General features: G+C 71.9%; 53 protein-coding genes (2 of these 53 only partly in view). 30 read left to right on the top strand and 23 right to left on the bottom strand.

Translation table 11 applies throughout. The features are described from left to right. The 3 genes in view from ACVGV0_RS12835 to ACVGV0_RS12825 are tightly spaced (each overlapping or abutting the next) and all read right to left on the bottom strand, a layout consistent with a single transcriptional unit that may run on beyond the window. On the bottom strand, positions 1-782 hold the start of the coding sequence (locus ACVGV0_RS12835) for a xanthine dehydrogenase family protein molybdopterin-binding subunit (protein WP_459155904.1). 1,297 nt of this gene lie to the left of the window's left edge; only the first 782 of its 2,079 coding nucleotides appear in the window; it begins with the start codon at positions 780-782; its stop codon lies beyond the left edge, outside the window. After that, positions 779-1,774 (bottom strand): FAD binding domain-containing protein, encoded by a 996-nt coding sequence (locus tag ACVGV0_RS12830; protein WP_459155903.1) that lies wholly within the window; start codon positions 1,772-1,774, stop codon positions 779-781. Before ACVGV0_RS12830 ends, ACVGV0_RS12835 begins: the two co-directional genes overlap by 4 nt. After that, positions 1,771-2,271 carry a 2Fe-2S iron-sulfur cluster-binding protein gene (locus tag ACVGV0_RS12825; protein WP_459155902.1) on the bottom strand — a complete coding sequence of 167 codons (501 nt, stop codon included), beginning with the start codon at positions 2,269-2,271 and terminating at the stop codon, positions 1,771-1,773. The genes ACVGV0_RS12830 and ACVGV0_RS12825 overlap by 4 nt, the downstream gene beginning before the upstream one ends. Positions 2,272-2,551: 280 nt before the next feature. Between ACVGV0_RS12825 and purU the strand changes: the two genes are divergently transcribed. The 3 genes from purU to ACVGV0_RS12810 all read left to right on the top strand — a co-directional run bounded on the left by purU (position 2,552) and on the right by ACVGV0_RS12810 (position 5,756). Beyond that, a complete protein-coding gene (gene purU / locus ACVGV0_RS12820; protein ID WP_459155901.1) occupies positions 2,552-3,463 on the top strand; it encodes a formyltetrahydrofolate deformylase in 912 nt (303 codons plus the stop codon). A gap of 201 nt (positions 3,464-3,664) precedes the next feature. Further along, entirely contained in the window at positions 3,665-4,441 is a 777-nt protein-coding gene (locus tag ACVGV0_RS12815; RefSeq protein WP_459155900.1) for an N-acyl homoserine lactonase family protein, read from the top strand. Between the two features lie 37 nt (positions 4,442-4,478). Then, entirely contained in the window at positions 4,479-5,756 is a 1,278-nt protein-coding gene (locus ACVGV0_RS12810; RefSeq protein WP_459155899.1) for a hydroxyacid-oxoacid transhydrogenase, read from the top strand. Positions 5,757-5,764: 8 nt separating this feature from the next. On the opposite strand, the gene ACVGV0_RS12805 is transcribed toward ACVGV0_RS12810, so the two are convergent. Then, positions 5,765-6,640, bottom strand: a complete 876-nt coding sequence (locus tag ACVGV0_RS12805) for a polysaccharide deacetylase family protein (RefSeq protein WP_459155898.1) — start codon at positions 6,638-6,640, stop codon at positions 5,765-5,767. 29 nt (positions 6,641-6,669) lie between these two features. After that, the gene (locus ACVGV0_RS12800) at positions 6,670-7,668 is read right to left on the bottom strand and encodes an asparaginase (RefSeq protein WP_459155897.1); all 999 of its coding nucleotides are present in this window, start codon (positions 7,666-7,668) and stop codon (positions 6,670-6,672) included. Positions 7,669-8,290: 622 nt separating this feature from the next. On the opposite strand from ACVGV0_RS12800, the gene ACVGV0_RS12795 reads away from it, so the two are divergent. From ACVGV0_RS12795 to ACVGV0_RS12770, 6 genes are all read left to right on the top strand, one after another. Continuing rightward, positions 8,291-9,292 (top strand): thiopeptide-type bacteriocin biosynthesis protein, encoded by a 1,002-nt coding sequence (locus ACVGV0_RS12795; protein WP_459155896.1) that lies wholly within the window; start codon positions 8,291-8,293, stop codon positions 9,290-9,292. A 2-nt stretch (positions 9,293-9,294) separates the two neighbouring features. Next, entirely contained in the window at positions 9,295-11,940 is a 2,646-nt protein-coding gene (locus ACVGV0_RS12790; RefSeq protein ID WP_459155895.1) for a hypothetical protein, read from the top strand. Between the two features lie 122 nt (positions 11,941-12,062). Continuing rightward, positions 12,063-12,209: a hypothetical protein gene (locus tag ACVGV0_RS12785; RefSeq protein ID WP_459155894.1), complete on the top strand. Its 147-nt coding sequence runs from the start codon at positions 12,063-12,065 to the stop codon at positions 12,207-12,209. Positions 12,210-12,236: 27 nt separating this feature from the next. Beyond that, positions 12,237-12,383: a hypothetical protein gene (locus ACVGV0_RS12780; protein ID WP_459155893.1), complete on the top strand. Its 147-nt coding sequence runs from the start codon at positions 12,237-12,239 to the stop codon at positions 12,381-12,383. Positions 12,384-12,424: 41 nt separating this feature from the next. Continuing rightward, on the top strand, positions 12,425-12,571 hold the full coding sequence (locus ACVGV0_RS12775; RefSeq protein WP_459155892.1) for a hypothetical protein: 147 nt from the start codon (positions 12,425-12,427) through the stop codon (positions 12,569-12,571). Between the two features lie 106 nt (positions 12,572-12,677). Further along, the gene (locus tag ACVGV0_RS12770; RefSeq protein ID WP_459155891.1) at positions 12,678-13,898 is read left to right on the top strand and encodes a lanthionine synthetase LanC family protein; all 1,221 of its coding nucleotides are present in this window, start codon (positions 12,678-12,680) and stop codon (positions 13,896-13,898) included. 61 nt (positions 13,899-13,959) lie between these two features. On the opposite strand, the gene ACVGV0_RS12765 is transcribed toward ACVGV0_RS12770, so the two are convergent. Continuing rightward, positions 13,960-15,012 (bottom strand): Lrp/AsnC family transcriptional regulator, encoded by a 1,053-nt coding sequence (locus tag ACVGV0_RS12765; RefSeq protein WP_459155890.1) that lies wholly within the window; start codon positions 15,010-15,012, stop codon positions 13,960-13,962. Between the two features lie 128 nt (positions 15,013-15,140). Here ACVGV0_RS12765 and ACVGV0_RS12760 point away from each other — a divergent pair, with 128 nt between their 5' ends. The 3 genes from ACVGV0_RS12760 to ACVGV0_RS12750 are packed head-to-tail and all read left to right on the top strand — an operon-like array spanning position 15,141 to position 17,838. Next, complete coding sequence (locus tag ACVGV0_RS12760; protein WP_459155889.1) at positions 15,141-15,839, top strand: DUF5058 family protein; 699 nt, start codon at positions 15,141-15,143, stop codon at positions 15,837-15,839. 20 nt (positions 15,840-15,859) lie between these two features. Beyond that, a complete protein-coding gene (locus ACVGV0_RS12755) occupies positions 15,860-16,570 on the top strand; it encodes a hypothetical protein (RefSeq protein WP_459155888.1) in 711 nt (236 codons plus the stop codon). Beyond that, complete coding sequence (locus ACVGV0_RS12750; protein WP_459155887.1) at positions 16,567-17,838, top strand: amidohydrolase; 1,272 nt, start codon at positions 16,567-16,569, stop codon at positions 17,836-17,838. The genes ACVGV0_RS12755 and ACVGV0_RS12750 overlap by 4 nt, the downstream gene beginning before the upstream one ends. Positions 17,839-18,024: 186 nt before the next feature. Here the strand turns inward: ACVGV0_RS12750 and ACVGV0_RS12745 are convergent, their stop codons facing one another. Beyond that, positions 18,025-19,725: an AMP-binding protein gene (locus ACVGV0_RS12745; RefSeq protein ID WP_459155886.1), complete on the bottom strand. Its 1,701-nt coding sequence runs from the start codon at positions 19,723-19,725 to the stop codon at positions 18,025-18,027. Positions 19,726-20,024: 299 nt separating this feature from the next. Between ACVGV0_RS12745 and crcB the strand changes: the two genes are divergently transcribed. From crcB to ACVGV0_RS12730, 3 genes are read left to right on the top strand one after another with little or no spacing between them, the layout of a single operon-like run. Next, complete coding sequence (gene crcB / locus ACVGV0_RS12740) at positions 20,025-20,522, top strand: fluoride efflux transporter CrcB (RefSeq protein ID WP_459155885.1); 498 nt, start codon at positions 20,025-20,027, stop codon at positions 20,520-20,522. Then, positions 20,519-20,860 carry a DUF190 domain-containing protein gene (locus tag ACVGV0_RS12735; RefSeq protein ID WP_459155884.1) on the top strand — a complete coding sequence of 114 codons (342 nt, stop codon included), beginning with the start codon at positions 20,519-20,521 and terminating at the stop codon, positions 20,858-20,860. Before crcB ends, ACVGV0_RS12735 begins: the two co-directional genes overlap by 4 nt. Beyond that, positions 20,857-21,225: a fluoride efflux transporter FluC gene (locus ACVGV0_RS12730; RefSeq protein WP_459155883.1), complete on the top strand. Its 369-nt coding sequence runs from the start codon at positions 20,857-20,859 to the stop codon at positions 21,223-21,225. Before ACVGV0_RS12735 ends, ACVGV0_RS12730 begins: the two co-directional genes overlap by 4 nt. A gap of 57 nt (positions 21,226-21,282) precedes the next feature. Here the strand turns inward: ACVGV0_RS12730 and ACVGV0_RS12725 are convergent, their stop codons facing one another. Then, positions 21,283-23,142, bottom strand: a complete 1,860-nt coding sequence (locus ACVGV0_RS12725) for a bifunctional sugar phosphate isomerase/epimerase/4-hydroxyphenylpyruvate dioxygenase family protein (RefSeq protein ID WP_459155882.1) — start codon at positions 23,140-23,142, stop codon at positions 21,283-21,285. After that, on the bottom strand, positions 23,129-24,031 hold the full coding sequence (locus tag ACVGV0_RS12720) for a shikimate dehydrogenase (protein WP_459155881.1): 903 nt from the start codon (positions 24,029-24,031) through the stop codon (positions 23,129-23,131). The genes ACVGV0_RS12725 and ACVGV0_RS12720 overlap by 14 nt, the downstream gene beginning before the upstream one ends. Positions 24,032-24,158: 127 nt before the next feature. On the opposite strand from ACVGV0_RS12720, the gene ACVGV0_RS12715 reads away from it, so the two are divergent. The 5 genes from ACVGV0_RS12715 (at position 24,159) to ACVGV0_RS12695 (ending at position 29,432) form a co-directional block, all read left to right on the top strand. Further along, positions 24,159-24,827 (top strand): TetR/AcrR family transcriptional regulator, encoded by a 669-nt coding sequence (locus ACVGV0_RS12715; RefSeq protein WP_459155880.1) that lies wholly within the window; start codon positions 24,159-24,161, stop codon positions 24,825-24,827. Positions 24,828-25,010: 183 nt separating this feature from the next. Then, on the top strand, positions 25,011-26,408 hold the full coding sequence (locus ACVGV0_RS12710) for an MFS transporter (protein ID WP_459155879.1): 1,398 nt from the start codon (positions 25,011-25,013) through the stop codon (positions 26,406-26,408). A 157-nt stretch (positions 26,409-26,565) separates the two neighbouring features. Continuing rightward, the gene (locus tag ACVGV0_RS12705; RefSeq protein WP_459160003.1) at positions 26,566-27,903 is read left to right on the top strand and encodes a M20/M25/M40 family metallo-hydrolase; all 1,338 of its coding nucleotides are present in this window, start codon (positions 26,566-26,568) and stop codon (positions 27,901-27,903) included. A 19-nt stretch (positions 27,904-27,922) separates the two neighbouring features. After that, a complete protein-coding gene (locus ACVGV0_RS12700; RefSeq protein ID WP_459155878.1) occupies positions 27,923-28,888 on the top strand; it encodes a tyrosine-type recombinase/integrase in 966 nt (321 codons plus the stop codon). A gap of 340 nt (positions 28,889-29,228) precedes the next feature. Then, the gene (locus ACVGV0_RS12695) at positions 29,229-29,432 is read left to right on the top strand and encodes a hypothetical protein (RefSeq protein WP_459155877.1); all 204 of its coding nucleotides are present in this window, start codon (positions 29,229-29,231) and stop codon (positions 29,430-29,432) included. Positions 29,433-29,523: 91 nt separating this feature from the next. Here ACVGV0_RS12695 and ACVGV0_RS12690 read toward each other — a convergent pair whose 3' ends face one another. Continuing rightward, entirely contained in the window at positions 29,524-30,012 is a 489-nt protein-coding gene (locus ACVGV0_RS12690) for a SixA phosphatase family protein (RefSeq protein ID WP_459155876.1), read from the bottom strand. Positions 30,013-30,120: 108 nt separating this feature from the next. Continuing rightward, positions 30,121-31,536: an Nramp family divalent metal transporter gene (locus ACVGV0_RS12685; RefSeq protein WP_459155875.1), complete on the bottom strand. Its 1,416-nt coding sequence runs from the start codon at positions 31,534-31,536 to the stop codon at positions 30,121-30,123. Positions 31,537-31,952: 416 nt separating this feature from the next. On the opposite strand from ACVGV0_RS12685, the gene ACVGV0_RS12680 reads away from it, so the two are divergent. Both ACVGV0_RS12680 and ACVGV0_RS12675 read left to right on the top strand, forming a co-directional pair. Next, positions 31,953-34,325, top strand: coding sequence for a xanthine dehydrogenase family protein molybdopterin-binding subunit (locus ACVGV0_RS12680; RefSeq protein ID WP_459155874.1), 2,373 nt, complete (start codon positions 31,953-31,955; stop codon positions 34,323-34,325). 125 nt (positions 34,326-34,450) lie between these two features. Then, entirely contained in the window at positions 34,451-35,302 is an 852-nt protein-coding gene (locus tag ACVGV0_RS12675; protein ID WP_459155873.1) for an arginase family protein, read from the top strand. 75 nt (positions 35,303-35,377) lie between these two features. On the opposite strand, the gene ACVGV0_RS12670 is transcribed toward ACVGV0_RS12675, so the two are convergent. Next, positions 35,378-35,854, bottom strand: a complete 477-nt coding sequence (locus ACVGV0_RS12670) for a hypothetical protein (RefSeq protein WP_459155872.1) — start codon at positions 35,852-35,854, stop codon at positions 35,378-35,380. A gap of 212 nt (positions 35,855-36,066) precedes the next feature. After that, positions 36,067-36,543, bottom strand: coding sequence for an Lrp/AsnC family transcriptional regulator (locus tag ACVGV0_RS12665; RefSeq protein ID WP_459155871.1), 477 nt, complete (start codon positions 36,541-36,543; stop codon positions 36,067-36,069). Between the two features lie 31 nt (positions 36,544-36,574). Between ACVGV0_RS12665 and ACVGV0_RS12660 the strand changes: the two genes are divergently transcribed. Then, positions 36,575-37,270, top strand: a complete 696-nt coding sequence (locus ACVGV0_RS12660; RefSeq protein WP_459155870.1) for a LysE family translocator — start codon at positions 36,575-36,577, stop codon at positions 37,268-37,270. 105 nt (positions 37,271-37,375) lie between these two features. Here the strand turns inward: ACVGV0_RS12660 and ACVGV0_RS12655 are convergent, their stop codons facing one another. Next, positions 37,376-39,457 (bottom strand): KedN5 family methylcobalamin-dependent radical SAM C-methyltransferase, encoded by a 2,082-nt coding sequence (locus ACVGV0_RS12655; RefSeq protein WP_459155869.1) that lies wholly within the window; start codon positions 39,455-39,457, stop codon positions 37,376-37,378. 410 nt (positions 39,458-39,867) lie between these two features. Between ACVGV0_RS12655 and ACVGV0_RS12650 the strand changes: the two genes are divergently transcribed. Further along, positions 39,868-40,248 (top strand): DUF2000 domain-containing protein, encoded by a 381-nt coding sequence (locus ACVGV0_RS12650; RefSeq protein ID WP_459155868.1) that lies wholly within the window; start codon positions 39,868-39,870, stop codon positions 40,246-40,248. 62 nt (positions 40,249-40,310) lie between these two features. After that, positions 40,311-41,120: an SAM hydrolase/SAM-dependent halogenase family protein gene (locus tag ACVGV0_RS12645; protein WP_459155867.1), complete on the top strand. Its 810-nt coding sequence runs from the start codon at positions 40,311-40,313 to the stop codon at positions 41,118-41,120. A 1,024-nt stretch (positions 41,121-42,144) separates the two neighbouring features. On the opposite strand, the gene ACVGV0_RS12640 is transcribed toward ACVGV0_RS12645, so the two are convergent. Beyond that, positions 42,145-42,414, bottom strand: a complete 270-nt coding sequence (locus tag ACVGV0_RS12640) for a recombinase family protein (RefSeq protein WP_459155866.1) — start codon at positions 42,412-42,414, stop codon at positions 42,145-42,147. Positions 42,415-43,176: 762 nt separating this feature from the next. On the opposite strand from ACVGV0_RS12640, the gene iolC reads away from it, so the two are divergent. Genes iolC through iolD form a run of 4 tightly spaced genes read left to right on the top strand, consistent with a single transcriptional unit; the run spans position 43,177 to position 47,828 of the window. Next, a complete protein-coding gene (iolC, locus tag ACVGV0_RS12635) occupies positions 43,177-44,151 on the top strand; it encodes a 5-dehydro-2-deoxygluconokinase (RefSeq protein WP_459155865.1) in 975 nt (324 codons plus the stop codon). Between the two features lie 16 nt (positions 44,152-44,167). Further along, a complete protein-coding gene (locus ACVGV0_RS12630; protein WP_459155864.1) occupies positions 44,168-45,049 on the top strand; it encodes a Cgl0159 family (beta/alpha)8-fold protein in 882 nt (293 codons plus the stop codon). A 17-nt stretch (positions 45,050-45,066) separates the two neighbouring features. Beyond that, complete coding sequence (gene iolB / locus ACVGV0_RS12625; protein ID WP_459155863.1) at positions 45,067-45,966, top strand: 5-deoxy-glucuronate isomerase; 900 nt, start codon at positions 45,067-45,069, stop codon at positions 45,964-45,966. After that, positions 45,963-47,828 (top strand): 3D-(3,5/4)-trihydroxycyclohexane-1,2-dione acylhydrolase (decyclizing), encoded by a 1,866-nt coding sequence (iolD, locus tag ACVGV0_RS12620; RefSeq protein WP_459155862.1) that lies wholly within the window; start codon positions 45,963-45,965, stop codon positions 47,826-47,828. Before iolB ends, iolD begins: the two co-directional genes overlap by 4 nt. 90 nt (positions 47,829-47,918) lie before the next feature. On the opposite strand, the gene ACVGV0_RS12615 is transcribed toward iolD, so the two are convergent. After that, a complete protein-coding gene (locus ACVGV0_RS12615; protein WP_459155861.1) occupies positions 47,919-48,155 on the bottom strand; it encodes a hypothetical protein in 237 nt (78 codons plus the stop codon). Between the two features lie 342 nt (positions 48,156-48,497). On the opposite strand from ACVGV0_RS12615, the gene ACVGV0_RS12610 reads away from it, so the two are divergent. Then, positions 48,498-49,709, top strand: coding sequence for an HD domain-containing protein (locus ACVGV0_RS12610; RefSeq protein ID WP_459155860.1), 1,212 nt, complete (start codon positions 48,498-48,500; stop codon positions 49,707-49,709). A 4-nt stretch (positions 49,710-49,713) separates the two neighbouring features. On the opposite strand, the gene ACVGV0_RS12605 is transcribed toward ACVGV0_RS12610, so the two are convergent. The 7 genes from ACVGV0_RS12605 to ACVGV0_RS12575 all read right to left on the bottom strand — a co-directional run. Beyond that, positions 49,714-50,076 (bottom strand): DUF488 domain-containing protein, encoded by a 363-nt coding sequence (locus ACVGV0_RS12605; protein WP_459155859.1) that lies wholly within the window; start codon positions 50,074-50,076, stop codon positions 49,714-49,716. Positions 50,077-50,185: 109 nt separating this feature from the next. Next, positions 50,186-50,482 (bottom strand): DUF2218 domain-containing protein, encoded by a 297-nt coding sequence (locus ACVGV0_RS12600; RefSeq protein ID WP_459155858.1) that lies wholly within the window; start codon positions 50,480-50,482, stop codon positions 50,186-50,188. A 136-nt stretch (positions 50,483-50,618) separates the two neighbouring features. After that, on the bottom strand, positions 50,619-51,608 hold the full coding sequence (locus ACVGV0_RS12595; RefSeq protein ID WP_459155857.1) for an aldo/keto reductase: 990 nt from the start codon (positions 51,606-51,608) through the stop codon (positions 50,619-50,621). A 63-nt stretch (positions 51,609-51,671) separates the two neighbouring features. Beyond that, positions 51,672-53,078 carry a pyridoxal phosphate-dependent decarboxylase family protein gene (locus ACVGV0_RS12590; RefSeq protein ID WP_459155856.1) on the bottom strand — a complete coding sequence of 469 codons (1,407 nt, stop codon included), beginning with the start codon at positions 53,076-53,078 and terminating at the stop codon, positions 51,672-51,674. 59 nt (positions 53,079-53,137) lie between these two features. Next, a complete protein-coding gene (locus ACVGV0_RS12585; RefSeq protein ID WP_459155855.1) occupies positions 53,138-53,953 on the bottom strand; it encodes a PhzF family phenazine biosynthesis protein in 816 nt (271 codons plus the stop codon). Between the two features lie 82 nt (positions 53,954-54,035). Beyond that, positions 54,036-54,515, bottom strand: coding sequence for an NUDIX domain-containing protein (locus ACVGV0_RS12580; RefSeq protein ID WP_459155854.1), 480 nt, complete (start codon positions 54,513-54,515; stop codon positions 54,036-54,038). A 126-nt stretch (positions 54,516-54,641) separates the two neighbouring features. Next, a protein-coding gene (locus ACVGV0_RS12575) for an ATP-dependent Clp protease ATP-binding subunit (protein ID WP_459155853.1) crosses the window boundary here: on the bottom strand, positions 54,642-55,925 show its 3' portion. 1,101 nt of this gene lie beyond the right edge of the window; only the last 1,284 of its 2,385 coding nucleotides appear in the window; its start codon lies beyond the right edge, outside the window; the stop codon is at positions 54,642-54,644.

Below are 55,925 nucleotides of genomic sequence, written 5' to 3'. Positions count from 1 at the left end.
TTGACGGGGCGGTGCTCCTCCACCAGCCACGTCGCCATCGCCGCCAGGACGACGTTCGCGTGCGGCAGCCCCTTGCACCCGAACCCCCCGCCGACGTGCGGGCAGACGACGTGGATGTCGTCGGGGTCGATCCCGAGCACCCGCGCCACCGTCTCGCGCACGGGGTGGACTCCCTGGGTGGAGTCGTGCAGGGTGAGCTTCGCGCCGTCGCGCACGGCCACGGTCGCGTGCGGTTCCATCGGGTTGTTGAACTCGGGCGGCGTCCGGTACGTGGCGTCCACTGTGATCGGTGCTGTTGCGAGGGCCCCGTCCGGATCTCCGGTCTCGGCGTCCGCGGGGGAGGAGGGCGTCACGTCGGTCGGAGCTCGCAGGTCGGTGCGGTCCGGTGCGAAGTGCGCGTCGTGCTCGTCCTGCTCGTACCGCACGGGGATCTCCGCCGCGGCGTGCCGCGCGACCTCCGGGGATTCGGCGAGCACCGCCCCGATGAGCTGCCCGCGGAAGTGCACCTCGGGCGACTGCAGGATCGCCAGTTCGGCGTCCTCGCCCGGTGCGGGGGGCGCGTTCTCGTGCGTGAGCACCGCGAGCACACCGGGCCGCCGCACCGCGGCGGCGTCGATGCCGCGGACGCGCCCGCGAGCGATCGTCGACCGCAGCGGGGCGAGGTAGCACGGTGCGTGCGTACCGTGCTCGTGGGCGTACGGGGCACGTCCGGTGACCTTCGCGATGCCGTCCTCGCGGCGCCGGTCGGTGCCCATGGCGCGGGCGGTGAGGTTCTCGGTCACAACGCCTCCTGCTGCGCGGCGAGGTCCACGAGCGCACCCGTCACGGCTCCGCGCACCATCGGAACCTTGAACTCGTTGCCCGCCAGCGGCTCCGCGTGCGCGAGCTCGGCCTCGGCGGCGGCGCGGAAGCGGTCTTCGGTCGCCCACGCGCCGCGCAGCGCCTCCTCGGCCTGCGCGGCGCGCCACGGCTTGTGCGCCACCCCGCCCAGGGCGATGCGCACTTCGTCGACCCGGCCACCGCGCAGCCGCAACACCGCCGCCACGGACACGAGGGCGAAGGCGTACGAAGCGCGGTCGCGCACTTTGCGGTACGTCGAGTGCACCGCGGCCGGCAGCGGTGGTAGCTCCACGGCGGTGATGAGCTCGCCGTGCTCGGCGACCGTGTCGCGCTGCGGCTCCTGCCCGGGAAGCCGGTGGAAATCACCGCAGCCCACGTGGCGCTGCCCCCGCGGTCCGCGCAGCAGCACCTCCGCGTCCAGCGCGCACAGCGCCACCGCCATGTCCGAGGGGTGCACCGCCACGCACTCCCGGGAGGCGCCGAAGACGGCGTGGTAGCGCGTCCACCCGCCGAGCGCCGAGCACCCGGAACCGGGCTCGCGCTTGTTGCACGGCGTGCTCGTGTCCTGGAAGTAGGCGCAGCGGGTCCGCTGCATGAGGTTGCCGCCGGTCGTGGCGAGGTTGCGCAGCTGGCCCGAGGCGCCGGACAGCAGGGCCTGCGACAGCACCGGGTAGCGCCGCCGCACCGCTTGCTCGGCGGCCAGATCGCTGTTGCGCACGTTCGCGCCGATCACGAGACCGCCGTCCGCGCGCTCGTCCACGGTGTCGAGCGCGAGTCCGGTGATGTCCACGAGCTTCTCGGGGACCGCGACGCCGAGCTTGAGGTGGTCGACGAGGTTCGTGCCGCCGGCGAGGAACGCGGCCCCTGGGCTACCGGACACGGTGGCGATCGCCTCGTCGGTGTCGGTGGCGCGCTGGTAGTCGAACGGAATCACGGGCGTACCTCGCGGATCGCTGCGACGATGTTGGCGTAGGCACCGCACCGGCAGAGGTTGCCGCTCATCCGCTCGCGGATCTCCGCGTCGTCGAGCTCACCGGCGCGGGCGTCGTCGGTGGTGGCCGCGCTCGGCCGGCCCTCCCGGGCCTCGGCGAGCATGCCCACCGCCGAGCAGATCTGCCCCGGTGTGCAGTAGCCGCACTGGAAGGCGTCGTGGTCGAGGAACGCCTCCTGCACCGGGTGCAGCCCGCCGGCGGCCAGCCCCTCGGCCGTGGTGAACCGGACGTGCTGGTTGGCCACCGCCAGCGACAGGCAGGTGGTGACGCGGCGACCGTCGGCCAGCACGGTGCACGCGCCGCACTGCCCGTGGTCGCACCCCTTCTTCGGGCTGGTGCTGCCGAGCTGCTCCCGCAGCGCGTCGAGCACCGTGGTGCGCGTGTCCACCGTGAGCCGGTGCTGCTGCCCGTCGACGTGCAGCGTGATCTCCGCCTCCATCGGCAGTTCCTCCGCTCCTGCGCGGCACACGAGGCCACTCGGCTGACTACCCGGCTGTGCAGCGTGCTAATCCCCGGCTGCGCAGGCGGCCCGCCGGCCGCGCGCGGTGTGCGGCGAACGGGCGTGTGCGTTGCGCCGCACCGCCGCGCCCGCGGAGTCCGCGCTGGCGGCGGTGCTACTAGGCTGTGCACCGCCCTCCCGGGGCACCGCAGGCGGAGCGCTCTGCGCGGAGCGAGCCTGCCGTGCCGTCCCCGCCGTGTGAAGCGCAGGAGCCGAACCCATGAGCGACAGCCCGACCCCGCCCGCCGTCCACCGCTCCGGGGACGGCACGGCGCCCTCGGAGGACGTGGCGCGGCTGCTCGTGCGCTGTCCCGACCGCCCCGGCATCGTCTCGGCGGTGAGCTCGTTCCTGACCGCAGCGGGGGCGAACATCGTCTCGCTCGGGCAGCACTCCTCGGAACCGCAGAACGGCATGTTCTTCCAGCGCACCGTGTTTCACCTGCCCGGGCTGGTGGCGCGGCGCGCCGAGCTCGAACGGGCCTTCGCCGAGGAGGTCGCCGGGCCGATGGACATGGAGTTCGCGTTCTCCGAGGCGGCCAAGCCCAAGCGGGTCGCGATCATGGTGTCCAAACTCGACCACTGCCTGCTCGACCTGCTGTGGCGCAACCGGCGCGGGGAACTGGACATGACCGTGGCCATGGTGCTGTCCAACCACCCGGACCTCGCCGAGGACGTGCGGTCGTTCGGCGTGCCGTTCGTGCACATCCCGGTCAGCCGGGACGCGAAGCCGCAGGCCGAGCAGCAGCAGCTGGACGTGCTCCGCGGCAACGTGGACCTCGTCGTCCTCGCCCGCTACATGCAGATCATCTCCGGTGATTTCCTCTCGCGGATCGGCTGCCCGCTGATCAACATCCACCACTCGTTCCTGCCGGCGTTCATCGGCGCCGGCCCGTACCGCAAGGCCAAGGAGCGCGGGGTCAAGCTCATCGGTGCCACCGCGCACTACGTCACCGAGGACCTCGACGAGGGGCCGATCATCGAGCAGGACGTCGTGCGCGTCGGGCACCAGCACGGCACGGCCGACCTCGTCCGGCTCGGCGCCGACGTCGAGCGCACCGTGCTGTCGCGGGCGGTGCGGTGGCACTGCGAGGACCGGGTGATGCGCCACGGCAACACCACCGTGGTGTTCTGACCGCCCCGCGGCCGCTCCCGGAGCTGCCCGCTGCGCGTGCACCGTTCGTGCGCCCCTCGGACGCGGGCATTTACAGCTCGTGCGCCCGCGCCCCACGATGGGTGGCGTTCGCTCGGGCCGTGATCGGCACCGCTCGCGGCGGCACCGCGCCGCGGTCGCCGAGGACGCGGCGGAGGACGGTGCGCGAGGGGCGGGTACGCCATGGGCAGGGCACGACGACTGTGGGCGCTCGACGGGGCGCGGCTGACGATGCCGCGCGGCGACCTCGTGCTCGGTGACAGCGGCACGGTCACGCTGCCGGTGCCGTCCTTCCTCGTCGAGCACGACCGGGGGCTGGTGCTCGTGGACACCGGCTTGGCCCCGGAAGCCGCCGACGACCCCTACGAGGTGTACGGCTCGCTGGTCGACGCGGTGAACATCGAGTTCGGCCCGGAGCAGCGCGTCGACCGGCAGATCGAGTCCCTCGGTTACCGGTTGACCGACGTGCGCCACGTGGTCTGCTCGCACACCCACTTCGACCACACCGGCGGGCTGCGGCTGTTCCCGCACGCCGAGCTCTACGCCGGCGCCGACGACCTGCCGTACGCGTTCTGGCCCAACCCGGGTGCGGCGCCGTTCTTCCACACCGCCGACCTGGACGCCACGCGGCAGTTCCACTGGAACCCGCTCACCGGTGATCACGACGTGTTCGGCGACGGCAGCGTCGTCGTCCTGCTGCTACCGGGCCACACGCCCGGCAACTGCAGCGTGCTGGTGCAGCTCGAGCACAGCGCGTTCCTGCTCTCGGCGGACACGGTGCACCTGCGCAGCGCCCTGGACGGGGATCTGCCGATGCCGTCGGACTTCAACACGCAGCAGGCCGTGGAGTCGATCCGCAGGCTGCGGAGGCTGTCCACGGCCCACGACGCGCCCGTGTGGATCGCGCACGACCCGCAGGACTGGGCCGCGCACCAGCACGCACCGCACGCCTACGAGTGAGCTGCCGGAACGAGAACCGACCGCCGAGGGGTGATCCATGTCCGAGCGCACCAGCGAAACCGTGTTCACCTGGGCGGCACCGCCGCTGAAGTTCGGTGCCGGCGCGGTCGGGGAACTCGGTTTCGAGTGCGAGCAGCTCGGCCTCGGCAGCGTGCTGATCGTCACCGACCGGGCGGTGGCCGCCACCGGCGCCGCCGACCGCGCCCGCGACGCGGTGCGGGCCGCGGGTATCCGCGCGGAGGTCTACGAAGGGGCCCGCAGCGAACCCACCGACGCGAGCATCCGCCGGACCGTCGACGACGTCCGCGGCGGTGACTGGGACGGCGTCGTGGCCGTCGGCGGCGGATCGGTCATCGACACCGCGAAGGCGGTCGCTCTGCTGACCACGCACCCGGGCGATCCGCTCGAGTACGTCAACCAGCCGATCGGGGAGGGCAAAGCCCCGCCGGGGCCGGTCAAACCCGTGGTCGCCGTGCCGACCACGGCCGGCACCGGCGCCGAGAGCACCGCGGTGTGCATCCTGGACCTGCTGGACCTGCAGGTGAAGTCGGGCATCAGCCACGCGCGCCTGCGCCCGGTCAAAGCGGTCGTCGACCCCGAGCTGTCGTTGCCGCTGCCGCCGCACGTGACCGCGTGCGCGGGCATGGACGTGCTCTGCCACGCGCTCGAGTCGTACACCGCGCGCCCGCACCACGCGTACCCGCGGCGCAGCGCGGCGGAACGGCCCACCTACGTCGGGGCCAACCCGGTCTCGGACGCGTTCGTCGAGAAGGCGCTCCCGCTGGTGGCCCGCAGCCTGCGCCCCGCGGTGATGCGCGGGCACGACGAGCAGGCCCGCACGGACATGATGCTCGCGGCCTCGTTCGCGGGCATGGGGTTCGGCAACGCCGGGGTGCACGTCCCGCACGCGTGCGCCTACCCGATCGCCGGGCGCGTCACCGACTTCCACCCGCCGGACTACTCCGCCGAGGAGCCGATGGTGCCGCACGGCGAGTCGGTGGCGCTGACCGCACCGGCGGCGTTCCGCCTCACCTTCCCGGCCGCGCCGGAGCGGCACGTGCACGCCGCCGAGCTGCTCGACCCGGCGGTGGCGGACATCGCCGACCGGGCCGAGCGGTTGCCCGCGGCGCTCGTGTCGCTCATGCGCGACATCGGCATCGCCAACGGCGTCTCCGCGGTCGGTTACGGGCGCGAGGACGTGCCCGCGCTGGTCGACGGCGCGCTGAAGCAGCAGCGGCTGCTGACGATGTGCCCGCGCGACGTCGGCGCGGCCGACCTGCGCACCGTCGTGGAGAACTCGCTGGTGAACTGGTGACCGGTGGGTCACGCCGGTGCGCGGGTCAGGTAGTCCTCGGCGATGGCGTCGAAGGTCATCCACCGCACGCCCTCGTGCGCGTTGAAGTGCTGGATCAGGCGCTCGTGCATGAGCAGCGCCTGCGGCCGACCGGACACGTCCGGGTGGATGGTCATGGTGAACACGGCGTAGTCGTACTCGCGGTGGATCCAGTCGAACTGGTCGCGCCACAGCTGTTCGATGTCGCGCGGGTTGACGAAACCGTGGCTGTTCGGGTTGGCCTTGACGAACAGCATCGGGGGCAGGTCGTCCAGGTACCACGAGGCCGGGATCTCGACCAGCTTGGTCTCCGCGCCCCGCTGCAGCGGCCGCATCCACTCCGAGGCGGGCCGGGAGTAGTCGATCGGGGTCCACGAGTCGCCGACGCGCACCCGGTACGGCACGCAGTCGTGGTGCATCAGCGAGTGGTCGTACTTGATGCCGCGCTCGAGCAGCAGTTCGTTGGTGGCCGGGGAGAACTCCCACCAGGGGGCGACGTAGCCGGTGGGCCGCGCGCCCGCGCGCCGCTCGATCAACCCGATGCAGTGGTCCAGCACGTCGCGCTCCTGCTCGCGGGACATCGCGATCGGGTTCTCGTGGCTGTAGCCGTGCACCCCGATCTCGTGCCCCGCGTCCACGCACGCCTGGAACTCGTCCGGGAACGTCTCGATGGAGTGGCCCGGCCAGAACCACGTGGACGGGATCCCGCAGCGCTCGAACAGCTGCAGCAGGCGGGGAACACCGACTTCGCCCGCGAACATGCCGCGGGAGATGTCGCACGGGGAGTCCTCCCCTCCGTAGGAGCCCAGCCAGCCGCCGACCGCGTCCACGTCCACGCCGTAGGCGACGAGGATCTCCTTGGCCATGCCAGACACATCCCTTCCGGTTCGCCGGGTCACGTGCTCGGCAGCGCACCGACCGCGCGCAGCCACCGCTCGCATCGCACCACGGCTCGCCGCGGTTCGCCTTCGCAGGCCAGCGCAGCGGCCAGCAGCAACCGGGCCTGCCACGGCGGCAGGTCCCCGGCGAGCAGCGCACCCGCCTCCGCGAGGGCGACGCCGCCCCCGCTGTACAGCGGGGCGACCGGTCCGGCCCCGGTGCGCGTGGTGACCAGCACCGGCAGCCCCGCGGTGAGGTGCCGGCGGCAGGCGTCGACCGTCGCGGGGGTGGCGTTGCCGGCACCGAAACCGGCGAGCACGAGCCCCTGCGCGCCGGAGGCCACCGCGTGGTCGACGGCACCGCCGTCCGCGCCCAGGTACTGCCCGATCACGTCGACGCGCGGCAGGTCGGCGACGTCCGGCCCGAGCAGCGGTTCCCACTGCGGGTGCGCGTGCTTGCGGACCCCGGTCTCGTCGACGCGCCCCACCGGACCGCGGCCGGGCGCGTCGAACGCGGCCAGGTCCAGGCTGTGCACCTTCCGCGCACCGACGGCGGGCAGGATGCGGTCGGCGAAGGCCACGCTGACCCCGGTGTCGGCGGCTTCCTCCGCAGCGGCCCAGCGCAGGGCTGCGGACAGGTTGCGCGGGCCGTCCGCCGCCGCGTCGTCGAAGGGGCGCTGCGCGCCGGTGAACACCACCGGCGCGGAACCCGCGTGCGTCAGCGACAGCAGGAACGCGGATTCCTCCATCGTGTCCGTGCCGTGGGTGATCACCACACCGTCGGCCTCCGCGCACGCGCGGCGCGCTTCGCCGGCCAGCGACAACACGTCGGGCACGGTCGCGGCGGAGCTGAGGATCGCCGCGGTGTCGTGCACGTGCACGTGCACGTGGTCGAGCGGGTGCACCCCGCGCGCCGCTGAGAGCAGGTCGGCAGCACCGACCGCGACCTGGCGTCCCTGCGCACCGGCGCGCGTGGCGATGGTGCCGCCGGTGGCGAGTAGGGCGAGCTGACGCACGTGACCTCCGGGAGAGCGGGGGATCGGGCACTGTTGATCGTGCGGCCGCCCACGACCCGCGTCAACCGCACCCCCGGTGGCGGTCGGCACAGTGAGCACCGGCACATCCGCCACCGGGAGGCGGTCGCGCGCGGACGGGGGCAAGCGGAAGGGGCTCCGCGCGCCCCTTTTCGAACGCGTCCTGTGTGCACGGTCGCCGGAGAGCTGGTCGACGGCACGCGGGGTGTCGGCGCCTCCCGCGGCGTGGCGGGGTGGTCGCCGTCCCGTGGCCGAAACGCGCGGCCGCGACCGATCGTCTGCACGCAGCGGAGCGGGTGCTCACTCGTGGTGACGAAAGTGGTGCGTTGACGTTGTTCCGCCCCCCGCGGTGGCCTACTGTCGCGGAAGTGGAGCGAAACCGAGGCGAGCGCTGAGAACTCGGTCGCGCCCAGAACCCACGGGAGGCCCCCGGAATCGCCTCGCCGCTGCGCTGCGGTCGCACCACCGGGACCGCAGAACGGGCCTCCGAGCGACCTGCGGTGCCCCCGCGGTCGAGGGCGACGACTCACCGGTCCTGATCGGACGAACCTGCGGACCCCACAGCGGCGAACTCCGCGATGATCGTGCTGCGAAAGGGAATTCGATGGTTGTTGAGGCGGATCCGCCCACCGGCGAATCGACGTCGCAGATCGATCTGGCCACATTACTGGCCGACTGCCTGCACGAACTGCCCGCGCACGCGGCGCAGCGCACCATCCCCCTCGGCAGCCCCGAGCAGGGCGGCACCGGCTACGCCGCCGCTCGCGAAGCCTTCCTCGCCGCCGGAATCTCCGCGCTCCAGGGGCTTTCCGGATCCGGCCGGTGGATCCAGCTCAACCTCGGAGTCCGCGCGGACACGTGGCCACAGGCCTATTCCTTCCTCGCGGAGACGGCGCGCACCGCGCTCGAGCGATCCGAAGCGCGCAACTTCTTCTTCATGCACAAACCCCCCGGGCTGCGGGTGCGCTTCCAGCTGCCGGAGGGCGCGCGACGAGCACCGCGCGCGTTGACCGAACCGTTCCGGCAGCGCACCGACGTGTTCACCGACGTCCGCCGGGGCGTCTACGAACCGGAGTCCTACCTCTTCGGCGGTCCGTGGTCGATGCCCCTGGTGCACGATTCGTTCACGGTGGACTCGCTCGCCTGGCTCGACCAGCACGTCCGCAGCGCCCGTTCCGCGGACGCCGCGCCCAACTGGGCCGTGTCGCTGGCACTCGTGCGGTCCCTCGTCGACGGTCTCGGCATCGCGGGTTGGGAGCACCGCGGGGTGTGGGACGCCGTCCGCCGCGACGGCGGGCGGTGGCTGACCGCGGGACTGCCCGAGGAGCGGCGCGCACGTCTCGGGGAGGGCATCCGCGCGCAGTGGGACCTCGGCGAACGCGCGCTGGAGAGCCTGCCCGGCGGGGAGGACCTCGCGCAGCACTGCGCGGCCCTGGCCGGGACCGCGCAGCGGTGGCGCCGCGAGTACTTCGAGCGCGACCACGCTGAAACGGGCCCGCGCCGCGCCGCCGCCTTCTGGACGATCTTCCACTGGAACCGCGCCCGGATCCCGATGAGCCGGCAGTGCCTGCTGACCGATGCGCTGGTCCGGGACGGAGGGATGTGAGCATGCAACCACGTGCCCGCCAGGTCCTCGACGAGCCCCGCCGTACCGCCGAGCCGACCTCGGAAGAGCGCGCCGGTCCCGCGACTTCCCCCTCCGCGCACGTCCCGGAGGGGCGCGCGCCCGAACGGGAGGCCGAGGACGCCGATGTCCCGATCGGGGCGGAAATCGTCGTCCGCGCGGCCGGTTTCCCCGCGCATCTGTGGACCCGCGGCGGCAACCCCGACCTGTTCCACACCGTCGACGTGCACCAGCGGCAGCACGCCGAACTGCACGAGCGGGCGCACGAGCTCGCCGAGCGGATCAGTGACGAGGTCATCCCCGAACCGGAGCTGGACAAGCCCCACCGGCGTGCCGCGCTCGTGGTCCGGCGCCGCCTGCACCGCGGTGACGTCCCCGAGCCGGACGAGCTCACCGATCTGCTCGGGGCCCCGGCCGTGCCCGCGCGGATCGCGGCCGACCTGCTCGCGCTCGCCTCCCGCGCGGTGGACCACCGCGCGGCCGGTGCCCGCGCCCAGCGGGCCGTGGCGCACGAGCGCGCGAGAACCGGGCCACTGGCCTGGGAATCCGTGCGGAACACGCCGACCGCGGCCGCGTTCCTCGATGCCGACGCGGCCGACCTCGTCGCCGAGATCGAGCACCGACTGGCCACGGGGGAGGCGTGGACCAGCAAGCGCCTGCGGCACCGCGTGGACTACCTGTGGCGCATCATCGCCCGCGGAGCGGCCAAGACCACGCCGCGCAGCTGGCTCGGCCACGTCGGGACCCTGCCGGTGCCGAGGGCGCGGCGGGGGCACCCGGCGGGGGACTGGTGGGCCGCGCCGCTGGTCCTCGGCGAGCTCACCACCGAAACAGCGGAGAACCTGCACGCGCTGCGCACGCGTCTCGACGCGACCGAGCTGCGCCGGGCCGGGGAGGGGACACCGCTGGCGCTGGCGAACCTGTACGCGGAGAGCGGGGCTGAATTCCGGTGTTTCGCGCTCGACCAGCAGGACGCCACGCGGATGCGCGAGGTCCGGATGCGGCGCACCGCCGCGCTCGCCGCCCTGTGCCGCATCCTGCGCGACGGCGTCCGCCCGCTCGGAGACGTGCAGCGCGCGCTCGTCGGCACGAACGCCACGGCGGAGCAGATCGGCAAGGTCCGGGAGTTCCTGGCCTACGTGCAGGACCTGGGCGTGGTGCGGGTGTGCGGCGCACCGAGGCGCAGCTGGGGCGGTTGGACCCCGCCCGCCGAAGCGGCGCCGGCCGAGCACGCCGCGCACCGCGGCGGGACTGCGGACGCGTTCGTCGACGTCCACCGGCGCATCAGCACGTCCGAAGGGACGACCGCGCCGAGCACCGCCCGCGGCCCCTCCGGAGTGGACGCAGCGCTGCGCGCGGCCCGCCGGTTGGCGCGGTTGCGCGAGGAGGACGGCGCGACCGGACGCGTCGACCTCAGCGGGTACCTCACCGAACAGCCGCGACCGGCCACCGAGGTCCTCACCGACCTGCTCGCCGCGGACGTGGACCTGTCGGCGCTGCGGCAGCGCGCCTACACCGGGTGGCACGAACCCACCGGCACCAGCGAGGCGTACCGGCGGGTGGTCGAGCACGTGCGCGAACGACTGTCCGATGAGGAGTGCGACGTCCCCGAGGCGGTGCTGGACGCCCTCGGCGTTCCCGGCGGGGAGGACCCGGTGTGGCCCACCGACTGCCTCGTGCGGCCCGCGCGGGGAGCGCGGTACGCCGGGGTGCTCGTCGTCGAGTCCCCGGCCGGCAACCTGGATGCCCGGTTCGGCGACGCGTTCGCACAGGCGCACGGCGAGTACCGCAACGCCGCGCGGTACCGCCGGTTCCTGCAGGAGGTGGAGCGCGACAGCGGAGCGCGGTTCGTGGAACTGCTGCTCCCCCCGTCGCACGAACGCGCGGCCAACGCCGTGTGCCGCCCCGCGTACACCGGCCTGTGGGCCGGCGATGCCGACCGGAACCCCTACCACCGCGCGGAAGAGCCCGGCAGCGCCTACCTCCCGCTGGAACGGGTGCGGGTGTTCCGGTCCGGCGGTGGAGTACGCGCGGAATCGGCGGGTACTCCGCTGCTGCCCGTCTACCACGCGACGCGTCCGCCGCTGCCGCCGTACGACCTGCTGCTGCACCTGCTGCTGGCCGCCGGACCCGGGAGGGCGCTGCACCAGACCCGCCTCGACCGGCTCATCACGGCCTTCCCGGACGCGCCGTCGGTCCCGAGGCTGACCGCGGGACCGGTGGTGCTGGCCCCCGCGGCTTGGCGGATCCCCCCGGAGCGGCTGTGGGACACCGCCGCGTCCGATTGGGTCAAGATCCGCGACGCCGCGGGGCTGTGGCGCGGTCGCGGCCTGCCGCGGTGGGCGTTCGTCTCCACCGAGTCCGAGGGCAAGGCCGTCCCCGCGGATCTCGCCTCGCTGCCGGGGCTGCGCACCGTGGAACGCGTGGCCGCACGCGCCCGCGGGGAGGCGCTCCTGTTCGAGGAGATGATCCCGGACCCGCGGCACCTGCTCGCCCACGACGGCACGGATGCCGAGCACGCAGACCACGCGGTCGAGGTGGCGCTGCGCCTGCCCCGCGAGGAGAGCATCGGCGCGCTCGCGGGACGTGCCGGTGCACACCTGCGCACCGAGGTGCTGGCCCCGCGCTGATCGGCGCGGACGCCCCGACCGCGACCACCGGGTGCGAACCGACGAGAAAGGAGGTGTGCCGCGGAAGCGCACCGCGCGAACGCGCCGGTGCGAGAAGGCCCTCCGTCCGGAAGGGAATTGCCATGGAATCGACGTTGCCGATCGAAGAACTGGACACGCTCATCGATGACCTGGATGCCCAGGTGACCGAGGAGCAGGTGCCGGAGGCCGGTGGTGGGACCGCGCTGTGCCACACCGGGGCCCTGTGCACGATCCTCGTCTGCGCGTGAACGTCCTCCGTCCGGAAGGGAATTGCCATGGAATCGACGTTGCCGATCGAAGAACTGGACACGCTCATCGATGACCTGGATGCCCAGGTGACCGAGGAGCAGGTGCCGGAGGCCGGTGGTGGCAGCGCGCTGTGCCACACCGGGGCCCTGTGCACGATCCTCATCTGCGCATGACTCCCGCGCCAACCGTGCACGTCGGACGGAAAGGAACCGCCATGGAATCGACGTTGCCGATCGAAGAACTGGACACGCTCATCGATGACCTGGACGCCCAGGTGACCGAGGAGCAGGTGCCGGAGGCCGCCGGTGGCAGCGCGCTGTGCCACACCGGTCTCGCGTGCACGCTCGTCATCTGCGCCTGAGCCCGGAGGTCATCCCGGGAACCACGGTTCGGCGGGCGGCACCGGTGCCGCCCGCCGAACCACCCGCAGCGCAGCGACCCCTTCCGACCCGGCCAGGAGGCGGAGGATGACCGCACCGGAACGCCCGTCCGCGGACGAGGAGCACATCCGCGCGACCGCCGGTGCCGTGCTGCGCGCCCATCTCGCCGGCGACGGCGCTGATCCCTTCGACCCCGCCCCGGCCGCGCTCGCCCGCCTGCTGGCCGACGGGGGCGGCGATGACGAACACCGCCTGGCGCTCTCCGCCCTGCGGGCGTGGTCGACGGCGCCGCGCCGCGCGCAACCGCACCTCGGCCTGTCCGGGGGAGCGGCCGGGCTGCTCGTCGGCGTGCGCACGGGCAGGCACCTCGACGAGCGGTTGGGCGCGCTGGAAGCGAAACTGCTGGCCGCGATCCACCGCTCGATGCCCGCACAGCTGGCACGAGCGCGCAGGGGCGAGCGCGGGTTCGGCGACTACGACCTCATCATCGGTCCGGCGGGGACTCTGCTCGCCGCCCTCGTCGACCGGTCGGGCGCGGAGCCGCACGCCGACGCGGCCGTCGACGACCTCGTCGCGCTGCTCGCGGCGCACCTGGCCGAGCTGTGCGACACCGCGGACCTCGACGGATTGCGCGTGTCCGCCTACGCGGGGCACGAACTCCTCGACTGGATGCAGGGACGCGTGAACACCGGGGTCGGGCACGGCGTCCCCGGCGTGCTGCTGGCCCTCGCCGCCGCGGTGCGCCACCTCGGCGACGCGGAGCTGCACCCCCCTCTCCGGCGAGCCGCGCAGTGGTTGATGGCGCGGGCGTTCACCGACGAGCACGGCAGCACCTGCTGGTACGGCGGGCAGCTGTTCGACGGGGAGGAGCCTCCGCCGGGGCCGATGCGGCGGCAGGCCTGGTGCTACGGCACCCCCGGCGTCGCCTGGGCGCTGTGGGAAGCCGGTGCGGCGCTCGGGGACGGGCGGATCCAGCGGTTCGCCGCGGACGCCTTCGACTCGGTCGCGCGGCGTTACGACCCCGACTGGCACCTGTTCGGTGGGGGAGCCGAGGAGACCCTGACCCTGTGCCACGGCGCGGCCGGGGTGCTCGGCCTCGCCGACTGCTTCCACCGCCACGCCGGGTCCACCTCCGCGGGGGTGCTGCGGGAGGGCCTGCGGCGGTACATCACCGATCGGGCGGATCAGCTCGCCGCGCTGGCCGGCACCGACCGCGCGCTGCTGAACGGGGCGTGCGGGGCCGCTGCGGCGCTGCTCAGCTGCAGCGGTGCGGACCGCTCGTGGATGCTGTGCCTCGGCCTGCGGTGAACCGGGGCCACCGCGCCCCGGCTGCGCCGTCTCCTGCGGTGGGCGCCGCACGGCAGCGCCGTCACTGCTGGGAACGCCGGGGGTCGAGATCGCCGTCGTGGTCGCCCAGGGGGGAGACGAACCCCCTCCGCCGGCCGTCCTCGCCGATGAGGTGCCCCAGCCGCTTGACGAACCGCGGCGTGATCCACCGGTCCAGCACGCGCGTCCCGGGAAACCGGGTGCACAGCAGGGTCTCGAACCGGTCCAGGTCCGCCATGTGGTGCAACCAGATCTGCACCGCCAGGTTGGCCTCGCTGCCGACGGTGGCGCACAACCGGATCTCGGGAAGCCGCGCGATCGCCTCGGCGGTGGAGATCAGCTCCGTTTGCGGAGCGTCGAGCCACAGCGTGGCCGCGACACCCCAACCGGCCACGTTGTGGGCCACCTCGCAGCGCACCGCGGTGAAATCAGCACCGAGCACCCGCCTGATCCAGCGCCCGGCGGTGTTGTGCGCGCACCCCAGCGCGCGGGCGACCGACGCGGCCGGCAGCCGCGCATCCGCACCCAGCAGCCGCAGCACCGCCAAGTCCTGCGCCTCGGGACGCGTGCTCGGCTCCCGCCGCTCCGCGGTGCGCAGCGTCCGCTGCTGCTCGTCGGACAGCGCGTCGAGCCGCCACCACGACCCGTCCCGCACGAGCGAGCGGAAGAAGTGCGTGCGCGTGGCCCGCACGCCGGAGATCCTCGCGATCACCTCGCCGACCTCGCGGTCCAGGTCGACGAGGCTCGGCGCGCGCATCGTCAGCATCAGGTCGCGCGGGCCGGAGGTGGCGTCGATGTTCCACACCGCGGGCAGCTGCGCGATGCGTTCGCCGACCTGTCCGCGCAGACCGGGCGCGCACTCCACCTCGACGAAGGCGCCCGCGGACCACGCGTGGTCCGTCCAGTTCCGCGTCGGCTGCGGATAGCAGGAGAACCAGGCCAGCCCCTCGCGGCTGAGCCGCTCCCAGCGGCGCGTCAGCGTTGCCGGGTGCACGTCGAGCACCTCGGCCAGCTGGGCCCAGGAAATGCGCGGCTGCAACTGCAGCCCGTGCACCAAAGCCAGGTCCGTCTCGTCCAGGTTCGCGGAATCGTGCATGGAAATGCATCAGAACTGACGATTCGTGCGATCGCAAGGACCACCTGCCACCTCTGGCCATACTCGCCGCACCCCGCGGGAGGACCGGCCCGCTGCCTGACGTGGTCCCCGGAAGGAAGGAGGTGGAGGTGCGCACTCCGGCACTCGCCGACGCGCCGCTGCTGTGGATCGCCGCAGTCGGCGTGTTCTGCGTGATCATCGTGCAGTCGGCCGTGTACCTGCGCGCGGCGCGCCGCGCCGCCGACGCGGCCGGGATGACCCGTTCCGAGCGCACCACGGCGCTGCGCACCGGCGCGGTCTCCGCGCTCGGACCGTCGCTGGCCGTGGTGTTCATCGCGATCAGCCTGCTGTCCGCGTTCGGCACACCCGCCGTGTTCACGCGCATCGGCCTCATCGGATCCGCCAGTTTCGAAACGCTCTCGGCCCGCACGGCCGCCGACACGCTCGGCGTCGAGCTCGGCGGTGCGGGCTACGACGACCAGGCGTTCGCCCTCGTGCTGTTCACGATGACCGCGGGCGGTGCGGCGTGGATGGTGAGCACGCTGGTGCTGACACCGCTGCTGCGGCGCGCCGACCACCGCGTCCGCCGCTTCGACCCCGCCGTCATGGCGATCGTGCCGAGCGCGGGCATGATCGCCGGGTTCACCTACCTGGGGCTGGACGAGGTGGGCAAGTCGAGCGCGCACCTGGTGGCCTTCGTCGCGGGCGGGCTGGCCATGCTCGCCGCGCACGGGCTCGCCCGGGTGCTGCGCGCGCAGTGGCTCAAGGAGTGGTCGCTGGGGCTGTCCATGGCCGTGGCCCTGCTCGCCGCCGGCGCGGCGATGTGATCGTCCGGGAAGGAGACCGCATGTCCGCACCCGCCCTCGCCGACTTCAACCGCACCACCGCCCGCTGGGGCAGCGCGACGATGACCGTGGCGCTGGCGCTGACCCTCGCCGGCCCGCTGTGGTTCATGTTCGGCACCGGGCACTGGCCGGGTTTCGGCCCGGTGTCGCAGGCCTGGCTCTCGGTCGCCGCCGTGTTCGGGGTGCTGTGGATCGCCGAACCGGTCACCTACTACCCGATGCTCGGACCGGCGGCGATGTACCAGGCGTTCATGATCGGCAACATCGCCAACAAGATCCTGCCGTCCGCCGTGGCCGCGCAGAACGCGGTCGGCGCCCGGCAGGGCACGGCGAAGGCCGAGCTCGCCGCCGTCACGGCCATCGTCGGCGCCGCCGTGGTGCACCTGCTGTCGCTGCTGGTGTTCGTCGGCCTGCTCGGTTCGTGGATCGTGGCGGTGCTGCCGGCTTCGGTGCAGGCCGTGTTCGACTACGTGGTGCCCGCGATCTTCGGTCCGGTGCTGGTCCAGGCGATCCTCACCGCGAAGCGGTTCCGGGTCGTGGCGATCGCGCTGGGCTGCGGCATCGCGGGGGTGTTCGTGATCGTGCCGCTCCTGCCGGGAGCGGAGACCTACGCGATGGCGCTGTGCGTGCTCGCCGCCATCGGGTTGTCCGTGCTCACCCGCGAGCGCGGTCGCAGCAGCGTGGACGAGGAGAAACAGGAGGTTTCGGTATGACCGCGGGGAACATCGCAACGAGCGCGGGGCAGCGGGTGCTGGCCGGTTACGGCGAGCTCGAGGGGGACCTGCACGCGCTGTACCGCCACCTGCACGCCAACCCCGAGCTGTCGATGCACGAGCACGCCACCGCCGCGCTCGTCGAGCAGCGGCTCACCGCTCTCGGTGCGGAGACGTTCCGCTGCGGCGGTACCGGCGTGGTCGGCGTGCTGCGCAACGGCACCGGTCCGACGGTCGCCTTCCGCGCCGACACCGACGCGCTGCCCGTGGCCGAGCGGACGGGCCTGGACTACGCGTCCGCGGCCACGGCAACGCGCGACGACGGGACGAGCACCCCGGTGATGCACGCCTGCGGGCACGACACGCACACCGCCACCGCCCTCGCCGCGGCCGCGCTGCTCAGCGGGGCGCGGGACAGCTGGGCCGGCACGGTCGTGTTCGTCTTCCAACCCGGTGAGGAGGTGGGCGCCGGGGCGCAGGCGATGGTCGACGACGGCCTGTGGGACCGGGCACCGCGCCCCGAGGTGGTCCTCGGCCAGCACGTCAGCCCGGAACCGGCCGGCCGCATCAGCTACCGCGCGGGCGTGGCCGCGTCCATGGCCGACTCGTGGAAGGTCACCATGTACGGCCGCGGTGCGCACGGTTCCCAGCCGCACCGGGGGATCGACCCGATCGTGCAGGTGGCGCACGCGATCACCCGGATCCAGACCGTCACCTCCCGCGAGGTCGACCCGGTGGAGTCGGCCGTGGTGACCGTCGGCCAGGTCGCCGGCGGGCTCAAGGAGAACATCATCCCGGACTCGGCGATGTTCACGCTCAACGTGCGCACCTTCGACGACCAGGTGCGGCAGCGCGCGCTCGGGGCGCTGCGGCGGATCGTCAGCGCGGAGGCGGCGGCCTCCGGCGCGCCCGAGCCGGAGATCACCGAACTGAGCCGGTTCCCGAAGCTCGTCAACGACGCCGGGGTCACCGAGCGCGCCGCGGAGGCGCTCGCCGGGCACTTCGCCGACGGTCAGGTGCGCGAGGGCGGTCGGCTCATGGGCAGCGAGGACTTCGGCGTGCTCGGTGGGGCGATCGGCGTGCCGTCCTGCTTCTGGTTCATCGGTGGCACCGCTCCGGACGCCTACCACGCCGCGGAGGAGCGCGGTTCGCTCGAGGAGGACGTCCCGAGCAACCACTCACCGTTCTTCGCGCCCGCCCCCGAGCCGACGCTGCCGAGCATGGTGCAGGCCGCAGTGCTGAGCACGCTGGCCTTCCTGCGCACGTGAACCGGCGCGACACCGCTGCCCGATCCCGCCCGGGCCGCCCACCCGCGCCGGTCCGGGCCGCCGCGCTGCCCGCCCGGCCGGGGAGGTGCTGCCGGGAGGCGTCCGCAGCGGCCGGGCTCCGGTGCCGGGGCGGGGTTCCGAAGTCGGGAGTGCCGTGGCCGGACCCCCGGCTCCGGCACCCGTTCGCTACTGCGCCGACTCGTCGAGCCGGTGCTCGGTACCGGGCCGGCTGTCGGCGTCGAACTCCTCGTGCTCGCGGGAGCGCAGCTCCACGCGGCGGATCTTGCCGGAGATCGTCTTGGGCAGCTCGGCGAACTCGAGGCGCCGGACGCGCTTGTACGGGGCGAGGTTCTCCCGCGCGTAGCGGAGGACCTGCCGGGCCGTGCCCGCGGTGGCCGGCCAACCCGCGGCGAGGACCACGTACGCCTTCGGCACCGACAGGCGGATGTCGTCCGGTGAGGGGACGACGGCGGCCTCGGCCACCGCCTCGTGCTCCAGCAGCACGCTCTCCAGCTCGAACGGCGAGATGCGGTAGTCCGAGGACTTGAACACGTCGTCGGTGCGCCCCACGTAGCGGATGTAGCCGTCCGCGTCGCGCGAGCCCACGTCGCCGGTGTGGTAGTAGCCGTCGCGCATCACGTCGGCGGTGCGCTCCTCGTCGCCGTGGTAGCCGACCATGAGCCCGAGCGGGCGGTGGGCGAGGTCGAGGCAGATCTCGCCCTCGTCGGCCGGCTCACCGGTGGCGGGGTCGACGAGATCGACGGTGTAGCCGGGCGCGGGGCGCCCCATCGACCCGGGTTTCAGCGGCAGCCCCGGCGTGTTGGCCACCTGCACCGTGGTCTCCGTCTGCCCGTAGCCGTCGCGCAGCCTCGTGCCCCACGCGCGCCGCACCTGCTCGATGATCTCCGGGTTGAGCGGTTCGCCGGCGCCGAGCACGTTGCGCGGGGGAGTGGTGACCTGCGCCAGGTCGGCCTGCACGAGCATCCGCCACACGGTCGGCGGGGCGCAGAAGCTCGTGACCCCCTGCTGCTGGAGCTGCTCGAGCAGCCTGGAGGCGTCGAAGCGGGAGTAGTTGTGGATGAACACGGTCGCCTCGGCGTTCCACGGTGCGAAGACGTTGCTCCACGAGTGCTTCGCCCAGCCCGGTGAGGAGATGTTCAGGTGCACGTCGCCCGGCACCAGACCGATCCAGTACATCGTGGACAGGTGCCCGACCGGGTAGGACACGTGGGTGTGCTCCACGAGCTTGGGCTGCGCGGTCGTCCCGGAGGTGAAGTACAGCAGCAGCGGATCGTCCGCCCGGGTGGTGCCGTCCGCCCGGAACCGCTCCGGGCTCGTGCCGGCCCCGGCGAACGAGTGCCAGCCGGGTGCGTCCCCGCCGACGGCGATGCGGGTGTACCTCCCGGGGACCTCGGTGAACCGGTCGGTCACGCCCGCGTCGGCGATGACGTGGCGCGCCTCGCCCCGGTCGACGCGGTCCCGCAGGTCCGCGGCCGTGAGCAGCGTCGTCGCCGGGATGATGACCGCGCCCAGCTTCATCGCCGCGAGCATCGACTCCCACAGCTCGCCCCGGTTGCCGAGCATGACGATGATGCGGTCGCCGCGGCGCACACCCAGGTCGCGCAGCCAGTTGGCGACCCGGTTGGAACGGGCGGACATCTCCGCGAACGTCCAGGACCGCTCGGACCCGTCCTCCTCGACGATCCGCAGCGCCGTCCGCTCGGCGGTTCCCTCCCGGCGCGCGAGCCGGTCGAACCAGTCCAGCGCCCAGTTGAACTCCTCGAGCTCCGGCCAGCTGAACCCGGCGCACGCGGCGTCGTGGTCGTGCGCGTGGTGCAGCAGGAAGTCTCGTGCCTGCTCGAAACGCGTGGCATCGGTCGTCGCCATCGGCTGCGCCTCCCAGAGAACCGGTGGTCACCGTCCCGGCGTGGCTGCCGGCGGCGGAGACCGCGCGAACGTGTCGCGTGTCACTGCTGTGATCGTGGGATTCTCCAGCGTGCCCGCCCGCGCGTCCACACCGCCCGGGGCGCGTGTCCGGTGGCGGCCGCAGCGCCGTCCGGGCGCAGGGGCGTGCCGGGCCGGGCGCGCTACCCTGTTGCCCGGTGGTGGGGCCCACCGATCCGCCGGGAGAACCGCGACTCCGTCGTCGCCGACGGTCCCTGTGGCACGGAGCGAGGAGTGTCTGCGTGGAGGCGGATGTGTCGACGACCGGAACGTCCGGGCCGGTGGGGGCGCGCGCTCTGCTGGGCAGGCGGGGGAAGGGCCTGCCGGCCGCGGTGTTCGTCTCGCTCGGCGGCGGGCTCGGCGCGCTCGCTCGCTACGCGCTCGGCGAGTGGATCCCCGCTGGCGGCGCGTTCCCGTGGGCGACGTTCGCGGTGAACGCCTCCGGCTGCCTGTGCATGGGAGTCCTGATGGTGCTGCTCACCCGGCTGTGGCCGACCAACCGGGTGCTCCGCCCGTTCTGGGGGATCGGCTTCCTCGGTGGCTTCACCACGTTCTCCGCCTACGTGGTGGAGTTCGACGGGCTGCTCCGGGAAGGCGCGGTGGGCACCGCCTTCGGGTACCTGCTCGGCACCGCGCTGAGCGCGCTGCTCGCGGTCACCGCGGGAATATGGCTGGGGCGGACGGTGCTCGCGGTGCGGCGCGGGTACGCCCGCCGCGCCGGGAGGGGTGAGCCGCGATGAAGCGAACGATGCGGGCGCTCCGCATGCAGGTGTTCGTCGGTGCGGACGACATGTGGCACCACCGGCCCGTGTACCACGAGATCATCACCCGCGCGCGTCGAGCCGGCCTCGCGGGCGCCACCGCGCTGCAGGGCTGCGAGGGTTACGGCGCTTCCGCGCGCGTGCACACCTCGCGGTTGCTGGACCTGGCGGAGGACCTCCCCGTGTCGGTGGTGATCGTCGATCGCGCCGAGCGGATCCGCGCGTTCCTGCCCGAACTGGACGACCTGGTGGAGGAAGGCGCGGTGCTGCTCGACGAGGTCGAGGTCATCCGGTACACGCGGGAGGGCGGGCGATGACGGCGCTGTGGGTCGTCCTCGGCGGCATGCTGGGCGCGCCGGCGCGGTACGCGCTCGACCGCGCGGTCCAGCAGCGGCACGACGGCGTCTTCCCGTGGGGGACGCTGGCGGTGAACGTGCTCGGCTCCGTGCTCCTCGGCGGGATCGCCGCGGCCGCGTCCGTCGTTCCCCCGGCAGTGGGCCCGCTGCTGGGGGTGGGCGCAGCCGGCGCGCTGACCACCTACAGCACCTTCGCGTACGAGGCGGTGCGGCTCGTCGAGGACCACGCCTACCTCTACGCGGGGCTGTACGTGGTGATGAGCGTGCTCACCACCGCCGGTGCGGCGATGGTGAGCATCCTGGCGGTGCTCGCGCTGGTGGGGTGAGCACCGCGTCCGCAGCGGAGGACCCGGGAACGCCGGCCGCGTCACTGGGCGGCCGCGTCACTGGGCCGGCGGCCCTGCCGCAGCCCACCGCCGCCTGCGGTGCGCGGCCATGCGCACGGGGGCGTTGGCCGCGCCGAAGCCGCGGTAGCCGTCGAGGCGCTGCACCACTTCGAAGAACACGCGCCCGCCGAGCAGGTCGGTGTAGAAGTGCAGGAACCGGCCGTGCTCGTCGGCGTCGTGCAGCACCGCGTTGGCGCGCAGGGCTTCCACCTGTTCGGAGGGGAGATCGGTGCGCGCGGCGAGGTCCTCGTAGTAGTTGTCCGGGATCGGCAGCAGCGGACCGCCCGCTCTCCGGAACGCCGCGGCGCAGGTGAGCACGTCGTCGGTGCTGAAGGCGACGTGCTGCGGTTCGGTGACGCCGGGCGCCCACTCGCCGCGGCGGATGAGCGCACCGTCCAGCGTGAGCCGCACTGCGTCCGCCGGGTCGCGCATGCCGCGGCTGCGCACCATGCCGAACGGCGCGGCGTACTCGATGAGCGGGTCAGGCCGCAGTCCCATGAGCGAGCGGTAGAACAGCGTGGCTTCGTCGAAGTGGTCGAACGGCTGCGTCAGCGCCACGTGGTCCACGCCGGTGAGCAGGCCGCCTCCGGGGCCGTGCTCGAGGGGTTCGCGCTCGGTGGCCGCGAAGTCCCCGATCCAACCGGTGGATGCGTCCTCACCGGTGCGGCAGAAGAACACGGCGGTTCCGTCGGGTGCGGCCACGGCCGAGAGATCGGCCTCGTCGGAACCGTGCGTGCGGGGGATCGGCGGGGCCAGCAGCGCCTGCGCGCGCTGCGCCGAACCGGCGGGGTCCGTGCTCTCCAGCGCCAGTGCCCCGATCGCCGTGGAGTCGGGGGTTTCGCCGGTGTTCAGGAGCACCCGGACGTCGCCCTGCCGCCACAGCTGCACGTCCTTGGAGCGGTGCTGCCCGCTGCGGGCGAAGCCGAGCGCGGATAGCGCGCCGGTGAGCTGCTCGCGCTCGGACTCGCCGGTGGTGATCTCGGTGAACGCGTAGCCGTGCAGCGCCGGTGCCGGCGGCATGCCCGCGACCGGCAGGTGCAGCGACTCCTCCAGCGAGCGCAGCGAGCGCATCGCGTCGACGGCGGCCGGGCCCGGGTCCGCCTGGCGGAAGACGTCGTTGAACACCTCCAGCGACAGCGGCCCGGAGTACCCCGTGGACAGCGCGGCCTCGGTGAACGCGTCGAGGTCGAACGACCCCTGGCCGGGGAACAGCCGGTGGTGCCGGCTCCACTGCAGCACGTCCATGTTCAGGTGCGGCGCGTCGGCCAGCTGCAGGAAGAACAGCTTCTCGCGCGGGATCGTGCGGATCAGCGCGAGATCGCTGCCGCGGGAGAGGATGTGGAAGCTGTCCAGGCACACGCCCAGCGCGGGGTGGTCGGCGGCGCGCACGATCCGCCACGCGTGGTCGTAGGTGCTGACGTGCCGGCCCCAGGCGAGGGCTTCGTAGGCGATGCGGATGCCGCGCCGGTGGGCGCGCCGCGCCAGTTCGCGCAGCTGCTCGGCGGCGAGCGCGTCGTCGTCGACGGAGTCCGGCGAGACCGAGGAGCACACGAGCATCATGTCGGTGCCGAGGCGTTCCATGACGTCGAACTTCTGCTCGGCGCGGCGGAGGTTGCGCTCGAACACCTCCGGCGGTACCGCCTCGAAGTCGCGGAACGGCTGGTACAGGTCGACGGACAGCCCGAGATCCGCGCAGCGGACCCGGAGTTCCTCCGGGCTCGACGCGGAGGTGAGCAGGTCGTTCTCGAACAGCTCCACGCCGCCGAACCCGGCCTCGGCGGCGGCGACGAGCTTGTCCTCCACGGTGCCGGACAGGCACACGGTGGCGATGGCGCGTCGGTTCTCAGCTGTCGGCATCGAGGACCACTCCTTCGAGTTCGGCGAAATGCCGCACCATGCGTTCGGCGTCGGGTTCGACCCCGGTGAACAGGCGGAAGGCGTCGACAGCCTGGAACACCGCCATCCACCCGCCGTGCAGCACGCGGCAGCCCCGGGCGCGCGCGGCGGTGACCAGTTCCGTCTCCAGCGGGCGGTAGACGACGTCGGCGACCCAGGTCCGCGGGTCGAGCAGCTCTGCGGGCACCGCGCACCCGGGGTGCGCGGCCATGCCGGTGGGGGTGGCGTGCACGAGGCCGTCCGCCTTGTTCAGCTCGGCGGCCAGCGTGATCCCGTCCGCAGCGGCGGCGGTGACCCGGTCGGGGCCGAAGCGGTCGGCCAGTGCGGTGGCGAGGGCGCTGGCGCGGGACGGGTCGGCGTCGAGCAGGCTCAGGCGCTGCGCGCCGAGCTCGAGCAGCGCGTAGGCCACGGCGGAGCCCGCGCCGCCCGCCCCGACCTGGACCACGTGGGCCAGCTCCGCGCCGGGCAGGCCGTGGCCGAGCGCGCGGGAGAAGCCGGAGCGGTCCGTGTTGTGCCCGACCGCGCGCACCGCACCGCCGGGGCCGCGTTCGTGGACCACCGTGTTGACCGCGCCGAGGTCGGCGGCGTCGGGGGCGAGGTCGTCGAGGTGCGCCGCGACGGCCTGCTTGCACGGGTGGGTGATGTTGAGCCCGTCGTAGCCGGCCAGCTGCGCGGCCGCCAGCAGTTCGCCGGTGTCGCCGGCGGTGCGCCCGAGGGCGTCGAGGTCCAGGCGGCGGTAGAGGTAGCGCAGTCCGAGCTCGTCGGCTTCGCGTTCGTGCATGGGGGGTGTCAGCGACGGCCCGATCCCGGCGCCGATGAGCGCGACGAGGAAGCTGTCCGTTGTGCGCACGGCTGGTGGTTCGTCCTCTCCAATGAATGAACTAGTTAGTACACACTAGCGCGTCGCCCCTGATCGGCACCAGGCCTCTGCACTACAGTGGGGAGGTCATCGCCCAGCCGACCCGAGGATCCCTGCCGTGGCCGAACCGTCGCCCTCCGCCGAGCCCGCCGCGTCCGGCCGCCCCGAGCGGCAGCGCGACGCGGATCGGACGCGCGGCGAGATCCTCGACGTCGCGATCGAGGAGTTCGCGGACAAGGGTTACGCCGGAGCGCGCGTCGACGAGATCACGGCGCGCACCCGCACGACGAAGCGGATGATCTACTACTACTTCGGCGGCAAGGAGCAGCTCTACATCGCCGCGCTGGAGCAGGCCTACTCGGTCATCCGCGGGGTGGAGAAGGACGTCGACGTCGAGCGGCTCGCCCCGGAGGAGGCGGTCCGGCGACTGGCCGAGTCGACGTTCGACCACCACGAGTCGCACCCGGCGTTCCTGCGGCTGGTCAGCATCGAGAACATCGACCGCGGCGTGCACCTCGCCAAGTCCGAGGTCCTGCGGGGCCTGGGCAGTCCGGCGGTGGACGTGCTCGGCGGGGTGCTGCGCCGCGGCCGCGAGCAGGGCGTGTTCCGCGCGGACGTCGACGCGCTCGACGTGCACATGATGATCAGCTCCTTCTGCGTGTTCCGCGTGGCCAACCGCTACACCTTCCGCGCCATCTTCGACCGGGACCTGCTCGACCCGCAGTGGCGCGAGCACTACCGCACCATGCTCGGTGAGCTCGTCGTGGGCTACCTCCGCCGGGGCTGACCCCGGAGCGGGCCCGGAGCCTGGCCCGACCCGGTGCGCGCGGAGCCTGCCAGCCCGATGCGGTGGGCCTTCGGCGGCCCTGCGGAACGGCGGTCGTCCCGGTGCGCGTCTTGACATGTCGGGCACCGCGCCTCAGAGTCTTGGGGAACTAACTAGGTGGTTCATTACGGCAGCCTGCGCATCGTGGCGCACGGACTTCTGGAGCACATCGTGACCGATCACCCCCGCACCACCGCGAGCGGAACGCCGCGCAGAGCGGCCCTCGCCGCTTGGGTCGGAAGTGCGCTGGAGTACTACGACTTCTTCATCTACGGCACGGCGGCGGCGCTCGTCTTCAACGAGCTGTTCTTCCCCGCGACCTCCGCGGCGGCCGGAACGCTGCTGGCGCTGGCCACGTTCGGCGTCGGCTACCTGGCCCGACCGCTCGGCGCGTTCGTCCTCGGGCACATCGGCGACCGGTTCGGCCGCAAGCGCGTCCTGATGAGCACGGTGCTGCTCATGGGGCTGGCGACGGTGGCCATCGGCTGCCTGCCCACTTACGACCAGATCGGCGTGGCCGCTCCGGCCATGCTGGTGGCACTGCGGCTGCTGCAGGGCTTCTCCGCCGCCGGGGAGCAGGCGGGGGCCAACTCGATGTCGCTGGAGCACGCGCCGGCGCACCGCCGCGCCTACTTCACGAGCTTCACCCTCAGCGGCACCCAGGCCGGGCAGATCCTGGCCACCGCCGTGTTCCTGCCGATCGCCGCGCTGCCGCAGGACCAGCTGACCAGCTGGGGCTGGCGGGTGCCGTTCTGGCTCAGCGCGGTCGTGGTGTTCGTCGGCGTGCTCATCCGCCGCAACCTCGACGAGACCCCGGTGTTCCGCGAGGAGAGCCCGGAACTCCGCGAGGAGTCCCCGGGGGCCGGGCAGCACGCCGGGAACCTGCCGGTGGCGGCGCTGTTCCGGGACCACTGGCGCGACGTGCTGCGCGTCGTCGCCGCCTCGGTCATCGCCGCGATCCAGACGCTGTTCACCGTGTACGCGCTCAGCTACGCCGTGAACGACGTCGGCATCGCCGAGACCCCCATGCTGTGGGTGGGGATCCTGGCCAACGTCGTGGGACTGGTCGCCATCCCGGCCTGGGCGCGCCTGGCCGACCGCGTGGGGCGCAAACCCGTCTTCATCGGCGGTTCGGCCTCCTGCGCGGTGCTCATGTTCGCCTACCTCGGTTCGATCCACGCCCAGCAGCTGCCGCTGGTGTTCCTCACCGGCATCCTCATGTTCGGCGTGGCCTACAGCGCGGCCAACGGGATCTGGCCGGCCTTCTACGGCGAGATGTTCAGCGCCCGGGTGCGCCTGTCCGGGATGGCCGTCGGCACGCAGATCGGGTTCCTGCTCGCCGGCTTCTCGCCCAGCATCGCCGAAGCGATCGGCGGCGGCGAGAACGCGTGGTTGGCGGCCTCGGCCTTCGCGGCCGTCATCTGCGCGGTGAACATCGTGGCCGTGGCCAGCGGGCGCGAGACGCACGCGGTGCCCACCGAGCAGCTCGGCCTGCGCGGCAGCGGCGCGGAACCGGCCCGCCCGGCGAGGACGGGGGCCTGATCCGCGGGCGCGCTCACCTCGCTCCGGGAGGGGCCGGTGGTGGCCGCGGGACCGCCCCGCGTCCACCACCGGTGCGCTTCGCCACCTCCGCCCGGTCCGGGCGACGATGGCGGCAGGGTGATCGGAGTGGTAGAACGGCCCGGTGAGCGAGCGCAACGTGGACAACCGAGCGGAGGACGCGGGACTGCGTCGGGCCGAGGAGGAAGTCGCCGGACTCACCAGCGAGCTGATCCGGATCGACACCTCGAACACCGGTGACCCGGACACCCTCAACCCGGAGCGCCCGGCGGCCGAGTACGTCGCCGAGCGGCTCACCGAGGTCGGCTACGAGGTGACCTTCGTCGAGTCCGGCGACCAGCGGGGCCGGGCCAACGTCATCGCGCGGCTACCCGGTGCCGACCCCGAGCGGGGCGGGCTGCTCGTGCACGGTCACCTCGACGTGGTGCCCGCCGACCCCGCCGAGTGGACGGTGCACCCCTTCTCCGGCGCCGTCCAGGACGGCTACGTGTGGGGCCGCGGCGCGGTCGACATGAAGGACATGCTCGGCATGAGCCTGGCCGTGGCGCGCCGGTTCAAGCGGGACGGCATCACCCCGCCGCGCGACATCGTCTTCGCCTTCCTCGCCGACGAGGAAGCCGGCAGCCTGCAGGGCGCGCAGTGGCTGGCCGACCACCGCCCGGAGCTGTTCCGCGGCTGCACCGAGGCGATCAGCGAGGTGGGCGGGTTCTCGGTGACCTTCCGCGACGGCGTGCACGCCTACCTGGTGCAGACGGCCGAGAAGGGCATCCGCTGGCTGCGGCTGCGCGCCCGCGGACGCGCCGGGCACGGCTCGATGGTGCACGAGGACAACGCGGTGACCGCGCTGTCCGAGGCCGTGGCCGAGCTCGGGCAGCACCGGTTCCCGCTCGTGCTCAACGACTCGGTGCGCGAGTTCCTCGACGGCGTGGCGGAACTGACCGGTTGGGAGTTCCCCGCCGACGACGTCGACGGCGCCGTCGCCAAGCTCGGCAACCTCTCCCGCGTCGTCGGTGCCACGCTGCGCGACACGGCGAACCCGACGATGCTCACCGGCGGCTACAAGCACAACGTGATCCCCTCGACGGCCGAGGCCGCTGTGGACTGCCGCATCCTGCCCGGACGGGAGGAGGCCTTCGACGAGGAGCTCGCCGAGCTGCTCGGTCCCGGCATCGAACGGGAGTGGGTCGGGCTGCCGCCGGTGGAGACGCGGTTCGAGGGCCGGCTCGTCGACGCGATGGGCGAGGCGCTGCTCACAGAGGACCCGGCCGCGCGGACGCTGCCCTACATGATGTCCGGCGGCACCGACGCCAAGTCGTTCAGCCGGTTGGGCATGAGCTGCTTCGGCTTCGTGCCGCTGCGGCTGCCCGCCGACCTCGACTTCAGCGCGATGTTCCACGGCGTGGACGAACGAGTTCCCGTGGACGCGCTGCAGTTCGGCACGCGGGTGCTCGACCGCCTGCTGCGCATGCCCACCTGAACCGGCGGAAGGAGGGGACGTGGCCGAGACGGTCCCGCACTGGACCGAGGTCTACCTGGAGCACCTGCAGGCGCGGAAGCTGGCCACGAATTCGGTGCGCGCCTACCGCCGCGACCTGCAGGCGGTCACCGCGGAGCTGACCGAGCTGCTCGGCGCGACCCCGCAGCTGGCCGACGTCACCCCCGCGCGGCTGCGCTCGGCGTTCGCCCGGTTCGCCGGCAGCCGTTCCGCGGCGAGCGTGACGCGGGCGTGGTCGACGTGGAACGGGCTGTTCGGGTTCCTCGTCGTCGAGGGCGTGGTGGACGGCAACCCGATGCGGGTGGTGCCCAAACCGCGCAGCGCCGCGCCGGCGCCGAAACCGCTGCAGGGCGAGGACACCCCCGAACGCCTGCTGCGCGAGGTCGGCGAGCGCGGACGGCGGGCGCGCGACCCGTGGCCGGAGCGCGATCTCGCAGTGCTCGCGACGCTGCTGTGCACGGGTGTGCGCTCCGCCGAGCTGCTGGCGTTGACGGTCGACTCGCTGTCCGGGCGGGCCGGCGACCGCCGCCTGCAGGTGCGGGGCAAGGCCGGCAAGAACCGCTCGGTCCCCATCGACGACGCGCTCGACGGCGTGCTCGCCGACTACCTGCGGTCGCGGTGCGCGCGGTTCGGCGGTGAGCCGCGCGGTGAGGAACCGCTGTTCGTCACGCCCCGCGGTGCTCCGCTGCGCCGGGGCGCGTTGCAGTACCTCGTCCAGCAGAACCTCCGCGCCGCCGGCGTGGCGGACCGGGTGCAGCCCGGGGCGATGGTGCACGCGCTGCGGCACACCTTCGCCACGCGGCTGGCCGAGGACGGGGCGAACGCCGCGGAGATCGCGAAGCTGCTGGGGCACGCGTCGATGAACGCCAGCCAGAACTACATCGACGTCACCGCCCGGGAGCAGCGCTTGTCGGTCAGCGCCAACCGCACCCTCCGCGTGCTCTCGGAGATGTCCACATCGGAGTGATCGGTGCTGCGCAGCCCGGAAGGCCACGGACCGCGGTTCGCCGGGGAGCACCGATGCGCGGCGGTGCCTCCGAGCGGCATCGCCGCGCGGGGGAAGTGGCGATGTGCACGCAGAGAAGTACGCGGTGTCACCACAGTGTTAACGAGGCGCGCTATGATGGCGAGTCATCAGCAGAACCGTGTTCGTTGTGTGATGAAGGCTCGGCCGCGATGACCCGACATGTGGGGTAATACCCGTGGTTCTCCCTCGAGAGTCCGATGCCGTGGACTTGCTGGACACGAGCGGGTGTCCGACCCACCGCATCTGTGAGCGCTGCCAGTCCTGCGCTGATCTGGCGGCGATGGCGGTGGACACGCCGCTCGGCGTCCTGTGCGTCACGCTGTGCACCGACTGCCGCCGCCAGCGCCGCCGTCCGGGGTGGTCCGGTACGCACGCAGCGCTGCGCGTGCTGCAGCACTGCCGGCACCTCGGCATCGACCGCAGCACCATGTCCGCGTGGCGGGCGCAGCAAGCCGCCGGGCTGCCCGAAGTGTGGTTCCGCTGAGCGGATCCCACCGCCGGCCGGGCGGGACGGAACTCCGCCCGGTGCCTGCACGTGCAGGTGCACGACGTTCAGCGATGTGCCCGCCGCCGAATCATCCCCGCGGTGTGGCGGTCTCGGTGAGCCGCCCCCAGCCGTCCCCCGCCGCGCTCCACGGCTGCGCGCTCGTGACCACGGCGATGCCGCTGGTTTTCAACGACACCGGCTGGCCGGTCAGCAGGCCGACGAACTCGCTGATCGTCGGGTCGTGTCCGATGAGCACCGCCGTCAGCGGCGCCACCGGGAGCTCGTGCACCGCGGCGAGCAGGTCCTGCGCGCCCGCCTCGTAGAGGCGCTCCGCGCGGCGCACCGAGGGCGCGGCCGGCATGCGGCGACCGGCGAGCTCCCAGGTCTCCTCCGCGCGCCGGGCCGGCGAGCACAGGACGAACTCCACGTGCGGCACGTGCTGCCGCAGCCACCTGCCCGCCTCCGGCGCGTCGCGGCGCCCCCGGTCGTTCAACGGGCGTTCGCGGTCCTGCACGCCCTCCGGCCTGGCGGATTTCGCGTGCCGGAGCAGGACCAGCGTCCGCTGCGGCTCGGTCATGCGGCCCCCTCGTTCCTCGGCGTCGGTGCCCCGCATTCCCTAGCACGCCGGGTGAGCGGCGGCCAGCCCCGGCCGCGCGGCGACCGGGGCCGGTGGTGCGGGCAGCGTTCAGGTGACCTCGGCGCCGCCGATCGTGATGCCGAAGACGTTGAGCACCGTGTACACGCCGAGCAGGCTGATCGCCACGGAGCTGATCAGCAGCAGCCCGTTGAACCACGCCCCGCCGTGCAGCGCGGGGTCGACCTGGGTGCGCCGCAGGTACCAGGTGGCGATGACCACGGCCGGCAGGAAGATGCCGGTCATCACCCCGCCGATCTGCACCATGATCACCGGCTCGCTGACGAACAGGTAGGCCGCGCCCCACAGCACCGGCAGCACGACCGTCATGGCGCGCACCGTGCGGTCGCGCACGTGCGCGTTGCCCCAGTCGAGCAGTCCCACGGTGGCGAACAGGTTCGTGAACATGCGCGCCCAGCTCGGGATCGAAGCCCACAGGGTGGAGCCGAGCACCGCGGCCGCGCCGATGAGGAACGCCACGCTCATGCCCTCGCCGATCACGTCGGTGTACATCCGCGAGAGCGTGGTGATCATCTCGTTGCCCTCGAGGACGAGTCCGCGCGGGTGCAGCACGGCCGCGCCCATGATGTAGAAGCCGATCGTGGCCACCGTGTAGATGATCCAGGACAGGAACACGTCCTTGTACATGACCCGGATCCAGCCGCGCGCCCGGCGGCGCCACGCTGCGCTGCCGTCCGGTGGACCGGCCCAGCGCGCGTAGCCCTTCTCCAGGCACCAGTAGGTGTAGAAGGTGATCTCGTCCGCGCCGACACCGGTGAGGCCGAACATCGCGATCGCGGCGCCGAGCGCTCCGACCGGGAGCATGAGGCTCAGCCCGCCGAGCACGTCCGCACCGGAGTAGGCGAACGGGGTCAGCGGCAGCCCCAGGGCGATCGCGATCGTGCCGATGGAGAACAGCACGACCAGCGCGAACGCTCCGCGCTCGATCATCCGGTAGCCGCTGGTGACCAGCAGCGCCGCGCTGCCGCAGACGACCACGGCCGTCCAGAACGTCAGCGACGCGGTGCTCAGCGGATCGCCGCCGACCGGCATGAGCACGCTCAACGACAGCGCCATCCCGCCGACGACTCCGCCGACCTGGATCAGTTTGGACAGCGCGAGGACGATCCAGAGGACGTTGATCCATCCGATGCGTCCGAAACGCGGTGGCACGTCGTTGAACCCGCTCAGCGCCGGTTTGCCCGTGCTGATCGTCCAGCGCGCGAGTTCGGCCTGCACCGCGACTTTCACGCCGGTGGACAGAACGACCAACCAGAGCAGGACGAAGCCGGCCTCGGCGCCGAGCGCGGTGGTGGCGATGAGTTCGCCGGAACCGACGATCGAAGCGCTGACGATCAGTCCGGGGCCGAGGTAGCGCAGGCTCGGGCGCCATCCGCTCGGGGGCTCGACCGCGTCCTCGGGAGTGGGAATGTAGGGATCGCGTGTGGTTGCCGGTTGCGTTGCCATGGAGCACTCCTTCGTGCTGGCGTCGGCATGGCAGTGGTTTTCGCCGTTGTGGAGGGGATCCGGCTGCGTTGCCGACGCAAGTTACAGCGGCCGGGGGGCCGGGTCAACAACGCTGATTCACCCCGTTGCGGAACCGGGGGTTCCGCGCGGATGCCGCCGCTCAGGTTTTGCACGTGGTGCAAAGCCCTCCGGACGAATTCCGCCGTTCGGAGCACTGCTCGGGGCCCGAAAACCGCGCGGTTCGAAATTTCGCACGCGCGGGTTCGCCGAATTGTTACGTCCACTGTGGAATTCCTCGGGGTGCGGACCGCTCGGCGGCTCGGGGAAGCGTCGCGCGGGGGTGGGAACGTCCCCGACGCGCCGGTGGCGCACCTCGGTGGTGCCGTCGGGCGGGCACGGGCACTAGGGTGGCGATCATGGTGGGATCGCTGCTCGGCAACGAGGTCCGACGAGTCGAGGACCCGGAGCTCCTCCGCGGGCGCGCCGGATACGTGGGGAACCGCTCCGCGCCCGGCATGCTGCACGTGGGGTTCGCGCGCTCGCCGGTCGCGCACGCGTCCGTCGACGCCGTCGACACCTCCGCCGCCGCATCCGCGCCCGGCATCGTCGCGGCGCTGTCGGCGAGCGAGCTCGACGTGCCGACCCCGCCCCCGTTCGTGGAGTTCAACCCCGCCTGCCGGCGGCCGCCGCTGGCGACCGGCCGCGTGCGGTTCGTCGGCGAACCCGTGGCGGTCGTCGTCGGCGAGAGCCCCGAGGCCGTCGCCGACGCCGTCGAGCTGGTGGACGTCGACTTCACCCCGCTGCCGGTCGCGGTGGACCCGGAGCAGGCCGTCGCCGACGGTGCGCCGGCCCAGTTCCCGGAGCTGGGCGGCAACGTCGCCGGCGGTTTCCGCGACGCCGCGGGTGCGGACGTGCTGCGCGAGGCCGAGGTCGTCAGCCGCGTGCGCATCGAGAACCAGCGCGTGGCCGTCGTGCCGATGGAGGGCAACGCGATCCTCGTCGAACCCGGTGGAGCCGAGGACGGCGTCGAGGTCACCATCCACGTGTCCACGCAGATGCCGCACGGCCTGCGCGACGCCGCGGCCACCGCGTTCGACTGGCCGGCCGAACGGGTGCGCGTCGTCACCCCGCACGTCGGCGGGGCCTTCGGCGGGAAAGCCGGCCTGGCCCCCGAGCACGCCGTGGTCATCGCCCTGGCGCGCCGGTTCGACCGCCCGGTGCGCTGGGTGGAGACGCGCTCGGAGAACATGCAGGCGATGCCGCACGGCCGCGGCCAGGTGCAGTACGTCGAGCTCGGGCTGCGCCGCGACGGGCGCCTCGTGGGCATGCGCTGCCGCGTGCTCGGGGACTCCGGCGCCTACGCCGGGTTCGGCGGTTCGTTCCCCCTGGGGCCGACGCGGCTGATGGCCCAGGGCGTCTACGACGTCCCCGAGATCAGCTACGACGCCATGGGCGTGCTCACCAACACCACCCCGATGGGGGCGTTCCGCGGTGCGGGCCGCCCCGAGGCGGCCGCGATGCTGGAACGCGCGATGGACGTCGCCGCGGCCGATCTCGGCATGGATCCGCTCCAGCTGCGGCGGCGGAACTTCCTGCGGCCCGAGCACTTCCCGCACACCACGCTGGTGGGCGCGCGCTACGACAGCGGGGACTACGAGCGCCCGCTCGACGAAGCGCTGCGCGCGATCGACCACGAGGCTCTCCGCGCCGAGCAGCAGCGGCGCATCGCGGCGGGGGAGACGACGCTGCTCGGCATCGGCGTGAGCACCTACGTGGAGATCACCGGCGGCGGTTCCGGAGAGTACGCCGAGGTCGCGGTGGACGCCGACGGCGCCCGCATCGCCGTCGGCACCTCCGCGCACGGCCAGGGGCACGCCACCGCGTTCACGATGATCGTCGCCGAGATGCTGGGACTGGACATGGCCGATGTCGAGTTCGTGCAGTCCGACACGGCGCGGGTGCCGCGCGGATCCGGCACGGGCGGGTCCCGCTCGCTGCAGCTCGGCGGCAGCGCCGTGCGGGAGGCCGGCGAGCAGGTGCTGCAGCGGGCCAAGGAGGTCGCCGCGGCGCGCCTGGAGGCCTCCTCGGAGGACATCGAGGTCGCCGAGTCGGGCGGTCTCGGGGTTTCCGGCGTGCCGGGCGCGACGTTGACCTGGAGCGAGATCGTCGCCGCGGCCGACGAGCAGGAGGTGCCGTTGCGGGCGCAGACCGATTTCAGCCCCGACGGCGCGACGTTCCCGTTCGGCGCGCACGTGTCGGTCGTCGACGTCGACGCCGAGACCGGCATGGTCACCCCGGTGCGCCACCTCGCCGTCGACGACTGCGGCACCGTGGTCAACCCGCTGCTCGTGCGCGGCCAGCAGCAGGGCGGTGCGGTGCAGGGCATGGCGCAGGCGTTGTGGGAGCACATGCGCTACGACGAGGAGGGCAACCCCGCCACGGCCACGCTGGCCGACTACGCGGTGCCCTCGGCCGCCGACGTGCCGCCGCTGGAGACGGCCAACACCGAGACGCCCACGCCGAGCAACCCGATGGGCGCGAAGGGCATCGGCGAGTCGGCGACGATCGGCGCGACCCCGGCGGTGCAGAACGCGGTGGTCGACGCCCTGCGGCACCTGGGCGTGCGGCACGTCGACATGCCCGCCACCCCGGAGCGCGTCTGGCGGGCGATCGAGGCGGCCCGCCGCGGCGATGACGGCCGCAACTGGCGCGAGCCACCGGCCGCGTTCGACGCGCTGCCCGTGCGCGGGGCCGGCGACGAGGGGGAGACCGATGAGGCCGTGGTGTGAGGAGCGCGTCAGCGCGCCGGCCGGTGCGCCCGACGGAACGGCCCCGAGCGGAGGGCGGGGCGCGCGAGGCGATGACGACGGGCACCCGGCGGAACGACGGGGCGCAGACGGGGCAGGAGCGTGGCATGCCGAGCCCAGCTGACGTGCCCGGGGAACGCGCGCTGGCGGTGTTCGCCGGACGCGCGGGCGACCACAACGATCGGGCCATGACCGGGGCGCGCGTGCTGGGTGAGCGAGCGTCCCGCCGGCTGGGCCTGCAACCGGCGGTGCTCGGCACGCCGCGCCCGGCGCTGAACGCCGACTGGGGGGTCGAACTCGACGCGGCGCTGCCCCAGCTGCGGGAACTGGGCGCGCACCTCGGGCAGGTGCTCGCCGACGGCGCCGTTCCGGTGACGGTGCTCAACCGCTGCGCCGCTGCCTTGGCGACGCTGCCCGCCGTGGTGCGGCACCGGCCGGACGCGTGCGTTCTGTGGTTGGACGCGCACGCCGACCTGAACACGCCGGGGACGACGCCGAGCGGGTACCTCGGCGGGCTCGCGCTGTCCGGACCGGCCGGACTGTGGCGCTCCGGGCTCGGCGCGGGGCTGCGGCTGGAGGACGTCGTGCTGGCGGGCGTGCGCGACGTCGACGCGGGGGAGCGACCGTTGCTGGACGCGAGCGTGCGGACGGTCCCACCGGGAGCGGGGTTCGCCGAGCGCGTGGCCGCGGCCGTCGAGGACCGTCCGGTCTACGTGCACCTGGACTGCGACGTGCTGGAACCGGGCTCCGTGGCCACCGACTACAGCGTGCCGGGTGGGCTGCGGCCGGCGGACCTGCGCGCGATGGCGTGCGCGCTTGCCGGCGGGGAGGTGATCGGGGTGGAACTCGCCGAGTTCGAAACCGGGGGGCCGGACGACACCGCTGCGGCCGAAGCACTGCTCGACGCGCTCGCTCCGCTCACCGGTGAGGTGTCCGCGGGTGGCGTGCCGGCCTCGTGAGGAACCGCGCCCGTTCTGGTCGGTGGTGTTCGCTCCGATCGGCCCGAGCGCGTGCGGTACTGGCAGCGCGAGCGCTCAGTCCCTGCTGGCGCCGTCGGGCCAGACCACGGTGACGGGCAGTCCGCGATCGCGGGCCGCGGCGACGACGTCGGCGGTGCCGCCGAACCCGCGTGCCGGTTGGCCGTCCCCCACGGCGGTGAGCTCGTCGGTCATATCGAGCATGGTTTCGCTCGCGTCCACGTGGGACTGCTCGGTGGACTCCACGTGGTCGAGGCGGACCACGTCGGCGGCTTGTTCGAACAGTGCGTCGTAGGTGGCGTGGTGCTCGGCCGGAAGCCCGTCGCGGTACTCCGCGGAGGGCACGATTGCGGTCAGGCTGCCGCCGCGGTCGAGGACGGCTCGGGCGAACTGCGAGTCGGCACCGTCGGCCAGGCAGCTCGACCCGACGAGCTCGCTGCAGCCGGCGATGATCTGCCGCAACTCGCGGTCGACGGCCTCGGCGGTGGCACTCGGAAGGCCCCGGTGTCCTGTGATGGCGAGACGGGTCACCATTCCTCCTCGCGGTAGAGGTCGAGGAGCTGCGAGCATCGCCCGGCCACGACGGCCGAGCTCGGCGCCCTCCTGCGATCGTTGCACGCGCTCAGCCTGCCGACGCACCCGAAGCTGCCCCGCTTCGATCCCTTCGCCGGGCTCGACGAGCGCGTTGCCGCAGCCCAGCAGCTGCCCAGCGACGACCGAGACTGGTTGGTGGGCTGTGCCTGTCGTTACTCGGTAGGTGGGAGTAGTGGGCTGCCTTCCCAACGCTGGAAGATGAGGTTGGTGTGTACGAGGGCAACTTCGTCCCGGGCGGTGAATTCGTCGAGGACGAGCCGTTGCAGGGCGTCGGCGCTTTCCGCGGCCACGTGCACGAGGAAGTCGTCAGGACCTGTGAGGTGGTAGAGCTCGCGGGTTTCCGGTTGGGACAGCACGTGTTCGACGAATGGATCGACTAACGGACGCCGGTGGGGCTGCACGCGGATGGAGAGCAGCGCTTGCAGGGGCCTGCCGAGCTTCTCGGCGTCGACCTTGACGCCGTAGTCGAGGATGACCCCGACTTCACGGAGCCTGTTGACGCGGTCCAGGCAGGTTGAGGCGGCGATGCCGACCGTAGCGGCCAGGTCCTTGTTGGGGAGTCGGGCGTTGTTCTGCAAGACTGCCAGGATCTGCAGGTCAACCGGATCTAGTTTGACTGATTGAGGCATCATCCGAACTCTACACGGAGATGCTATTCCCTTGCTGCTTCTTTGGCGAGACTGGTGTTCCGCCGTTTTGGTGATTTCCGCTTCCGCACTGCATGGGACGCTTATGATCGCACATCTACCCGTCTTCGTTGCGACGACCTTGTTGATGCTGGTGGTGCCTGGCCCTGACTTCGTGGTGGTCACACGTAACGCCGTCACCGGCGATCGGCGCCAGGGGTACTTCACCGTCGTGGGCATCTGCACTGGGTTGGCCTTCTTGACGCTGGTGGCGGCCAGTGGTCTCGCCGCGGTCGTGGCCGCCAACACCGTGATGCTCATGGTCTTGCGTGTCCTGGGAGGCAGTTACCTGGTGTTGTTGGGTGGGATGCTGGTGGTTTCGGCATGGCGGCGGCGACGGCACCCGGAGGCCGACTTGACCCCACCGCGCAGCACCGGATCACCGGCAGTGCAGGGATTTCTCAACAACGTACTGAACCCAAAAGCTCTGATCTATTATCTGACGTTCATGCCGCAGTTCCTGGTCCCGGGAACACCGGTGTTCGCTCAGACGTTGGTCATGGGGGCTGTCGTGATGGTGTGCGCGGCGAGCTGGTGGACACTGTATGTCACGGCGATCGGTTTGTTGGGCGCGGCGCTGACCCGAACTTCGGTACGTTCGGCCATCGACGTGGGAGCGGGAGCTGCTCTCGGTGGTCTGGGCGCCGTGGCCTTGTTCGGTGGCCTGTGATTCTTCGGAGCTTCGCGGTGCTGTGTTCATGCGGACGACCCGGTGGAGAACGAAACCCGTGACCTCCACCTGGTGTTGTGTTCGGTGAGGTTGCTGACAGCAGTGTCAGCTCTCGTTGAAGGCCAGCTTCGGGATGGGCTCTACCCGGGCGACGTAGTGGGCGGTTTCTTCGTGGTTGGTCGAGCGTGCGAGCTCAGCGAAGCCATCCCGGAAGAGCAGTCGCATTCGTGTGGGCCTCCGGGCAGGCGCACTCACGAGTTCGCCGGTGGCCTTGGCCGTGTGGACGAGTTTGGGGATGTCGTAGGCGTATTCCCGTTCGACTGCCCAGAAGTGCAATGCCTCGGTTTCAATCAGCTGGGCATCACCCAGTCCGCGCTTGTCGGGGGAAGGCAGGGGACGGGTGTCGAGGTCGAAGCGCAGGACTTCGCCAGCTGCCTCGCGCCATGCTTCGGGCAGCGTCGGGCGCACCTGTTGGTGCCACCAGTCGAGAACGAGTCCGTCGAATTCCGGCTCCGTGAAGCAATATTCCAACGCAGGGGCCAGCGAGTCCGGGTCTGCCGTCGAGCGTTCGGCGGCCTGGGTGAGCAAGCGTGCTCCTGCTCCAGCTTGTTCGTCGACATAGTCGGCCAAGGACAGGATCGCCTCCGACTGCGTCAAGCTACCGACGGCCCGAAGCACGGGGAAAACGTTGCGTAGAACCACGTTTTCGGCCAGCAGCCGCGCCCAGAACAGGAAGCGCTGCATGCGCAGGTTTTCCTCCAGAGTGACGTCCTTGTTCGCCAGCACATACTCGAAGTCGTCGCGCTCGCCGCGCACCGTGACAAAGCCATAGAGCTCGCGACGCTCAGTGTAATCGGTGTTGGGCAACAGCAAGAGCGGGTAGGCCGCGATGCGGGAGACGTGCTTGGCCAGCTCGTCATAGCCTTCCAAGAAGGACTCGGGAGTTTCCCCAGGTGCTCCCCAGATGAGTTCGGCGTAGGCATCGAGCCCTTCTGACGCCAGCCACTCGGCCAACTCCCGCCAGTGGTTGATCTTCATGTTGCGCCGGTTCATGTTGCTCAACGTGTCGGCATCGAGAGTCTGCAAGGCCAGAGTGAAGGAGCTTTGCAGACCAGCATCACGCATCAGACGCACGATCTTGTAGAACATCGCGTTCTTGTTCTTCGCCCATGAGGTTTCCAGCGCCATCGGGTAGCCGTAACGATCCTTGACGGCGATGAGGTCCTCGACGAACTCCATGTCCTGGGGAAGCATCCCGAAGTTCGCACCGCAGAGCACGATCGTCTCTGCCTTGGCTTGGGCGAGAGTCTCCAGCTCCTGGCGTAACCGCTCGCGGGAGAACGCGCGAACCTTCTGGCCCACGGCCCCGCCCCAGAAGCAGAACGCGCAGTGATACGGGCAGCCTCGGTTGGTCTCCAGCAAGGCGACGTCGTAGCGGAAGTTTCCGGCGTCGTCGAGCAAGGGGATCGCGCCGGTCAGGATCGGTGAGGGAATCTCATCGAGGTCGGTGATGCGGTCTCGCGCTTGGGTCGTCACCAGTTGGCCGTGGTTGTCCTGGTAGGAAATGTCTTCGATACCGAAGTAGTCTTCCTCAGCCAGTACTGCATGGAGGATATTACGGAACGTGAACTCGCCCTCGCCGTTGACCACCACATCAACGGCCTGGCAGTGGCGGAACACGCGTTCGGCCTGGTTGGCGACATGGTTACCTCCGAAAACGATCACGGTCTGCGGGTTTGCCTGCTTGACCGCCTCGGCGACTGCAGAGAACTGGTGGACGTTCCACCCCAGCACAGAGAACCCAACGACATCCGGGACGCCTTCGTGCAGAAGTCGGATCGCCATGTCGATGGGCGTGACATTGCCCGGGAAGTTCTCGATGGAGACCTGACACTCCTTGCCGAGCCGTGCATCGTCGGTCACGGACGCTGCCAAGTACCCGGCCGCAAGAGGCATGGACTCCTTGGACATGTGCCAGACGCCTTGCTGAACGAGCTTCACCGTAAGCACCAGCGATAATCCAATCGGTACGAGCGTATTGAGCGCACGGTCTTCGCGCGCTGGACGGAACGTGCCATTGAGAACGAACAGAGCTTGACAATTGTTCTGGAGGTGCCTCAGTGCGCCCGCGAACAACGGCACGACGCATTGCCGGGACAGCTCTGTCCCGCCCCCGAGTTGCGGCACCACTTTTCAGTGTTGGGAGTCGTGATGTCAACAGCTTGCGTCGCGTCTTGAAATTAACGCTCGAATGGACTAGTTCAGGGTGCAGATCCCCCTTGGGGTGGCTGTCGTTAGGTGAAGCGAACAGCGTCCGGGTTTCCTCCTCCGAAGGATGGGATTTTCGGATTCTGTTCGCCGTTGAGGGAGCTTCGGCGAATCCTCTCCGAAGGGAGTGGCGCGGTGCACGGTGATCCCCCCACACTACTCGCACAACCAAAGAGCCCCGTCACCTTCGAACGCCGCGATCAGCACGTCTGCGGCTCGTCGTTGCTGTCTCCCAGGAGAGTCCCCAGATGCCCCCTAGCGCCCCGGATCCGACCCAGTCCACCAGCGGCCACTCCACCAGCTCCTCAACGGTCGTCGAGAAGCTGTGCGTGCTCGTCATCGATGAGGAGATTCCTCGCTGGCTGGCCGCCAACACCACGGCCGTATTGGGTGTCGCGCTCGGGGCGCACGGCATGATCCAGGCGGGTCCAGAACTTCAGGACGTCGACGGGCACTACCACCCCGGCATCGGAACGAGCCCCCTGCCTGTGCTCGGTGCCTCTCGGGAGGAACTTCCCGCTCTTCGGCTTAAAGCAATAGAATCAAATATCACAGTGATTGACTTTAATGATGCGGCACGAAATAGTCGCTCCTATGGTGAATACGAGCAGCGGCTCCAGGTGGGTCCGGTCGGCTATCTCGGCCTCGCGCTATTTGGTGCACGCAAAGCAGTGAAGTCGGTGTCGGGAAACCTCAAAAGTCTTCGGTGATTTGTTGTGTCACCTCGTGGGTGCACATGGTACGCCCCGATTGGAGAAGCAGGATCAGCAGCATGACCCAGAAAAAATGGATTACATTCCTGACGGACTACGGATTAGAGAATAAGTTCATCGGCGTGTGCCACGGCGTCATCGCCCGAATAGCGCCGGAATCGCGGATTCTGGATGTTACTCACCTGGTGCCGCGCGGCGACGTTCGACACGGTGCTGAAATTTTCCGACAGGCTATTCCGTACCTGCCCGAAGCCGTCCATCTGATCGTGGTCGACCCCGGGGTGGGTACCCCGCGCAAGCCTGTCGTGCTCGTAGTTGGTGAGCAATTGATGGTGGGACCGGACAACGGTCTACTCCTTCGAGCGGCCGAAGAACTGGGCGGGGTAGACGCCGCCTACGTGCTCGACGATCCGCGGTTCCAGCTCGATGGGGTTTCGAACACCTTCCACGGTCGCGACATCTTTGCTCCAGCAGCCGCGCATCTAGCCGCCGGGGCAGCACCCGAGGAATTCGGTGCCCAGGTTCCGGTCGCCGACCTTGTGCGCATCCCCGCTCCAGTCCGTCGCCAAGACGACGACGTCTTCCACGGTGAAGTCGTCGTCGAAGACCGCTTCGGCAACCTCCAGACCTCGCTGGACTCAGGTTTCCTGCACACCGGAGGGATCGCAGAGGGGGCCAAGCTCGAAGTGTCCTCCGGCGATCGGACCGCCACGGTCCCCTTCGTGAAGACATTCGGCAGTGTCGCCGAGGGCGAACCGCTCGCCCACATCGACTCCGCGGACCGACTTGCGATCGCCGTCAACCTCGGCAATGCTGCCGGAATGTTCTCCCTGCACGAGGGCGACACGTTCACATTAAAGCGCTGCTGAGGCACTTCCGAGCGCGAACAGCTGCCTTCGGCAGCGAGCTCGTGGGCGGGACCGACGTGCCACGGACCCGCCCACGAGGCCCCACTCCGCCACAGTGAAGTCTTGCTCGGATCCACCGCCTGGGTGCGCCTGTGAAAGGGTCGCAGACCTCGGAGGGTGCTTCATGAGTGATGGATACCTTGTCTCGGCCGAACGATGCTCCAGCTCCGGCGCGTAACGCTTGAACTGCAGCAACGGCAAAATGCTCCTCCTGCGTCCGTGGGAGGGGGACAACGCCGACTGCACGGGGGTCGATGAGTCACGCTGGCGTGTCCGCACCTGCTCACGACACCGGTATCCCAGTTGGAGTTCTGTGGCCGGCACGAGCGTGGGGATTCGGTTCGACTCGCCCCTCCGACACGGTGAAATCCCCACACTGTGAGGGTTCGGGTTGCCCTGGACTTTCGCGGTGTGGGTTTCTTTGTGGTAGGTGATCGTGAGTCCGAGGCGTGGTAGGCGGACGCCTTGGTCTCGGAGGGTGCCTGCTGGAGAGTGCGGGTGGCTTCGCGGCAGGCTCGAAACAGCGTGTTGACCGTCTCGGGTTCGGGTTGAGCCGTGGGTTGGTGGTAGCGCAGGATCGCGTGCGCTTTGGCTTTTTCTGCTTCGGCGTCGGTGATCCACTGGCCGATGGTTTCGGGGCTGGCGCCGTTGTCGAGGGCGTGGCGGTACTGGGTGAGTTGCGGTCGCACTGCTGCAGAGTCTGACGCGCGTTGGAGGCGGGGGTGCTGTCGGTGTGCTCGCGGTGGGCGGCTTCGGTAAGGCGTTGCAGGGTGGCGTGCCGGTGGGACTCGTCGAAGAGCGTGGCCAGCCACTGGTCGAGGTCGGGCAGCACGTCGATTTCGCGGACGTAGACGTTGCGCGGGTGGTTGAGCGTGTTGGCCAGTGCGTATTCCTGGGGGTAGCGGCATCGGTAGTAGGCGCGGCCGTGGTTGTACTGGCCCTGCATCCTCCGGTGGCAGCAGGTGTAGTAGACCAGTCCCTTGAGCTAGGTGTTGGCCGAGCGGTTCGGTTTGCGCACCGCGGTGGTGCGTTTCGGTGCGTGGTACATGGTCGCGGCCTGGCGGAACGTGTCGATGGCGATCAGGCCGGGGTGGGCGGGCTGGTCTGACCAGACCCACTCGTCGGCGGGGTTCCAGGTTTGGCGGCTGTGGTGGCCGAGTGAGACGTCGTCGACGTCGACGAGGACTTCTTTCTTGCGTTGTTTGTTCCAGACTTGGTGGCCGGTGTAGCGCGGGTTGAGCAGGATGGCGCGCACGGCGCCTTTGGGCCAGGCGGTGCCGGAGCGGTGCGTGTTGCGGGCGGGGTCGTGAGCGCTGGGCTGGGGACACCGTCGCGGGTGAGTCCTTCGGCGATGGCGTAGATGCCGTGGCCCGAGCAGCACTCGTCGAAGATCCGCTGGACGACGGGGGCGGTGTCGGGGTCGGGTGCGAGTTGGTGCAGACGTTTGCCTTCGGCGGCCTTGCCGGGGTTGGGATGCGCTCCTGCGGCGATGAGACGGTAGCCGTAGGGCGGGCGGCCGCCGAGGTAGCGGCCTTCGAGCTGGGACTGCGAGCTCATAGCGGTGCGGACGCGCACCTTGATCCGGTTGCGTTCACCCTTGGACATGCCGCCGAACGCACCCGTGATCAACTCGTGGGCTTCGGAGGCGGGATCGATGGCTCCGCCGACCTCGGGCACCCAGATGCTGACGCCGTAGTGCTCGAACAGCGGGAAGACCAGGCTGTGCTGCCGGGTGCTGGCCGCGCTCGAAGCCCTCTGGCGCACCTGCTCCTGACCTCTCCGGGGCTGCCCGATCAATGGTGCTTCCGGCGGCGTCGATCAGCGGGTTCCGGGAGCGACCAACGGTCACCGAGCGTGACCCCGAACCCCGGTGGCGAGCGGTTTCACCGGCCGCCCCACCACCCACTCAAGTCATAATGTATTGACAAATTCGGGGTGGTCCAGTAAACATCCGGGTACGGCATGCAGGGCGTCCGCACCGCCGCGGGCGCCGTTCCACCCAACTCGGAGGCTCGACATGGCTGACGGCTTCGACGTGCTCACGATCGGCCGGATCGGAGTGGACATCTACCCCCAGCAAGTGGGCGTGGGCCTGGCGGACGTCGAGTCGTTCGGCAAGTTCCTCGGCGGGACGGCGACCAACGTGGCGGTGGCCGGGTCGCGCCTGGGACATCGCACCGCGGTCATCAGCCGCACCGGTGCCGACCCGTTCGGCGAGTACATCCATCGCCAGCTGCGCGAGTTCGGCGTCGACGACCGCTTCGTCGCCGCGGTGCAGCAGTACCCGACGCCGGTCACCTTCTGCGAGCTGTTCCCGCCGGACGACTTCCCGCTGCACTTCTACCGGTACCCGAAGGCGCCGGACATGGAGATCCACCCCGAGGAGCTCGACCTCGACGCGATCGCCCGGGCGCGGATCTTCTGGATGACCGGCACCGGCCTGTCCGACGAACCGAGCCGCACGGCCACCCTGCAGGCCCTGCGGCACCGCGCCAAGTCCGGAACCACCGTCTTCGACCTCGACTGGCGGCCCATGTTCTGGACCGACCACGACGAGGCCCGCAGCTTCTACCGCGAGGCGCTGCAGCACGTGACCGCCGCTGTCGGCAACCTCGACGAGGTGGAGCGCGCCGTCGGCTCGCGCGATCCCGAAGAAGCCGCGGACCTGCTGCTCGAGGCCGGCGTGGAACTCGCCGTCATCAAGCAGGGCCCGGACGGCGTGCTCGCGCGCACCAGCACCGACCGCGCCGTCGCGCCACCGGTGCCGGTGGACGTCGTCAACGGACTCGGCGCGGGCGACGCCTTCGGCGGTGCCCTGTGCCACGGGCTGCTGTCCGGCTGGGACCTCGAGCGGACCATGCGCTTCGCCAACGCCGCCGGCGCCTTGGTCGCCTCCCGCCTGGCCTGCTCCTCCGCCATGCCCTCCGAGTCCGAAGTGGACGATCTTCTGGCACGTGCGCTGCCGAACAGCCCGGCCGGATCGTCGGTCTGACCGAAAGGCTTCCACAGTGACTGCACTGAGCATCCCCGAACTCACCGCCGTGCGGGCGCAGCGCCCCGAGGCCGTGGCCGAGGCGGCCTCCCGGCGCGCTCGCCGCGACCTGCTCGGTGAGCGCGGGCAGCTGATGATCGTGGCCGCCGACCACCCCGCGCGCGGTGCGCTGGCCGCGGGTGACGACGCCCTGGCCATGGCCGATCGCGCCGACCTGCTGCAGCGGCTGTGCACCGCGCTGGAGCGGCCCGGTGTCGACGGCGTGCTCGGCACCGCCGACGTCCTCGAGGACCTGCTGCTCATGGGGGCGCTGGAGAACAAGCTCGCCATCGGTTCGATGAACCGCGGCGGGATCGCCGGGGCCTCCTTCGAACTGGACGACCGGTTCACCGGGCACCGCCCCGAGGACATCGAACGGCTGCGGTTCGACGCCGGCAAGCTGTTGCTGCGCATCGCCCCGGACGACGCCGGCACGCTGAACACCCTCACCGGTACCGCCGACGCCATCAACGAGATGTCCCGCCGCGGCCTGATGACCATGGTCGAGCCGTTCATGAGCAGCCGCGTCGACGGCAAGGTGCGCAACGACGTGACCGCCGAGGGCGTGGCCCGCGCGATCGCCATCGCCTCCGGCCTCGGCGGCACCTCGGCGCACACCTGGCTGAAAGTCCCCGTCACCGACGACGTCGACACCGTCGAGACCGCACTGGCCGCCACCACGCTGCCGACGGTGCTGCTCGGCGGCGACGTGAGCACCGACCCGGAGGCGACGTACGAGCGGTGGCGCCGCGCCCTGCGGATCCCCACGGTCCGCGGGCTCGTCGTGGGACGCACGTTGTTGTACCCGCACGACGGCGACGTGACCAAAGCGGTGGACACCGCGGTGAACCTGCTCTGAACCCGAAGGAGCCGACGTTGACCGACCAACAGCACTACCTGCCCGCCGGATCCGCGGCGCGGCACCCGTACTCCGCCCACGTCGACCCGGACTCGGCCGGCTGGGGCTACTCCTCGCTGCGCGTGCTCGAACTCGCCCCGGGCCAGGAGCACGAGTACGCCACCGGCGACAGCGAGTGGATCATCCTGTCGCTGTCCGGCGGCTGCACCGTCGAGTGCGACGGGCAGGTGCACGACATCGCCGGCCGCGGCAGCGTGTTCACCGGCGTCAGCGACTTCGTCTACGTCCCGCGCGACGCGCAGGTGCGCGTGCGCAGTTCCGGTGGCGGGCGGTTCGCGCTCACCGGGGCGCGCTGCGACAACCGCCTGCCCGTGCGGTACGGCCCGGCCTCGGACGTGCCCGTCGAGCTGCGCGGTGCGGGCCAGTCCAGCCGCCAGGTGAACAACTTCGGCGCGGCGCACGTGTTCGAGGCCGACAAGCTCATCGCCGTCGAAGTGCTCACCCCCGCCGCCAACTGGTCGTCGTTCCCGCCGCACAAGCACGACGAGGAACGCGAGGGCGAGGCCGAGCTCGAGGAGATCTACTACTTCGAGATCGCCGAGGCGGGCGGCACGCCGGGGATGGGCTACCAGCGCGTCGCCCCGTCCGGGCCCGGCAGCACCACCGACGTGCTCGCTGAGGTGCGCACCGGCGACGTGGTGCTCATCCCGGACGGCTGGCACGGTCCCTCGATGGCCGTTCCCGGCTACGACATGTACTACCTCAACGTGATGGCCGGCCCGTCGCCGGAGCGCGTGTGGCGGATCTGCGACGACCCGGCGCACGCCTGGGTGCGCGACACGTGGGCACAGCAGGACGTCGATCCGCGGCTGCCGCTCTACCGGGCGCCGCAGGAGACCGGAGTGGAGGGACGATGAGCACGCAGCGTCTGACGGTCGCGCAAGCCCTGGTCCGGTTCCTCGCGAACCAGCACGTCGAACGCGACGGGGTGCGCGAGCGGTTCATCGCGGGGTGCTGGGGCATCTTCGGGCACGGCAACGTCGGCGGCATGGGCCAGGCCCTGCTCGAGCAGCGGGACGAGCTGCCCTACCTGCAGGGCCGCAACGAGCAGGCGATGGTGCACGCGGCCGTCGGCTACGCCCGCCAGAGCAACCGCCTGTCCACCTACGCGTGCACCACCTCCATCGGCCCCGGCGCGACGAACCTCGTCACCGGCGCGGCGCTGGCGACCATCAACCACCTGCCGGTGCTGCTGCTGCCCGGCGACGTGTTCGCCACCCGCCGCGTCGACCCCGCGCTGCAGCAGCTGGAGGCGCCGCACGCCGGCGACGTCTCCGTCAACGACTGCCTGCGCCCGGTGTCCCGGTACTTCGACCGCGTGTGGCGGCCGGAAGCGCTCGTCCCCGCCGCGCTCGAGGCGATGCGCGTGCTCACCGACCCGGTCGAGACCGGTGCGGTCACGCTGGCGCTGCCGCAGGACGTGCAGGCCGAGGCCCACGACTGGCCGGAGGAGTTCTTCGCCGAACGCGTCTGGACGGTCCCCCGGCCCGCGCCCGACCCGCGGGCGGTCCGCACCGCCGCCGAACGCATCCGCGCGGCCGAACGCCCGCTGATCATCGCCGGGGGAGGGGTGCACCACGCCGCCGCGGAGGAGCAGCTGCGGCACTTCGCCGAAACCACCGGCATCCCCGTGGCCTCCACGCAGGCCGGTCGGGGAGCGCTGCGGTTCGACCACCCCAACGAGCTCGGGTCGATCGGGCACACCGGCACCGCCGTCTCCGACGACATCGCGCGGCGGGCCGACCTCGTCATCGGCGTCGGCACGCGGTACTCCGACTTCACCACGGCCTCGCGGACCCTGTTCGCCAACCCCGACGTGCGGTTCGTCAACATCAACATCACCGGTGCGGACGCCCACAAGCAGTCCGCCGCACCCGTGATCGGCGACGCCCGCGCCGCGCTGGAGGCGCTGACCGAGCAGCTCGGCGACCACCGCGTGTCCGCGGGCTACGCGGCCGAGTACCGCGCGGGCGCGCGCCGGTGGGCCGAGGTGATCGACGCGACCACCCGCAGCGCCGGCGGTGCCGAGCGCCCCGGCCAGGCCGAGGTCCTCGGCGCGCTCGACGACGTGGTCGCCGACCGGGACGTGGTCGTCAACGCGGCCGGGTCGATGCCGGAGGACCTCAACAAGCTCTGGCGCGCCCGCGACGTGCGGCAGTACCACGTCGAGTACGGCTACTCGTGCATGGGCTACGAGATCCCCGCCGCGATCGGCGCGCGGCTGGCCGACGACTCCCGGGAGGTGTTCGCCCTCGTCGGCGACGGCACCTACCTGATGGCGCCCACCGAACTGGTCACCGCGGTGCAGGAGGGGATCAAGATCACCCTCGTGCTCGTGCAGAACCACGGTTACGCCTCCATCGGCGGCCTGTCCGGCAAGATCGGCGCGGAGCGGTTCGGCACCGAGTACCGCTTCCGCGACGCCGACGGGAGGTTCACCGGGGATCCGCTGCCGGTCGACCTGGCCGGCAACGCGCGCAGCCTGGGCCTGCACGTGCTGCGCGCGGACACCGTGGACGAACTCCGCGACGCGCTGGCGACGGCGCGGGAGGCCTCCGAACCGACCGCGGTGTACGTGGAAACCGACCCGAACAAGGCGCAGCTGCCACCCGAGGCGTGGTGGGACGTGCCCGTGGCCGAGGTTTCCGCGCTCGATTCGACGCAGCAGGCGCGCAAGCACTACGAACAGCAGCGCGAACAGCAGCGGCAGCACCTGTAGCCGCAGCCGGGCGGTCCGGGTGCGTACCGCTCCCGGACCGCCCGCACCGGTGCCCACCGGGACGCCGTGCACACCCGCCCGCAACGCGGGTCAGCTGCGCTGCCGGTCCTGCTGCTTCTGCGCGGCCTCGCGGGCGCGGCGCTGCTCCTCCCGGTAGCCGTAGGCGGCCTGCCGCACCGCGCGGTCGGACCCCAGGCTCGACCCCAGCGCTCCGGCCACCGCGCCCATCGTGGTGAACCCCCGCGCCAGGGTGACGTAGGTGCCGGGGCGGTGGGTGCTGCAGGCTGCTGCCCAGCACCGGGACGGGGACGAGGAACCACGCCGCACCGACGTTGACGAGGAACAGGCCGGCGTACAGGCAACCGACGCCGATGCTGAGCGTGACCAGCGCCGCCCCGGTGTACAGCGCCGCGAGGCGGCCGAACCCGGTGTTGCGGCGGCGCCCGGTCGGACTCGCCCGCGCTGGCCGGGGCGGAGAACACCTCGGTCGTTCAACACCACCAGCCCCCACAGCTGCGACAATCCTTCGTGGAAACGGAGTCGTCAGTACTGTCCCCGCGGCGGGCAACGCACGCGCGCGGCGGGCCGCTCGCGCACGCGCCCGGCACGCGCGGAGCGGGAACGACCGCTGCCGGGACGACGACCGCGCTGAGCGGGGGTGCCACAGCCGTGAGCACACCGAGCGGAGGAGACGGGACACCGCTGGAGGCGTGTTCCGGCAGGCAGGTGGACGGTTCCTGGATCGGCGTGCGCCGCGGGGTGCCGCTGTACCTCCCGCCCGAGGCCAACGAGCAGGCCGACGCGCTGCTGCGGCAGGCCGCGCAGTGCGAACCCGACCTGACCGCGCTCATGCGCGCCGTCGAGCGCCGCGTGCGCAACCGCTGCCCGCAGGCGCGCCTCCTCGGTCCCGACGAGGGCACGCACCGCAAGACCGAGCTGTCGCTGAAGACCAAGCTCGTCATCAAAACGCGGGAGGAACCGCGGCCGGGGTCCTGGCCGATCGACCGCATCCGCGACGCGGTGCGCTACGCCTTCGTCCTGCCCGACGCGGACTACGCCGCCGTCGCGCGCTGGATCCGCGACGACCTCGCCGACTGCTTCACCGGCATCAAGTGGAAGAACGCCTGGACCTCGCACGGCTACCGCGGCATCAACTCCTCGTGGCGCGAAGCCGCGAGCGGCCAGAAGTTCGAAGTCCAGTTCCACACCCCGGCCAGCCACCGCGCGGAGGAGGACTCGCACGATCTCCACGTGGCCGAACGGCTCGACCGGATCGCCTCCGAGCCGGACCGCACCGTGCCGCACCGGCTGGCCGCGATCTACCGCGCCGTACCCGAGCCTCCCGGAGCGCGGCGGCTGCACTGCCCCACCGCACCCGACCGCGGCCGCCGCCGGCGGTGGGCACGCGCCCCGAGCACCTCCGAGGTGGAACGGCTGGCCCGGCGCCGCCACGGGGGGCAGACCGACAAGGCCGGGCGCCCCTACGCCGAGCACCTGGCCGCCGTGGCCGGCGGTGTCCAGGCGCACGGCGGGAGCGCGGAGCAGGTCGCCGCCGCCTGGCTGCACGACGCCGTCGAGGACGACGTGATGTGCTTCGCCGAACTGGACCGCCTCGGCCTCGCACCGGAGACCGCGGCCATCGTGCGGGCGGTGACGAAGCGCTGCGGGGAGGAGTTGGCGGACTACGCGCGCCGCGTCGCCGGGACACCGGGCGCGCTGCTGGTCAAGCGGCAGGACATCGCGCACAACGCCGATCCCTCCCGACTGTCCTCCCTCGCCCCCGACCAGCACCGCCGGCTGGCCGACCGCTACCGCGCCATGGAGCGGTTGCTCGCCGAACTGGCCGGCGAGGACCAGCGGGGGGACGGGTGCGGTGCGTGACCGCTCAGCGGTGCACCAGCTCGGCCAGTACCCGCGCGGCGCTGATGTCCGGATCCCGCGTCGCCGTCAGCAGGGTCAGCGTCCCGTCCCGCGCCAGCTCGCGCAGGTGCTCCAGCCCGGAGCGCTGCTCGGGAGCGTCGAGCTCCTGCTCGTAGCGCCTGCGGAACTCATCGAAGCGCTCGGGGTCGTGGCCGTACCACTTGCGCAGGTCGGTGGACGGAGCCACGTCGCGGCGCCACTCGTCGAGCGCGGCGCTGTCCTTGCTCAGCCCGCGCGGCCACACGCGGTCGACGAGCACCCGGGTGCCGTCGTCCTCGCGCAACTCCTCGTAGATCCGGCGCACCTGCACCTGGGGTTTCCCCGCCATGGTCGCGCCCTCCGCGTCGTACCGTCGCGCTCCGCTGCCTCGGCTCCCTACCCCCGGCCCGCGGAGCCGAAACGTCCCGCGGCCGCAGGGATGCGCCGGCGGAGCGCGGTCAGCAGCTCCACGCGACGGTGAGCCCCTCGCGCTCGCCGAAGCGCTCCAGGTGGCGGCCGATCACGTCCTGCACGCGGGAGAGGTCCTCCGCGCTGTCGCCCGCCGCGTCGAGGAACAGCACTTCCGCCCGGCAGGTCAGCAGGCACGACCCGGCGCCGCCGTCAGCGGGCAGCGTGATGCGGACGCCGCCGTCGGCCTCGTCGGAGATCGTGCAGCGCCGTCCCAGGTGGGAGGCGAGCTGCTTGCGGTAGCGCTCCGGGCGCTCCGTGCGGATCTGCGCATGCGCCTGCGGCATCGGGCGGCTCCTCCGTGGTGGAAGGAGGGCGCCGGAACCGCGCTCCGCCCCCGGCGCCCCGATTCGGTCGACTCCCGCCCAGCCTACGGCCACCGGCGTCCGGGGCGCACGTGGCGCGCACCGGGCCGAGGAGGTGTCAGCGCTCACTGTCCAGCAGCCGCATGCCGTCCGCGTCGTAGCGGTCCCCGGCGACCTGGTCCGGCGGGACGGCGCGGGTGATCGCGGAGAGCTCCTCGGCGGTCAGCTCCACGTCCAGCGCCCCGAGGGCCTCGTCGAGGCGGTCGCGGCGCCGCGCACCCACCAGCGGCACGATGTCCGTGCCCTGCGCCACCGCCCAGGAGATCGCCAGCTGCGCCACGCTGACCCCCCGGGAGGAGGCGATCTCGCGGAGCCGGTCGACCAGCCCCAGGTTCTGCTCCAGGTTCGCACCGGCGAACCGGGGGAAGTGCCCGCGCGGATCCCGCTCGGAGTCCTGCTTGCCCCACCGGCCGGACAGCAGTCCGCGCGAGAGCACGCCGTAGGCGGTGATGCCGATGCCCAGCTCCCGGCAGGTCGGCAGGATCTCCGGTTCGATGCCGCGGGAGATCACCGAGTACTCGATCTGCAGGTCCGCCACGGGGCGGACCGCGGCCGCGCGCCGCAGCGTCCGCGCGCCCACTTCGGACAGCCCGATGTGGCGCACGTGGCCGGCGTCGACCATCTCGCCGATCGCGCCGACGGTGTCCTCGATCGGCACCTGCGGATCCAGCCGGGCGGGGCGGTATATGTCGACGTGGTCGGTGCCGAGCCGCTGCAACGTCTGCGCCAGGGAGTTCTTCACCGCCTCGGGGCGGCCGTCGAAGCCGATGAGCGCGCCGGCCGGATCGCGCATCGCGCCGAACTTGACGCTGATCTGCACCTCGTCCCGGTCACCGGACCGCAGGGCATCGCGCAGCAGCAGCTCGTTGTGCCCGCTGCCGTAGAAATCACCGGTGTCGAGCAGGCTCACCCCCGCGTCGATCGCCGCGTGCACGGTCGCGATGCTCTCCGCGCGGTCCGCGGGGCCGTAGAAGTCGGACATGCCCATCAGGCCGAGACCGAGCGCGGACACCTGGGGTCCCGTGGCGCCGAGAGTGCGCTGTCGCATGCATCCACCTTCCGCGTTCGCACCGCGCTTCGAGGTAGTTCCCGCATCGGCCCGGCGGTGCGTTCACACCGAGCCGTCCGCCACGGTAGCGCTCGCCTCGCGGATGATCGCGACCGCTTCGTCCACGTGTTCGCGGTGGCTGCGGAACGACAGCACGCACAGCCGCAGCGTCACCCGCCCGTCCAGCACGGTGCTGGAGCAGAACACCCGGCGGCTGCCGTTGATCCGCTCCAGCAGCGCCCGCGTCGCGGCGTCCCCGGCGCGGCTGCGGAAGACCACCGTGGACAGTTCCGGCGCCTCCGGGACCTCCAGCTCGTCGTCCTCGGACAGCGCGCGGTGGGCTCGCGCGGCCAGGTCGAGCTTCTCGTCGAGCGCGGCGCGGAAAGCCGCCACCCCGTGCAGCTGCAGCGGCAGCCACACCCGCAGCCCGCGGGTCTCCCGCGTCAGCTCGGTTCCCCGCGCTGCGTAGTCCGGCAGCCCGCCGTCGCCGACGTCCTGCAGGTAGTCCTCGGCGTCGTCCTCGCTGTGCGCGGCGGTGAGCGCGCGCGCCTCGCGCACCAGCAGCGCGCCGCACCCGTACGGCAGGAACAGGCTCTTGTGCGGGTCGAGCGAGACGGAATCCGCCCGTTCGATCCCGCTCATGCGGTCGCGTCCCCGCTCGGTGAGCTGGAAGAACCCGCCGTAGCAGGCGTCGACGTGCCACCACAGGCCCTCCCGGGAGGCCAGCGCGGCCAGCTCGGGCAGCGGGTCGATGCTGCCCGAGTTCGTGGTCCCGGCGCTGGCGACGAGCAGGAACGGCACGTGCCCGGCCGCGCGGTCGGCGGCGATCATCTGCGCGGCGGCGTCCGGATCGAGGCGGCGGCCGTCGGACGTGGGCACCAGCCGCAGGCTCGTGGACGGGAAGCCGGCGACGCGGGCGGCCTTGCGGACGCAGTGGTGCGCCTGCTCGGACAGGTAGATGCGGCCGCGGCGGAAGTCCGCCTCGCCGAACCGGCTCTCGCGCGCGGCCAGCACCATCGACAGCACGGCCTGCGACCCGCCGGTGGTCAGCAGCCCGCCCGCCTGCTCCGGCAGCGCGAACAGCGCCGCCATCCACCGCAGCACCGAGTCCTCCAGCGCGACCAGGCCGGGGGCGAGCTCGGAGAAGCCGGTGTAGCGGTTGAAGGTGCGGCCGAGGAGCTCGCCCACCGCCGAGCTCGCCAGGCCGCCGCCGGGGATGTAGCCGAAGTAGCGCGGTCCGGCGGTGTCCACTCCCGAAGCGGCGGCGTCGCGCACGAGCGGCAGCAGTTCGCCGAACTCCCGCGGTTGCTCGGGAGGGGCGGTGCCCAGCGCCGCCAGCACCGCCGGATCGGCCTCCTGCGCGGCCGGAGCGGAATCCAGCTCGGTGAGGAAGTCCTCCAGCGTCTCCGCGGTCTTGCCGAGCATCTCGGCCATCGCGGGAGCTTCCAGATCCGCGCTCCGGTTCCGCATCACGCGTCCTCCCCGTCGCGTTCGTTCCTGCGTTCGACATCCTCGGGCAGGAAGCGGTGTCAGCACAACAAGCGGCCCTCGGCCACGGCGACCGCCGCGCCGCCCAGGTCCACCCGGCCCGCGCCGGAGAGCTGCACCAGCAGCTCGCCACCGCGCGGCGAGCACTGCAGCGCGCGCAGCGAGTCGCCGCCCAGGCGTTGCGCCCAGAACGGCCCGAGCACGGTGTGCGCGCTGCCGGTGACCGGATCCTCGCCGATCCCGGCTGCCGGCGCGAACATGCGGGAGGCGAACGCGTGCTCCTGCCCCGGGTCGGCCGCGGCGGTGACGATCACGCCGCGCTCGGCGAACTCGGTCAGGCGGGGGACGTCCGGGGTGAGTTCCCGCACCGCCGCCTCGTCGTCGAGCAGCACGAGCAGGTCACCGGTATCGGCAGTGCCGGTCCACCGCATGGCGGCGCCGAGGACCTCGGCCAGTCCCGCGGGTGCTGCGCACCCGGCGGGCGGGTTGGCGGGGAAGTCCATCCACAGCAGCTGTTCCCGCTGCCGGACGGTGAGCACGCCGCTGTGCCGGGTGGAGAACCGCAGCTCGCCCCGGCGGCCGTCCGCGCCGGCTCCGCCGCCGGCGAGCACGTGCGCCGCGGCGAGCGTGGCGTGGCCGCACAGGGCGACTTCGGTGGTCGGCGTGAACCACCGCAGCTCGTAGTCGGCCCCGTCGCCGTCCAGCGGGCGGACGAAGGCGGTCTCGGAGAGGTTGAACTCCGCGGCGACCCGCTGCGCCCACGCATCGGTGTAGGGCTCCGCCGCGGCGACGACGGCGGCCGGGTTGCCCGCGCCGACGTGCTCGGTGAAGGCGTCGACGATGTGGTAACGCGTCATCGTTCCTCCTCATCGGTGGGAACTCCGGCGTTCACGCCGGGCGGGAGTCGATGCTCGCAACTTACCGGAGCCCGGGTCGCGATCACGAGTCGCCGCCCTGCCCGGCCAGCGCCTCCTGCAGCCGGTCGAGGAGCGCCGCCTGGGCGGTGTTGATCTTCTCCCGCGCCGTGTCCAGGTCGAACCACGCCGCCCGGTCGACCTCGGGGAACCGTTGCACCCGCCCGCTGCGGGGCGGCCACTCGAGTTCGAACTCGTTGCTGCGCAGCGCATCGACGTCGAACTCGCCCGAGCGCGCCCACACGTGGACCGCCTTGCCGCCGCGCTGGCGCACCGAACCGAGGTCGAGCAACCCGGTTCCGTCCAGCACCGCGCCGGTCTCCTCGGCGAACTCGCGCAGCGCCGCCTCCCGCGCCTGCTGTCCGGGCGCGTACTCGCCCTTCGGCACCGACCAGGCGTGCGCGTCGCGGTTGCGCCAGAGCGGGCCGCCCGGGTGCACCAGCAGCACGCGCGTGCCCGCCGCGCCCGTGGAGTAGAGCAGGATGCCCGCGGAGTACCGACCCATCCCGCCCAGGATGCCGCCGGGGTCTCCGCGGGAGCGAGCCGGCACCGGGCGGACATGCGAAGGTCCCCGTGCACGAGCACGGGGACCTTCGCTGCGCTGACCGCGGGTGAGCAGGGCTCATCGCGGTCACTCGGAGCGGGTGAGGTTCTCCGGCGGGGCGTCCGGGACGAGGGCGGGCTTGCTCTCGCCGCGGAAGGTGAAGGTGGCGTCCTCGTCGGAGCCTTCCCCGTCCCAGCCGTCCACGTCGATGACGACCATCTGGCCGGGGTCGATCTCGCCGAAGAGGATCTTCTCGGAGAGCTTGTCCTCGATCTCCCGCTGGATCGTGCGCCGCAGCGGCCGCGCACCCAGCACCGGATCGAACCCGCGGCGGCCCAGCAGGCTCTTGGCCTTGTCGGTCAGCTCCAGCGACATGTCCTTCGACTTGAGCGCCTTCTCCACCCGGCTGGTCAGCAGGTCCACCATCTGCACGATCTCGTCGCGCGTGAGCTGGTGGAACACGATCACGTCGTCGATGCGGTTGAGGAACTCCGGCCGGAAGTGCTTCTTCATCTCCTCGTTGACCTTGGACTTCATCCGCTCGTAGTCGGTCTCCTGCTCCGCCCCCGAGGAGAAGCCCAGGCCCACGGTCTTGGAGATGTCGCCGGTGCCCAGGTTCGAGGTGAAGATCAGCACCGTGTTCTTGAAGTCCACCGTGCGGCCCTGCCCGTCGGTGAGCCGCCCGTCCTCCAACACCTGCAGCAGCGTGTTGTAGATCTCCTGGTGCGCCTTCTCGATCTCGTCGAACAGCACCACCGAGAACGGCTTGCGCCGCACCTTCTCGGTGAGCTGACCGCCCTCCTCGTAGCCGACGTAGCCCGGGGGCGCGCCGAACAGCCGCGAGGCGGTGTAGCGGTCGTGGAACTCGCCCATGTCGATCTGCACCAGGGCGTCGTCATCGCCGAAGAGGAACTCCGCCAGCGCCTTGGACAGCTCGGTCTTGCCCACCCCGGAGGGGCCGGCGAAGATGAACGAGCCCGACGGGCGCTTGGGGTCCTTCAGCCCCGCGCGCGTGCGGCGGATCGCCTGCGACACGGCCTTGACCGCGTCCTCCTGGCCGATGACCCGCTTGTGCAGCTCGTCCTCCATCCGCAGCAGCCGGGAGGTCTCCTCCTCGGTCAACTTGAACACCGGGATGCCGGTCCAGTGGGCCAGCACCTCCGCGATCTGCTCCTCGTCGACCTCGGCGGCGGTGTCCAGGTCCTCGCCGCTGGTGGCGCGGTGGATCCGCAGCCGCGCACCGGCCTCGTCGATGAGGTCGATCGCCTTGTCCGGCAGGTACCGGTCGTTGATGTAGCGGTCGGCCAGGCTCGCGGCCGAGGCCAGCGCCCCGTCGGTGAACGACACGCGGTGGTGCGCCTCGTAGCGGTC

It is taken from the genome of Salinifilum ghardaiensis, from assembly GCF_054491345.1.
This window is presented reverse-complemented; position numbering and strand designations above follow the sequence as displayed.

Excerpts from the sequence above, each read along its gene's own strand:
- ACVGV0_RS12825 (WP_459155902.1), bottom strand. The coding sequence starts at position 2,271 with ATGGAGGCGGAGATCACGCTGCACGTCGACGGGCAGCAGCACCGGCTC.
- purU (WP_459155901.1), top strand. The coding sequence starts at position 2,552 with ATGAGCGACAGCCCGACCCCGCCCGCCGTCCACCGCTCCGGGGACGGC.
- ACVGV0_RS12815 (WP_459155900.1), top strand. The coding sequence starts at position 3,665 with ATGGGCAGGGCACGACGACTGTGGGCGCTCGACGGGGCGCGGCTGACG.
- ACVGV0_RS12810 (WP_459155899.1), top strand. The coding sequence starts at position 4,479 with ATGTCCGAGCGCACCAGCGAAACCGTGTTCACCTGGGCGGCACCGCCG.
- ACVGV0_RS12805 (WP_459155898.1), bottom strand. The coding sequence starts at position 6,640 with ATGGCCAAGGAGATCCTCGTCGCCTACGGCGTGGACGTGGACGCGGTC.
- ACVGV0_RS12795 (WP_459155896.1), top strand. The coding sequence starts at position 8,291 with ATGGTTGTTGAGGCGGATCCGCCCACCGGCGAATCGACGTCGCAGATC.
- ACVGV0_RS12790 (WP_459155895.1), top strand. The coding sequence starts at position 9,295 with ATGCAACCACGTGCCCGCCAGGTCCTCGACGAGCCCCGCCGTACCGCC.
- ACVGV0_RS12785 (WP_459155894.1), top strand. The coding sequence starts at position 12,063 with ATGGAATCGACGTTGCCGATCGAAGAACTGGACACGCTCATCGATGAC.
- ACVGV0_RS12780 (WP_459155893.1), top strand. The coding sequence starts at position 12,237 with ATGGAATCGACGTTGCCGATCGAAGAACTGGACACGCTCATCGATGAC.
- ACVGV0_RS12775 (WP_459155892.1), top strand. The coding sequence starts at position 12,425 with ATGGAATCGACGTTGCCGATCGAAGAACTGGACACGCTCATCGATGAC.
- ACVGV0_RS12770 (WP_459155891.1), top strand. The coding sequence starts at position 12,678 with ATGACCGCACCGGAACGCCCGTCCGCGGACGAGGAGCACATCCGCGCG.
- ACVGV0_RS12765 (WP_459155890.1), bottom strand. The coding sequence starts at position 15,012 with ATGCACGATTCCGCGAACCTGGACGAGACGGACCTGGCTTTGGTGCAC.
- ACVGV0_RS12755 (WP_459155888.1), top strand. The coding sequence starts at position 15,860 with ATGTCCGCACCCGCCCTCGCCGACTTCAACCGCACCACCGCCCGCTGG.
- ACVGV0_RS12750 (WP_459155887.1), top strand. The coding sequence starts at position 16,567 with ATGACCGCGGGGAACATCGCAACGAGCGCGGGGCAGCGGGTGCTGGCC.
- ACVGV0_RS12745 (WP_459155886.1), bottom strand. The coding sequence starts at position 19,725 with ATGGCGACGACCGATGCCACGCGTTTCGAGCAGGCACGAGACTTCCTG.
- ACVGV0_RS12735 (WP_459155884.1), top strand. The coding sequence starts at position 20,519 with ATGAAGCGAACGATGCGGGCGCTCCGCATGCAGGTGTTCGTCGGTGCG.
- ACVGV0_RS12730 (WP_459155883.1), top strand. The coding sequence starts at position 20,857 with ATGACGGCGCTGTGGGTCGTCCTCGGCGGCATGCTGGGCGCGCCGGCG.
- ACVGV0_RS12725 (WP_459155882.1), bottom strand. The coding sequence starts at position 23,142 with ATGCCGACAGCTGAGAACCGACGCGCCATCGCCACCGTGTGCCTGTCC.
- ACVGV0_RS12695 (WP_459155877.1), top strand. The coding sequence starts at position 29,229 with ATGGCGGTGGACACGCCGCTCGGCGTCCTGTGCGTCACGCTGTGCACC.
- ACVGV0_RS12690 (WP_459155876.1), bottom strand. The coding sequence starts at position 30,012 with ATGACCGAGCCGCAGCGGACGCTGGTCCTGCTCCGGCACGCGAAATCC.
- ACVGV0_RS12685 (WP_459155875.1), bottom strand. The coding sequence starts at position 31,536 with ATGGCAACGCAACCGGCAACCACACGCGATCCCTACATTCCCACTCCC.
- ACVGV0_RS12680 (WP_459155874.1), top strand. The coding sequence starts at position 31,953 with ATGGTGGGATCGCTGCTCGGCAACGAGGTCCGACGAGTCGAGGACCCG.
- ACVGV0_RS12675 (WP_459155873.1), top strand. The coding sequence starts at position 34,451 with ATGCCGAGCCCAGCTGACGTGCCCGGGGAACGCGCGCTGGCGGTGTTC.
- ACVGV0_RS12670 (WP_459155872.1), bottom strand. The coding sequence starts at position 35,854 with ATGGTGACCCGTCTCGCCATCACAGGACACCGGGGCCTTCCGAGTGCC.
- ACVGV0_RS12665 (WP_459155871.1), bottom strand. The coding sequence starts at position 36,543 with ATGCCTCAATCAGTCAAACTAGATCCGGTTGACCTGCAGATCCTGGCA.
- ACVGV0_RS12645 (WP_459155867.1), top strand. The coding sequence starts at position 40,311 with ATGACCCAGAAAAAATGGATTACATTCCTGACGGACTACGGATTAGAG.
- iolC (WP_459155865.1), top strand. The coding sequence starts at position 43,177 with ATGGCTGACGGCTTCGACGTGCTCACGATCGGCCGGATCGGAGTGGAC.
- iolD (WP_459155862.1), top strand. The coding sequence starts at position 45,963 with ATGAGCACGCAGCGTCTGACGGTCGCGCAAGCCCTGGTCCGGTTCCTC.
- ACVGV0_RS12605 (WP_459155859.1), bottom strand. The coding sequence starts at position 50,076 with ATGGCGGGGAAACCCCAGGTGCAGGTGCGCCGGATCTACGAGGAGTTG.
- ACVGV0_RS12600 (WP_459155858.1), bottom strand. The coding sequence starts at position 50,482 with ATGCCGCAGGCGCATGCGCAGATCCGCACGGAGCGCCCGGAGCGCTAC.
- ACVGV0_RS12595 (WP_459155857.1), bottom strand. The coding sequence starts at position 51,608 with ATGCGACAGCGCACTCTCGGCGCCACGGGACCCCAGGTGTCCGCGCTC.
- ACVGV0_RS12590 (WP_459155856.1), bottom strand. The coding sequence starts at position 53,078 with ATGCGGAACCGGAGCGCGGATCTGGAAGCTCCCGCGATGGCCGAGATG.
- ACVGV0_RS12585 (WP_459155855.1), bottom strand. The coding sequence starts at position 53,953 with ATGACGCGTTACCACATCGTCGACGCCTTCACCGAGCACGTCGGCGCG.
- ACVGV0_RS12580 (WP_459155854.1), bottom strand. The coding sequence starts at position 54,515 with ATGGGTCGGTACTCCGCGGGCATCCTGCTCTACTCCACGGGCGCGGCG.